This window comes from Psychroserpens jangbogonensis (genome assembly GCF_000797465.1).
Taxonomy (GTDB): domain Bacteria; phylum Bacteroidota; class Bacteroidia; order Flavobacteriales; family Flavobacteriaceae; genus Psychroserpens; species Psychroserpens jangbogonensis.
Window position 1 is genome coordinate 173,014 of record NZ_JSWG01000001.1, and the last position, 57,671, is coordinate 230,684.

Consider the following 57,671-nt stretch of genomic DNA (forward strand, 5'->3'; position numbering starts at 1 on the left):
AAATACTTTTACAAATACAGATATCGTCTTTTTTTAGGAGTTGCGATAACAATTATCGCTAAGATATTTGCGCTATTTACACCTAGACTTATTGGAAAGTCTATTACTTTAATTTCGAAAGCCCTAAAAAACGAAATTAGCATTGACGTTTTTAAGGAGGAGCTAGCAATCAATATCATTTATTTAATTGGAGCAGCGGTCATTGCTGGTTTATTCACATTTTTAATGCGTCAAACTCTTATTAATGTCTCTCGTTATATCGAGTTTGACTTAAAGAATGAAGTGTATCAACAATACCAACGTTTATCTCTCAATTTTTATAAATCGAATAGAACTGGAGATTTAATGAACAGGATTAGTGAAGATGTCACTAAAGTAAGAATGTATACAGGTCCAGCGATTATGTACACAGTTAATATGATTACTTTATTTATTGTAGCTTTAATTTATATGCTTAGTGTTTCTCCTAAACTGACACTGTATACAATGTTGCCCTTACCTTTTTTATCTTTTATTATATACAAATTAAGTACAGTCATAAACAAAAGGAGTACGATTGTTCAAGAGTATTTATCAAATTTATCAACCTATACTCAAGAATCATTTAGTGGTATTTCTATCATTAAAGCTTATGGTATTGAGGACGAAAACAATTTAGCATTTAACACGCTATCAGAAGAAAGCAAGCAAAAACAAATTGACCTCACAAAGGTTCAAGCCTTGTTTTTTCCTTCAATGATTTTCCTAATTGGGATCAGTAATGTTCTAGTTGCTTACATAGGAGGAATGCAGTATATAAATGGAGAAATTAAGGATATTGGTACAATTGCAGAGTTTTTGATTTATGTAAACATGCTAACTTGGCCAGTTGCTACAGTTGGTTGGGTGACCAATTTGGTACAACAAGCTGAGGCATCTCAAAAACGTATTAATGAATTTTTGAAACAAGAACCAGAAATTAAAAATAATACAACAGTGCAAACGGATATTGATGGTAATATAGATTTTAAAAATGTCACCTTTATTTATCCGGATACTAACATAAAAGCCTTGAACGCTATTTCATTTTCAATTAAAAAAGGCGAAACATTAGCGATTTTAGGCAAGACAGGCTCTGGGAAGTCTACTATTTTAGATCTTATCGGAAGACTATACGATGTACAAGATGGTAACATCACTATTGATGGAAAAATCATAAGTCAAGTCAACTTAAACAACTTAAGAGATAGTATAGGGTACGTGCCACAAGATGCTTTTTTGTTTTCAGATACCATTGAAAACAACATCATGTTTGGAAAAGAAGATGCTACTGAAGCCGAAGTTATTGAAGCTGCTAAAAATGCCTATGTACATAAAAACATTAAGAAATTCACAAACGGTTACAAAACAAAATTAGGTGAACGTGGCATTACACTTTCTGGCGGTCAAAAACAACGTATTTCAATAGCTAGAGCCTTAATTAAGGCTCCTAAAATCATGTTATTTGACGACTGTTTATCTGCCGTTGATACTGAGACTGAAGAGAAAATTTTGAGTAGCCTTAGAAAAGTGTCAGATGGAAAAACCACTATTATTGTTAGTCATCGTGTTTCTTCTGCAAAACACGCCGACAAGATTATTGTACTTGACGAAGGAAAAGTTGTTCAGAACGGAACACACGAACACTTAATTAATGTTGATGGCTACTACAAAGAGCTCTATTTAAAACAGCTTAGCTCAAAAGAATTATAATTATTTGTTGCTTACTATACTTTTTTTTTAGATTTTTGAAGCACTAACAACTCAAAAAATTAAAAATTAGCTATGAGTGATCACGGAATGATGGAGAAAGAAGAAATTTTCTCAAAAGTATTAAGAGCAGGAAGACGAACTTACTTCTTTGATGTAAGATCAACCAAAGCTGGCGATTACTACCTAACAATTACAGAAAGTAAAAAATTCACAAATGATGATGGATCTTTCCATTATAAAAAACACAAAATCTATCTCTACAAAGAAGATTTTAATGAATTTAATGAGATCCTAAAAGAGATGACAGATTATATCATTTCAGAAAAAGGTGATGAAGTTATAAGTGAAAGACATCAAAAAGATTTCAAAAAAGAAGATTATAACTCATCTAGTGATGATGCAGCTGAAGGCGGAGAATCTATGGATGATTCTAACTCTGATTCTGCAGATAAGTTTACAGATATCAATTTTGAAGACATATAGTCTACTCTTTTGTTAAAACACACTTAAACCGTTACTTTCTCGTAGCGGTTTTTTTTATTTTTATACGCTTATAACATCAATTACCTATTTTATGAGATTTATTCTATTCGTTCTCGCATTAAGTTGTTTTTCATTACATGCACAAACAACTACAGATTTATCCTATTACCTTCCTCAAAACACAACTTACAATTCTGAAATACCAACGCCTGAGTCTGTTATAGGTCATCAGGTAGGAGAATGGCATGTTACACATGATAAGTTAGTGCAATACATGCAAGTTTTGTCGAAGGCTTCAGATCGAATTAATATTGAAAACAGAGGTGTTACTTTTGAAGACAGACCACTACTTCTATTAACCATAACATCTCCAAAGAACCATTCTAATATTGAAAACATAAGAACGACACATATTGCCTCAACTGAAAGTAATACCGTTGATGTTGAAAATATGCCATTAGTAGTTTATCAAGGCTTTTCCATTCATGGTAACGAAGCTAGTGGTTCAAATGCTGCACTGCTTGTTGCTTATTATTTAGCTGCAGCAGAGAGTGACGATGTTAAAGACTTATTAGACAATACGGTTGTTTTATTTGATCCTTCTTATAATCCAGATGGCCTGCAACGTTTTGCGTATTGGGCCAACACTAATAAAAGTAAAAATTTAAATCCTGACCCAAACGATCGCGAATATGATGAAGTTTGGCCTGGAGGACGCACAAATCACTATTGGTTTGATATGAACAGAGATTGGTTGCCTGTGCAATTACCAGAATCTAGAGTACGCATTAAAAGCTTTCATAAATGGTTGCCTAATATTTTAACCGATCATCATGAAATGGGAACAAATTCTACTTTCTTTTTCCAACCAGGTATTCCCTCAAGAACACACCCTTTAACACCAAAACTAAATCAAGAACTCACAAAATCTATAGGAAATTATCATGCAAAAGCATTAGATAAAATAGGTTCTTTATACTATACTGAAGAAAATTTTGATGACTTTTATTATGGGAAAGGATCTACGTTTCCAGATATTAATGGTGGAATAGGGATTTTATTTGAACAAGGTAGTTCTAGAGGTCATATGCAAGAAAGTGTTAATGGAATACTAACCTTTCCATTTACGATTCGTAATCAGTTTACAGCTGCATTATCTACTTTAGAAGCAGGTAACAACATGCGTAAAACTATTTTGCAATACCAACATGATTTTTATAAAAATGCAAGAACAGAGGCAAGCAAAGAAAATGGAAAGGCAATTGTTTTTGGAGATGAAAAGGACGCTGCAAAAACGTTTCATTTAGCAGAAATTCTGAAGCGTCATAACATTGAGTTTCATGATATAAAAAATGATTTTAAAGCAAACGGAAAACAATTCAAAAAAGGACATAGTTATATCGTTCCAAAAAATCAAAAAAACAAAAGACTCATTGACGCCATGTTTGAAAAACGCACAACGTTTCAAGATAGTCTGTTTTATGATGTATCAGCTTGGACATTTCCTTTAGCTTTCGGTTTAGATTATGCTGAAAACATATCTACTACTAATGCAGGAACAAAAGTTGAAGACTTACAAATGAAAACTGGGTCTGTATCAGCAAAAAGCAACTATGCTTATCTTATGGAATGGCACGAGTATTATGCTCCAAAAGCATTAAACACCATTCTTGGTAGTGGATTAAGAGCAAAAGTTGGAAAGAATCAATTTACAACTAACGGTAAAACCTATGACTATGGAACCATCTTAATTCCAGTTCAAAATCAGAATAAATCTGCGGAAGAACTGTATAAATTTTTACAAAAGGTAGCCAAAGATAGCCACCTACAAATAGATGCAGTCGCAACTGGTTTAACTAAAGGTATAGACTTAGGAAGTAGTCAGTTTAGAGCCTTATCTCAACCAAAAGTAGCCATGATCGTTGGTGAAGGTATTAGAAGTTATGATGCTGGTGAAATTTGGCATGTATTTGATCAACGTTATGATATGCGAATCACCAAATTAGATACTAGAAACTTAAAACGGAATGATTTAAGTCGATACAATACCATTATAGTTCCAAGTGGTTCAATTGACAAATCTGCAACAGAGAACTTGAAAAAATGGGTTGAAAATGGAGGCACATTAATAGCTTACAGAAATGCTCTGAAATGGCTAAACAGTAATGAACTAATGAAATTAGAATTCAAAAAGACAGAGCTAATTGCTGAAAACATTTCATATGAAGAACGCGGAGATTTTAGAGGTGCTCAAGTTATTGGAGGTGCTATTTTTGAAGCAAAACAAGACCGATCTCATCCAATAAATTTTGGTTATAAAAATGATAAAATTGCGTTATTCAGAAACAATACATTGTTCCTAACTTCAGACAAACAAAGTTATAATAACCCAATTCAATACACCAAAAATCCACTATTGAGCGGTTATATTTCAAAACAAAATTCAGATAGTTTAGCGCTTACAGTTCCATTTAAAACAATTAAGTATAAATCTGGAAAAATAATAGCATTTACAGATAATACGAATTTTAGAGCATTCTGGTATGGCACAAATAAATTATTGATGAATGCCATCTTTTTCAGAAAAGAACTGTAGTGATTAAGATACTACACTACCGTTTTCAACACGATGTTCAGGATTTAAAAGTATCACATCTTTGCCATTAACTGCTCCAAGCACTAAGCATTCGCTCATGAATTTTGCAATTTGTTTTTTAGGAAAGTTAATCACAGCAACAATTTGTCGGTTGAGTAATTCTTCTTTATTATAAAGCGTAGTGATTTGAGCAGACGTCTTTTTTATTCCAAGTGTTCCAAAATCAATCGTTAGTTGATACGCTGGATTGCGAGCTTCGGGAAAATCATTGACGTCAATAATAGTTCCAATACGTAAATCAACTTTTGTGAAGTCTTCGAAAGTTATTATATTATCCATAATCTAAAAGTATAAAAAATATGGCACTTACACCATCAAATATGTTACCCTTAGGAACGACAGCTCCAGGATTCAACCTCATCAATACTATTAATAATTCGATGGTTTCATTAGGTGAGTCAAAAGGAATTAATGGCACTATGATTATGTTCATCTGTAATCACTGCCCTTTTGTAAAACATGTCAATGTCGAATTATCGAAATTAGCTAAAGACTATATATCTAAAGGTATTAATTGCATAGCAATCTCAAGTAATGACGTAGATAATTATCCTGAAGACGCGCCTGATAAAATGAAGGAAAATGCTAAGGAACAAGATTTTATATTTCCGTATTTACATGATGAAACACAAGATGTAGCCAAAGACTATGATGCAGCTTGTACTCCCGATTTTTATGTCTTTGATAAAGAATTAGAGCTCGTGTATCGTGGACAATTAGATAGCTCAAGGCCAGGAAATGGAATACCAGTTACAGGCGAAGACTTACGTTTTGCAATTGATGCCATGCTTAATAAACAATCACAGGTTTCAAATCAAAAACCAAGTATTGGTTGCAATATCAAATGGAAATAAAAGAACATCTCAAACTTATATGAAAAATAAATCCTATCAAATTAAATTGATAGGATTTATCTTATTTAGCAGTGTGATTAGATTAATTATTCTTGTTAATATTTTTATGTCTTATTGTTGTCTAAACTTAAAGTGAATAGGAATACTATATGGCATATTAACTGCTCTTCCACGTTGTTTACCAGGTGTCATTTTAGGCAATAGACTTATAATTCGTTCAGCTTCTTTTTCTAAAAGTTTATCGGGACCTCTACTTCTAATTTTTGTTACTCTTCCTGTCTTATCAATTACGAACAGTACATATACTTTACCATGCATTTCTAATTCAAGTGCTCTTTCTGGATAATTAAAGTTTTTATTAACGTGTTCCATCATTTTAGCCTGAAAACAATCTATTTGTTGTTGTCTAGTGCCACCTTCGCAACCAGGAAATACTGGAACATTTTCTATAACAGCAAATGGCACTTCAATATCTTCATCTACCTCTTCTACATCTACATCTTCTACATCAGCAACATATTCTTCTATAGCGTCATTTTGTCCAATCTCAGAACTCTCAATAATGGTTTCCTCAATCTCAACCTGATCTTCAACAACTTTAATATCATCTGGCACTAAAGCTGGTGGTGGAGGTGGTGGAGGTGGTGGTACATCTAAATTTACAATTGGAATATCTGCCTCAATCATATCGTCTACTTGCACAATATCTCTTGCAGTAATATCGCTCTCGTACGTTTTATGTTCAAACATCATATACGTGATCAATAACATCAAATTCAAGCCGACAGCAAAATAGAGACTGCTATTTCTGCCTACTTCTACCTCTGGGTTCTTTTTAACTTGCATAACTCTTAAATTTTATACTATGAAGTTACTGCAAGAAACCCAGAAAAAATATGACAAATATCATGTTGCCAGCATCTTCCAAAATTGATGTTACAAATTATCTAATTGATTGTCTTTTCCATCTTCACTTATCGTCCAGAAAAATCCAATAAAGAAAAACTGATCTGCTGCAGGTTGCAATGAACGTCTTGCAAAATTTCCATTAACATCTGGCGTATTTGCATATTGGTAACCATTTATATTTTTAAAGGCTAAAACATTGTTTACAGATGCATAAATAATCTTCTGCGGACTGATTAAATAGGCCCAATTTAAACTCACACTATTAAAGTTTTTTGTTTTCTCTCCTAGAAACTTATTTGTATTCGGATCTGTATAAGGTCTGCCAGATGCAAAAGTATAGGCAAAACCAACTTGGCTTTTCCAATCATCAATCCAGTACTTTGCTACTGCTGAAAAATTATGTGTGTTAGCAAAACTAGGTTGTGCTTGAGTTGGATAATTTTTGTAATCACGCTCTGTATCTAAATATGAGTAGCTAATCCAATAATCAGTATTTTTAATACTCTTATTATCTCTCCAGAAGATATCGAGCCCTTGAGCATATCCAGAACCTGAATTATCAAATTCAGTACTAAATCCTGAAAGTTCTGTATCAAATTTTACAAGATTATCATAATCTTTACGATATAGCTCAGCTCTAAATAGGCGTCCATCGTTTACATATTGATAATTCATAATGTAATGCTTTGTGTTTTGTGTCTCTACTTGCGAATTAAACTTTAATATTCCATTATTAGCATTTTGATAAAAATCACCATACGCAAGTGATAATTGTCCGTTTTTTGATGTTTTGTAGGCTACCGAAGCTCTTGGAGCGATATTAAATTCGTTTGAAAGCTCATAGTTGTCTGCCCTTACTCCTACTTTTAAAGCAAAATCTTTATTAAAGATGATATCAGACTCTACAAAAATCGCAGAATTATTATTTGTGAATCCATAGCTTTCCTTAAAATCATCAGACTTGACTGATTCATCAAAATCTGTGGTAAAATGTTCCAGTCCAAAACTAAGTTTAAACCTGCTACTAAAACGTTTTTTAAGCTTAACCTTTGCATGAGCAGAATTCTCACTATCATCAACATTAAGATTCTCATTAATACCAACATCTGTTCTAGCAATGGTATAACTCAATCCGGATTGTATAGACCAATTATTTCCTAAGATTCCTTGATATGATGCGTTCGTATAGAAGTTTCGGTTCTTTAAACTAAAACGCACACCATTTGGGTCGTTAATATCTTCTTGTATTAAATCAAAGTTAGAAGTATCAAAAGCTGCATAAAATTTAAGCATTCCTGTGTCAAACTTCTGACGAAATACAGCTTCCCCTTGAGCTCCTTCATAAGGTTCTTTCCAATCGTTTCTATCCGGAAACAAGGCAATATAAGGTGCAAGATTTATATATGAAGCGCTTACACTTAAAGACGTTTTTTCCCATTTTTCAGTATGTCCTAAACTTCCACCTACAGTCATAATACCAATATCTGTTTTTTCTTGGTCTGGTTCATCAATAGTGCTTAATAAAAGAACACTTGAAAGTGCGTTTCCAAATTCGGCAGAATAACCTCCTGTTGAAAAGGTAATCCCATCAAACAAGAATGGAGAATAACGACCACGAGTTGGAATATTGTTGGCAGTTGGTGAGTATGGTGTAAACACACGAATACCATCAATAAAAATTTGAGTTTCATCTGCATCTCCACCTCTAACAAATAATCGCCCATCTTCAGCAACGGTAGATGTGCCTGGCAAGGTTTGTAGTGCACCTACAAAATCGCCAATTGCGCTAGCTGTGGTTACCACGTCTAAAGGTTTTAAAACAGAAACCTTACTATTGTCATTAGCTTCAAATGTTCCTGCTGAGATTACAACAGTATCTAAGGCATTAACATCTTCTCTTAGTTTAACTTGAAGATTCTTTAGTGTTGAAACATCTCCTGCAATCGTTTTTGTTTCATAAGATAAATACGAAATGATTAATACTTGTGTGTTTGTTTCTGAAGTTTCAAATGAAAAATTTCCTTCATCGTTAGTTGTTGCGCCATCATAGGTTCCATCTAAATACACATTAGCTCCAATGATGGGTTGATTTTTATTATCGGTTACTTTTCCGCTAATGGTTGTTTGTGCTAATGATAGCGTCGTGATTAAGGCTGCTAAAATGAATGTTAATAGTTTCATGTTGTGGTTGTGTTTAATTGTTCGTTTTTAATTGATGGTACAAACTTGACGTATTTAGAAGATTTCTGAAATTCTAATTAACCGAATTGTTAATATTGAATGATGAATTGCATATTTTTACAAAAAAGGAAGAATTGATGCTCTCAAAGGTTGAACAAAAATTTAGCGGTATCTATGCCATTATTGTCATTATCGAATTGATATGTGGGAACTTTGCCGATTTAGAAACGATACATTATTTCACAAAGCCTTTAATTGTATTATCGTTACTAATATTTTTCTTTACTCAAAACCAGCTAATAAATAAAACTATAAAAACACTAATGGTTCTTGCTCTAGTGTTTTCGTTAATTGGTGATGTAGCTCTATTATTTGATGCCATTAACCCTAATTATTTCATAATAGGTTTGGCCTCTTTTTTACTAGCACATGTTATGTACGTACTCGTGTTTTTAAAACAAAGAAATAAAAATAAAAACCCTTTGGGCTTCATAATCTTGATGCTTGGGTATGCTGCACTCTTATTTTATGTTTTAAATGATGGACTGGGTGATTTATTAATCCCTGTAGTAGTTTATATGATAGTTATATTGAGCATGTCTACTTCTGCCTATCTTAGACAAAAGCTCAACAATACCATAAGTTACAATTGGGTTTTTATAGGTGCTATTTTATTTATGCTATCTGATAGCATTCTAGCCTTAGATAAGTTCTACCAACCGCTTCCTTTAAGCTCAATTAGTATAATGTTGACTTATGCCTTAGCTCAATATTGTATTGTTATTGGAATTTTAAAACATAACAAGCAAATGCGTTAAGGATGGAAACGGCATCCTTTTGGTAACAAAAGATACAGTGTACAGCCTGACCCAAATGGAACGCGAAAATTACTTTTTAAATGGTCTTATAATTAAACGTGCAGCTTTATCGAAGTTGATATAGTTATAGGTCCAATTAAAAAACACAATAGCTCGATTTCTAAAACCTACTAAAGACATTAAATGGATAAACATCCATATAAACCAAGCAAAAAAGCCTCCGAATTTGTAGTGCTTTAAATCGACCACTGCCTTATTTCTTCCAATGGTAGCCATTGAGCCTTTGTCCTTATAAGAAAAGGGCTGCATTGATTTTTTATTGATAAGCCTCGTTATGTTTTTACCTAACAGTTTACCTTGCTGAATTGCTGGTTGAGCGACTTGTGGATGACCATTAGGATAGTCATCGGTAGTCATCAATGCTATATCTCCTAAAGCAAAAATAGAATCATAGCCTTCGACTTGATTAAACCTGTTTACTTTATATCGATTGCTTCTTTCTATTAAAGTTTCAGCTTTTAAACCGTGAACTGGAGCTCCTGTAACACCAGCCGCCCAAATTAAGGTTTCTGATTGAAATTCAAGATCTGTGTTGGTTAAAACTTGTTTCCCATCATAATTCTTAACAAACGTATTGCAATGCACATTAACTCCTAATTCGACCAAAAATTTCTCAGCCTTTTTAGAAGCATGTTCACTCATTGGAGGCAATACTCGCTGAGCACCTTCAAGCAAATGAATCTGCATATCTTGAGTGTTTAAATCTCTATAATCTCTTGGAAGAATATTATTCTTAAGCTCTGCTATTGCTCCTGCAAGCTCAACTCCCGTTGGTCCACCTCCAACAATTACAAAGTTTAAAAAAGCTTCTCGTTCTTGTTTTGTATCTGCTATAGCTGCCTTTTCAAAATTTTGTAGAATAAGGCTTCTGATATCAAGTGCTTGAGGAACACTTTTCATTGGCATACTATGCGTTTCTATTGCATTGTTTCCGAAAAAATTTGTTTTTGTACCAGTGGCAATTACCAAATAATCAAACTCAAGATCACCTATCGAGGTTTTTATCAAATTATTTTCTGGTTGAATTTGTTCTACTTCTGCCAACCTGAAAAACGTTGTTTTATGTTTCTTAATTATTTTTCGCAACGGATAAGCAATTGAATCTGGTTCTAATCCTGAGCTAGAAACTTGGTATAATAGTGGTTGAAAGGTGTGATAATTGTGTTTGTCGATTAATACGACCTGAACACTTTTATTTGCCAAAGTTTTTACAAGTTTAACGCCTGCAAATCCGCCTCCTACTATAACAACTCGAGGTAAAGTTGATTTTGGAATATTCATGATTTTTATTAAAACAATCCTTACAAAGATACTGTTTCGGCAATCTAAAATCTTATTTTTGAAATATTACTTAGCACATATTGTAACATTTTAAAAAGTATAACTACTTATAGGTAACTAACCGATAAAAATTTGGATAAAGCACTAGAACATAGTTTTGTTGAATTACTCGAAAAACATCAAAACATTGTGCATAAAGTCTGCAGATTATACACCAATAATCAAGACGCGCATAATGATTTGTTTCAAGAGATAACTATACAGTTATGGAAAGCTTATCCTAAGTTTCGAGGTGATGCAAAGTTTAGTACTTGGATGTATCGTGTTGGTTTAAATACTGCAATAACACTCTACCGAAAGTCTAAACGGAGCATAAAAACTCAGGAGTTTGAAAGTGTTCAATTTAAAATAAAATCTGAGCCTTACGACGATACTGAAGAACAGCAATTAAAACAATTGTATAAAGGCGTGCATCAACTTAATGACATTGAAAAAGCATTGGTGTTTTTATATCTCGAAGATAAAAATTATAGTGAAATTAGCGAAACACTAGGTATTACTGAAGTTAATGCTCGTGTAAAAATGAACAGGGTTAAGAAAAAATTAAGAACAATATTAAATCCGTAAAACTATGGATGAATTAGAATTATTAAAAAAAGACTGGAAAAAGGAAGACAAAGTATATCCTAAACTATCATATAATGAAATTTATAATATGATACTTAGTAAATCGTCTTCTATTGTCAAATGGATATTTATAATAAGTATGCTAGAATTTGTGTTTTGGCTATTTATTTCCTTTGGCTTAAAAGCTTCAGGATTTAATTTAGAATTAGATGGTATGGAACAAAATTTTGGTTTTATTGCCATATCCATTTTCTCTTATGCGATTTTAGCCTACTTCTTCTACAGGTTTTATACAAACTACAAAACTATAAACACAACAGACAGTGCAAAAACACTTATGGAAAACATCTTAAAAACAAGACGTACCGTAAAACAATATGTATTTTTTAACCTTTTTGTATTGGTTGTAGGTGTAGCTTATATGATGCCTTACGCCATTAAGCAAGACGAAAGTTCTAGAGCTCTTCTTGAAACTGCCCAAGCCAATGGCGAATTATTTAAATACTACGCAGGAATAGCCATAGTAACCATTATCGGGTTGGCAATAGCTATAAGTGTCTTATTATTATTTTATTGGCTTATCTATGGAATTCTATTAAAACGATTAAATAGAAATTACTACGAATTAAAAAAACTTGAAGTTGAATAATGGCCGTTGTTACCTTCAATATTGATAAAAACGCCATAAGTTACCATGTAAATTAGTTAGGAATTGAGACTGTAAAAGTTAATGACATTCAAGTTTCAAAAAAATTATCCTTACCAAAAAGGAAACATAAATTCAATCTTGAGGTCGTTGGTAAAAATGAAACGTTTTATATAACATCAAAACAACTGTTTTCTTCGGGATACATTACAGCTCAATTATTCCATAATGATGTGCTTATTGACGAAAAGATTTTAGAATTCAATTTCCCTATTATTAAAGATGACTCTAAGAATACTGAGAATTCTACATTTATGATGGGCATGATATTCATCATTTTTTCCTTAGTCTTTGACTGGTCTAAATTTTTCTTATTTATTGGATTGATTTTCGTCTTTGATTCTGTATCAAGAACCAAGGTAAAAACAAATAACTCTGAAGATAATAACTTAAAAAGCAACGACTAATTACCAGTCCCTAAGCTCTCTATTCAATCGTTCTTTTTCCATAAGATCTTCCTGTGGAATCACTTTTAAAAACGAAGGATGTTGCTCAATAGCATACTCGATTTTCTCAACAATATCAGCTATACTTTCGTTTTCGTAATCGATTTTTAAAGGCTCTTTCACTTCAAAAGATTGATACACATTTTTCTTTTTAACACGAAGTCCTTTTTTATCGAATGAACGTCTAAAACCATCTATAACGATTGGAACTACAATAGGCTTATATTGTTTTATAATATGTGCTGTTCCCTTACGAATAGGTTTAAACGGAGTTGTTGTTCCTTGCGGAAAAGTGATAACCCAACCATCATCTAATGCTGTTTTTATACTAGTAATGTCGCTCATTTTCACTTGTCTATTCACATTTTGTCCTTGAGAACGCCAAGTACGTTCAATACTAATAGAACCTGTATACGCAAATATTTTAGGTAGCAACCCTGATTTCATGGTTTCTTTAGCTGCAACATAGTACAAATTCAATTTAGGATTCCATAGATATCCAACATTTTTAATACTATCTAATCGTCCGCTAAGACTTGCATTAAACACATGAAACATTGCAAATACATCTGCAAAATAGGTTTGGTGATTTGAAATAAAAAGAACATTTGTCTCTGGTAAGTTTTTTAAAATATCTGTACCTTCAATATTAAGTTCATTAAAGCCTCTAAATCTACGGTGTGTTAATACACCTAAGATTCGAATTAGCCATTTTTTCAAAAAAAGTATATGCCCAAAAGGGTTTCTTTTAAATAATCCCATTAAATGTTAGTTGTTAAGCGGAAAAACAAACTTACAAAATCTACTAGCTACAACACTCTTTTTAACAAGTCTTTTACTTCACTTAGCATCATTGCGGTTGCTCCCCAAACTATATGACCATTAAGTTTAAATGCTGGAACCTCAACGTTTACTTTAGAAGAATTAGGCACAGAGGTTTGAATCACAGTTGTTTCGTCTAAAAAATGATTAAGAGGAACTTCAATTAGGTCTTCTACCTCATCGTCTTGTTTGATAAAATTTGGTGTGTTTTGAGTGACACCAAAAAATGGATGAACCGTAAAATTACTTGGCGGAATATACATTGGTGTCATTCTCTTTAATACATTAACGGTATCCATTGGAACTCCGACTTCTTCGTAAGTTTCTCTTAAAGCCGTAATTTGCAAATCTGAATCATCCTCTTCCGGTTTGCCACCAGGAAATCCTACTTGAGCAGAATGCACTCCTTTATATGTTTTTCTTAAAATCAATATCAAATGTGTTTCATTATGCCTATTGGGATAAAACATAGCTAAAACCGCAGCTTGTTTAGCTGTTTTCATCAATGCTCTGTTGTGCTCCATAAGATCTAAACGATATGGAGGCGACATTTTAATCTGAGAAGCTTCTCCCGGAAGCTCTAGATTTTTTATTTTTGGTACTGATTTTAAAAATATATTGAAATCCATCTTATAATTATGACGAGACTATTTTTTATACTGGTATGTGTTTGTTTAATGAATTGTGAAGATAAGCAATCTCGTAAGAAAACAAATACAACAGTTTTAGATTCAATAGTTGTTTCTCAAAAAATTAAACCTACCAAATCAAAAGACCCATTACCAGAAACTCCAGAACGAAGATATCCTCTTCTGACCGAAAAAAATGCCATGGAGTTTTTTCTTCAGTATGATACATTACATAAAGAGAATAAAGTCCGACTTGTTACAGACTATGGAAATATTGACATTTTGTTATTTAACGAAACTAAATTCCATCGTGCAAATTTCATCTATTTAACCAAACAAGGGTATTTTAATGATACGCAATTCTATCGTGTTATCGAAAATTACATCGTACAAGGTGGTAGTACAGACGATAGAGATGTCATGCAAAAACGAAAAGTCATCGGCAAATATTTATTGCCTACAGATACAAAACGTGGTTTCAAACATGATAGAGGTGTCATTTCTATGCCAAGTAGCGAAATTGATAATCCCCATAAATTAGCATCACCTTACGAATTTTTTATCACCTTAAGAGATGTATATCAGCTAGATGGCGACTATACCATTTTCGGAAAAGTGATAAGCGGACTAGACGTAGCCGACAAAATTGCCAATGTAGACACTGATGATGGAGATTGGCCATTACAAAATGTTTATATCAGACGTGTTGAAATCCTAGAGTAATTCATTACAATTGTTATTGTTTTAACAAAAAATCAACATAAACTTTACATATTTTTCAATATATTGAGCCACTCTAAAACTAATTTAACTAACACAATGATTTCAAAATCAATTAAAGCTGCACTCTTATGCAGCATTGTACTTTTTGCTAGTTGCAAAAAAGACGAAAAACAAACCGAGGACAAAGAAGAAACAACAACTATGAGTGACAATGTTTTGTTGCAAGAATGGACAGGTCCTTATGAAGGTGTTCCTGCATTTGACAAAATGAATGTAGCGGACATTAAAGATGCTGTAGAAAAAGGTATGGAATTAAATCTTGCCGAAATTGAGGTTATTGCTAATAGTACTGAACCTGCAACTTTTGAAAACACTATTGTTGCAATGGAAGCTTCAGGCAAAACTTTAAATGATGTGTTTAATTACTATGGTATATTAAGTAGTAATATGTCATCTCCAGAATTTAGAAAAATTCAAGGTGAGTTAGCTCCGAAATTATCTGATTTTTCTTCAAAAATATCTCAGAATTCAAAGTTATTCCAACGAGTTAAAACCGTTTATGATGCGTCTCAAAAAACACCTTTAGAATCAGAGGCTCAACGCGTTGTAGATTTAACTTACAAGAGTTTCGAAATGAATGGTGCAAACTTAGATGCTACCAAAAAAGAGCGTTATGCAGCTATTAATAAAGAATTATCTAGCTTATATAATGATTTTTCTGATCACGTTTTACATGATGAAGAAAACTATGTTACTTTTTTAACAAAAGATCAATTAAGTGGTCTTGCTGACGGATTTGTGAAGTCGGCTGCTAAAATAGCGTCTGATAAAGGACAAGATGGTAAATATGCAATTACAAACACTCGTTCTTCAATGGATCCTTTTTTAACGTATTCTACAGAGCGTGAATTACGTAAGCAAGTATGGACTAACTATTATTCTCGTGGAGATAATGGTGATGAATATGATAACAACAAACTTATTGCTCAAATACTTAAACTCCGTAGAGAACGTGTTGAACTTTTAGGATATGATAATTACGCACAATGGCGTTTACAAGATCGTATGGCAAAAACACCAGAAAACGCTATGGCTTTAATGAATGCTGTTTGGCCTGCTGCTATTGGTCGTGTTGCTGAAGAAGTTGCAGATATGCAAACTGTTGCAAATGAAAATGGTGATAATATTACTATCGAACCTTGGGATTACAGATTTTATGCTGAAAAAGTACGTAAGAAAAAATACGATTTAGATAGTGATGAAGTAAAGCAGTATTTACAATTAGATAAATTAACTCAAGCTTTATTTTACACAGCTGGCCGATTATTCAACTATAAATTCACACCAGTTGAGGAAGGTAAAGTTCCTGTATTTCATGAAGATGTAAAAGTTTGGGAAGTAACTGATCAAACTTCAGGAAAGCATATTGGCTTATGGTATTTAGATCCTTATGCTAGAGAAGGAAAACGTTCTGGAGCTTGGGCAACAACGTATAGAAGTTATACATCTTTCGAAGGAGAAACTAATGTATTGGCTTCTAATAATTCAAACTTTGTTAAACCTGCACCTGGTGAAGCTGTACTAGTTTCATGGGATGATGCGACTACTTTTTTCCATGAGTTTGGACATGCACTTCACTTCTATTCTAGTAATGTGAAATATCCAACTCTTAATGGAGGGGTAAGAGATTACACTGAATTCCAATCGCAATTATTAGAGCGTTGGTTATCTACAGATGAAGTTATTAATCAGTTTTTAGTTCATAATAAAACTGGTGAACCTATTCCTGCATCGTTAGTTGCAAAAATCAAAAAGGCATCAACATTTAACCAAGGTTTTGGAACTACTGAATATTTAGCATCTGCATTAATGGATATGAAATTACATATGGCAGATCCAAAAGATATTGATATTGACAAGTTTGAACGTGAAGCTTTAGCAGAACTTAATATGCCTAAAGAATTACCAATGCGTCATAGAACGCCTCATTTTGGACATGTATTTTCAGGTGAAGGTTATGCAACTGCATATTATGGTTATATGTGGGCAGACGTGCTTACAAGTGATGCTTCTGAAGCATTTAAAGAAGCTCCAGGAGGATTCTACGATGAAGACGTAGCATCGAAATTAGTTAAGTATTTGTTTGCTCCTAGAAACGCTATGGACCCAGCTGAAGCTTATCGCCTATTTAGAGGTCGTGATGCTAAGATTGAAGCATTAATGAGAGATAGAGGATTTCCTGTACCAACAACAAAGTAAATAGAATACATATACAAAGATTCCCGTTATCTAATTTAAACCTTAGGTAACGGGAATTTTTATTAAAATCAAGGATGCAATTTTGAAACCTTGATTACGTTTTCTAGTTATTAAACCATCATAGAAAATGAAATCTTATAAAAAAATCATTCTAAGTCTTCCCGAATACCTTTTAGTTGCAGCAGTTCTTTTTTATTGGATGTCTGCGGGACTAGTAGTTAATTATATTGCTATTGGATTAATAACCGCTTTAGTTTTACAAATGATATTTAAAAATAAAGTCGTTGGAATCGCAATACCTCTTCTTTTAATTTTAACTTGTTTGTATATGTTATTGGCACTGATTTCAGAGTTTAGTGAGTTTCCAAGTTTCAATTCTGAAGCTAAAACATTATTATTTGTAGGCTTGGGTTATTTCTTAACAACCATGCTAGTTTCCGTAATCATGATTTATAAATATGCAGTATTACCAACGAAACGAACACATTCCTGATTGTTTGAAGTTATTCAAGTTTTATCTTTATACAAACTAGGTAAACTAATTTTAAATTTTACAGCTAGTAAGCGAATCACAATTACAATCGTTCCTGCAATTACAAATACAAGGTGAGTATCTGCCATAAATTCACGGAGTATGAAATAGGTTAAGCCACCTAAAATACAAGCAGTGGCATAAATTTCTTTTCTAAAAATTACGGGAATTTCATTACATAATATATCTCTTATTACACCACCAAAACATGCCGTTATGGTTCCTAATGAAATACAAATAATAGGATGCAAATCAGCAACAACTCCCGTTTCAATACCAACAACAGTATACAGACCAATTCCTATAGTATCAAATAGAAATAGTGACTTACGTAAATAGTTCAACTTATTTTTTAATAGGACAGCAAATACAGTAGCACCAAAAATCACATACACATAAGTCATATTTGTCATCCAAGAAACAGGCTGGATTCCTATTAAAATATCTCGTAATGAGCCTCCTCCTACTGCTGTAACAAAAGCAATAATGAGCACACCAAATGGGTCCATTTTCTTATTAAGTGCAACGAGTACACCAGAAATAGCAAAAGCTAAGGTTCCTAAAATATCTAAAATTTGAAAAAACATTACATCCCTTGTGTATAGTAGTTATAATCTTTGAGAATTGTATCTATAAATTGAATATCATTTCCTTTATAGTTTTTAAGCTCTATAACTTCAATAATTTTCGTTCTGAGTTTAATAAGTGTGTCATAGTCTCTTGCAGCCTTAGCTCTAACATAGGTTTCTTTGATTATACGAGCATCGTTGTCTGAAAGATTAATAACTGTAGGATATGTTGGCACATAATCATCTGCTAATTCTTCAAGAATGGTATGACTGATATTGACATTATTCTTTAAAGTAATGACCGAAGTTCCTGCTGTCATATCACCTAATCGCTGACTTTTTTTACTAGTTACAATTGCAATTAAAGCAACAACACCAGACATCATATTTAAATCTACAATTCTAAAAAACCAACGCACCAAATAATCGGCTAAAGCAGCTTGATATCCATCTATCTTCACCACTTTAATTTTCATTATCCGTTTCCCTATGGTTTGTCCGTCAAGAAAGGTTTCAAAAATCAAGGAATAAAAAACAACAGGTAGGTAGAAGGACACATAAATTGCGACTTGAGACCATTGGTCCATATCAATAATCATATCATCAATTTCAAATAAATTAAATACAATTTGATAGGTAACTATTGCATATGCAATTTTAATTATCAAATCAATTATATATGCCAAAATGCGTTCTCCAACGCTTGCTGCGATGAAATTTATATTAACGTTTTGTGTAGTATTTATTTGTAACTCTACCATTAATTGCTTTAATTTGAATGCATATGAGAGAAGTCGCATTTATTAAACAAAATAAAGAAAAATGGCTCAATTTCGAAAAGGCTATTTTTGGAAAAAATCTTAAAAATCCTGATGAACTTGCATCGCTTTATATTCAGTTAGTAAATGATTTATCTTATGCTCAAACTTACTATCCCAAAAGTAAAACAATTCTTTATTTAAACAACTTAGCAGCCAAAGCTTTTCAAAAAATTTATAAAACAAAACGTGAAGACAAGAATCGTTTTGTTTATTTCTGGAAAATCGAAGTGCCACTTATCGTTTATGAATACAGACGTTATATTGGTTATGCATTCGCTATTTTTTTAAGTTTTGTGGCTATCGGAGCGTTGTCTGCAGCTTATGACGATTCCTTTGTTAGACTTATACTTGGAGATGATTATGTCAATATGAGCTTGGAAAACATTGAAGCTGGTGATCCAGTAGCTGTGTACAAAAGTGGCAGTAATTGGGGAAGTTTTATTGGGATTACACTAAATAACCTCTATGTAGGTATAAAATCTTTTATTTATGGCGTTTTTGGAGGTCTTGGCACTGCATTAGTAATGTTATACAACGGAATTATGGTTGGTGCATTTCAGTTCTTTTTCTATCGAGAAGGTGTGTTTTGGGAAAGTGTTAGAGGTATCTGGATTCATGGCTCTATGGAAATTTTCGCTATAGTGATTGAAGGTGCTGCAGGACTAATTTTAGGTGCTAGCATTTTGTTTCCAAAAACATATTCTAGAATGACATCTTTTAAAATGGGTGTTAAAAATGGTGTGAAAATTTTAATTAGCACCTTCCCTTTTACTATTGCTGCTGGCTTTCTAGAAGGTTACGTTACTAGATATTCTAATACCATGCCTAATTGGCTATCTGTTACCATCATTTTATTGACACTAAGTCTCATATCATTTTACTATTTAGTTTATCCGTTTATTCTTAACCATAAAATCAAAAAAGAAAATGCAATTATATAAGTCTCGGGATTTTGGATCATTTTTTCAAGATACCTTTGCGTTTTTAAAACTAAACGGAAAACACCTGTTTAAAAACTTTTTCATCATTAATGGTATCTTCCTATTAATCTTAATGGTTATGGGATATTTCTTCAGTAAATTTTACACAGAAGTTATTTTTGGAGGTATCGTAAGCGGCAATACAAATGCAATGGATGAGTACATGAATGAAAATGCTGGGTTATTTGGTTTGCTTGTTATTGTTTTCATAATTGTAGGCTTAATTGCAAGTATCATCTCCTATTCTTTCATTCCAATCTATCTTAAATTATACGCTAAAAACAATGGTAAAAGTTTTAATGCCACAGATATCATTGACCAGTACAAACTCAATATCGGTAAAATCTTTATTTTTCTAATTTGCGGAATTCTCATTGCTATTCCTATTGGTTTGGTCGCTGGAATTGTTAGTTTTATTCTTGCAATTACTATTATAGGAATATTTTTATTACCTCTTGTAATTGGTGCTCTAAGCTTACTTTACCAATCGACACTTATGGAATACCTTGAAAATAAAAAGGGAATTTGGGCAAGTTTCGGATATGCATGGTCGCTAATGACTTCAAAATTTTGGCCAGCAATTGGTTGCGTAGGTATCTTTTTCGCGATGAGTTACATCACACAGTACATTGTAGCTATAATTCCATACATTTTTGGCATGATCGATTTATTTACAGGAATAGAATCATCAGGAGTAAATCCAAATCCTAATGATGTTGGTAAAACAATGACTGTTATAATGGTTGCTGTTTTTCTTCTCACCTTTTTAGTTAGCAGTATTTTAAATGTTATTGTACAAATTAATCAAGGTGTCGTTTTTTATAGTCTTAAAGAAGATAATGAAAACATAAATACCAAAAGCGATATTGACTTAATAGGAGCTGGTGAATAAATTGAACTATCTATATATCATCCTTTTTTTCTTCGGAATGTCATTCAATTGCAATGCTTTTAGCATTGATACAGTTGAAATGGAAGCACAAACACTTCAAGACTCTGTTTATATTGATACAGAATCACAAGATAAACGCGAGTTTGAAAACCTCAATGAAAAATATAATAGTGATGAATTTATTTACGAACGTTCTGTAGAAAATTCAGGTTGGTGGTCTCGATTTAAGCAATGGCTGTCTGACTTTTTTAAAGACTTGTTCAATTTCAATTCTGACGCAAAAGCATCTGATTTTACAAACATTGCATTAAAGATATTTTATGTCGTTATCTTTTTGTTAGTCGTCTATTTTATTGTAAAAGCCATTATCAACAAAGAAGGAAATTGGGTATTTGGAAAATCGTCAGACAAAAGCATAATTCCAGTTACCGATATCGAAAACAATATTTATGAAACCGATTTCAAGACCTTAATCAATACTGCTGAAAGTGAAAACAATTACCGATTAGCAATTAGGTATTATTACTTATGGTTACTTAAAACAATGTCAAAAGAAGAAATCATAGAATATGATGTAGAGAAAACCAACAGCGATTACTACTTTGAAATCAAACAAGAAGACACAAAGAAAGAGTTTTCATATACATCTTATCTCTACAATTATATTTGGTATGGCGAATTTGATATTGACGAACCTCAATTCAACAAAGCCAAAAAGGCATTCACTCATTTTTTAAATTCAATAAAAGGATGAGTAAAACGCTAAAAATATATGTTGGGATATTGATATTACTCTTTCTGGGTATTATAGTAATTGAGTTCACTACACCTCCTCCAGTCAACTGGCAAAAAACCTATAACGAAACAGATAAAATTCCCTATGGTACGTTTATATTCTATGAAGAGTTAGATAATTTATTTCCTGAAAGCAAAGTACAAGACGTAAGAGTTACACCTTACGAGTATTTTGACGACTACTACAGTTGGGAAGACAGCTCTTATCTTACAACTGGAACTTATATGGTTATTGATGAATTCGTCAATATTGATAATACCTCAGCACAGGAATTATTGGACTTTGCCTCATTTGGGAACGACATTTTTATATCTAGTAATTATTTCCCACAACGACTTACAGATTCACTAGGATTTGACACTCAAAACGATTATACTTTTGATGGCAACGGTGAATTCACATTAACTAGTCCATCATTCAAAAACGATTCTATAAACATAACCAAAGGCTTAAATAATATTTACTTTTCTGAAATAGACACACTTTACACAACCGTTTTAGGTCATCAAAAGTTTTCAGACTCCATACATGTGAATTATATTAGAACATCTTGGGGAGACGGTTATTTCTATCTCCATTTACAGCCTGTTGCTTTTACAAATTATCACCTTCTAAAAAAAGACAATAATAAATACGCGTCGAGTGTCATGTCATATCTAAGTGATGATACTATTTATTTTGACTCAAGGAATAAATTAGGCAAAGAACTAGGTTCATCTCCTTTGCGTTTTGTATTAAGTCAACCACCATTGCGATGGGCTTGGTATCTGGTTTTAATAACAACAGTATTATTTATGATTTTTAATGCCAAACGAAAACAGCGCATTGTAAAAGTCATAAATCCCTTGAAAAACACAACTGTAGAATTCACAAAAACCATTGGGAATTTGTATTATGAAACTAAAGATCACGACAATCTAATTGAGAAAAAAATCACCTATTTCTTGGAGTATATTCGTCGTGTATATTATTTAGACACGCAGATATTAGATGACAAATTTGTAAAGAACCTATCTTTAAAATCTGGTGAAGACCAAGTGAAAGTAAAAAAACTAGTTAACCAAATCGCCTATTTAAAGGCAAAAACGCCTTGTAATGAAGGTGACTTATTACGATTAAACAAAGCTATTGAAGATTTTTATACCACATAAATTATGGAACATTTAGACGAGAACCAAAACGAAGAATTAACACCTAAAAGTGAACAGCAAGATGCGCCTCTTTCACCTGAGAACGCACCTAGTGAAACTTCAGAACCTACAGAAAACGCGGTAAACGATATCAGTTTTAAAAATCGAATTGATTTAACTGAGTTGCAACAAGGTGTTGCACTCGTTAAAGGCGAAATCAGCAAGGTTATTGTTGGTCAGAAGGAAATGATAGATATGCTCATCGCTTCCATTCTTGCAAATGGACATTCGCTTATTGAAGGCGTTCCTGGAGTAGCAAAAACTATTTCGGCAAAGCTCTTAGCAAAATCTTTGGATATTGGATTTAGTAGGATTCAGTTTACTCCAGATTTGATGCCAAGTGACATTTTGGGAACATCTGTTTTCAATATGAAAAATTCTGAATTTGAATTTAAACAAGGTCCGATTTTTTCTAATATGATTCTCATTGATGAGATTAATAGAGCGCCTGCAAAAACACAAGCCGCTTTGTTTGAAGTAATGGAAGAACGCCAAATTACAATCGACGGACAAAAATTTAAAATGGAATTACCATTCATAGTTTTAGCAACACAAAACCCCGTTGAACAAGAAGGCACATATCGATTACCTGAAGCACAATTAGATCGTTTTTTATTCAAAATAGATATTGATTATCCTGATGTAGACGAAGAAATAGAAATCTTAAATAGAGAACACAATTTACAAGGTGGTGTAAAAACAGATCAGGTGACTGCACATTTAAGTAGAGCACAAATCAATAGATTTCAAGGCTTAGTAGATCAAATCATTATTGAATCGCACCTTATAAAATATATTGCAGATATGATTGTAAGCACACGTAATAATCCATTCTTGTATTTGGGAGCTTCGCCTAGAGCATCAATTGCCATATTAAAAGCAAGTAAGGCTTTTGCTGCAATGAGTGGACGTGATTTCGTGACACCAGAAGACATAAAACGATCAGCAATTCCAGTATTACAGCATCGTGTTATCGTAACACCAGAACGCGAAATGGAAGGCGTGACTACAAAACAAATTATAAGACAAATTATTGAAGCTGTAGAAATACCAAGATAGTTTTATGGATTTAACTCAACATTGTAAAATTTGCGATAATAAAATCATTGATTTTAAGATAGGAACTCTCTGTGAATTAACAGATAAGAAACCTGACTTCCAAAATAAATGTGGTGTTATCAAATTAGATGTTGAATTTGAAAAAGAAATTATAAATGTGAATATCGAATATGAAGCTGTTTTGAAGACAAAAACTAATACAATTGGACATTTAGTGATGTATTCAATTATAGCGTTAGCTCCATTAATAGGTGGTTTTCTTTTAGGGAAATTTGTATTTGAAAATGGTGTAATATCAACTGTACCCTTAATTATTATGGGAATTGGTTTAGGTCCATTAGCAATAGCATTTGGTCCTTTAAACCTCTATAATACTAACTTAAAGATTGCTAAAAAAAAGAAAAATAATTTAGATGACTTATGCAAAATGTATGGTTATCGCTATGGTATAGACATCACGCATTTAAAAGATAGCTTAGGTAATAAATCATATGAAACTGATTTAAAAATTAGAAAAACCAGTAATACCCTTTGAAAAATTTGAAACGAATTAAACCTTTTTACTTACGGAATAGATTCTTTTATGCTTGCATAGTCATAATGGTGTTGTTTGTTTTGAGTTTTATCTTTCCAAGAGGTTTTGCTGTGGTAAAATTGCTATTGCTATTATTGGTAACGCTTACCATTCTTGATACAATACTTCTGTTTGCAGCAAAAAACGGAGTTAAAGGAACTAGAATATTACCAGAGAAATTTTCTAATGGTGATGAAAACCCTGTACGAATTGCCATCAATAATTATTATACGTTTAATGTAGAGATAAACATTATTGACGAAATCCCAGAACAATTTCAAGTCCGAAACTTTGGAATTAAACGCAAGCTAGAACCTTCTAGTTCTTCAGAAATCGAATACAAACTAAGACCTGTAGAACGTGGTGAATATCATTTTGGAAAACTAAACATTTATGTTACATCTGTTTTTGGCTTAATCTCTCGTCGATTTACATATGATGACCATGCTATGGTTCCAACCTATCCGAGTTTTATGCAATTGCGTAAATACGATTTGATTGCCATTAGTAATAACTTACATCAATATGGCATCAAAAAAATACGAAAGATTGGTCATACAATGGAGTTTGAGCAAATCAAAGAATATGTTCTAGGTGATGATTTACGTACCATAAACTGGAAAGCGACTGCAAAACGTAGTCAGTTAATGGTGAATCAGTTTCAAGATGAAAAATCACAACCTGTATATTCTATTATAGATAAAGGGCGTGTCATGAAAATGCCTTTTGAAGGGTTAACCTTATTAGATTATGCAATTAACGCAGCTTTAGTAATTTCTAATGTCGCACTTAAAAAACAGGATAAAGCAGGTATTTTGGCCTTTTCTAAAAAGGTTGAAAATATTGTAGTTGCAGAAAAGCGAACGTCTCAAATGAATCTTATTTTAGAAACACTCTACAATGTGAATACCGATTTTTTTGAAACGGATTATAGTCGATTGTATGCTGACGTCAAACGAAACATCAATCATAGAAGTTTGATGCTTCTTTATACCAATTTTGAAACCTTAGATAGTTTACATAGACAGTTACCTTATTTAAAAGGTATTGCAAAAAATCATCTATTAGTTGTTATTTTCTTTAAAAACACAGAGCTTAATCAAATTATTACTGATCCAGCAGAAACTGTTCAACAAGCTTATGACAAAGTAATAGCTGAGAAATTTGCCTTTGAAAAAAGATTGATTGTTAATGAACTTCAAAAATATGGAATTCAATCAATACTGACTTCTCCTCAGGATTTAACTATCGATACCATTAATAAGTACCTCGAGATTAAAGCTAGAGGCTTATTATAAGCGTTTTCTACAACTCATCCACAAATACTAACACTTCGGTTAAACACTTTATGTAAAGTTCTCATTTCGGTTGATATTTGACTCATCAATAACAATCAAACCATTAAAACCACATATTATGAAAACTTTACTTTTATCAATCGCATTTGTATTTATCTCAACGTTAGGATTTTCTCAAGACACAGAAACTCAGGATGGTCAAACAATTACCATAACAGTATCTAATCTGAAAAACAGCAACGGAAAAGTAACCTTAGCACTTCATAATGGAGATACTTTCATGAAAGCTGACGGTATACAAAACGCAGAAAGCAATATTACTTTCGGAAAAGCTACAATAACATTTACTAATGTAGAACCAGGTGAATATGCTGTTTTAGTATTGCATGATGAAAATGAAAACGAAAAAATGGATTTTGACGCTAATGGAATGCCTCAAGAAGCTTACGGAACATCAGGAATTACTAATAGATTTGGACCACCTTCATATAACGATGCGAAGTTCAACCTAGACAATGAAGACTTAGAATTATCAATCAAATTATAAAACAATCATCAATCAATCAATCAATCAATCAATCAATCAATCAGAACAAAAAGAGTCTTTTAATTAAGGCTCTTTTTTTATTACCAATATAATCTAAACATCAAATTAGGTGTAAATCCTAGAGAGAATTTATCGATAACTTCTATATCATTATTAAAGTCATTGTTACCTGAGTATTCTCTACTTATCAAATTGTTTCTGTTATACACATTCCTGATTGAGAAACCTACTTTACCTCTTAGCTTATTATCATCAGAAAAATTAAAAGAATAGGTTGATGAAAAATCTAAGCGATGATAATCTGGTAATCGTTTTGTATTGATGCCTTCATTAAATTCTAAACCATCAGTTCCAAGAGTTGATCCTGTAAATGGTTTCCCTGTTTGCCATCTCCAGCCTAAAGCCATTTCGAAGTTTGAGATTTTATAACTCAATGACGTTGAAACCGAGTGAATAACATTAGATCTAGACGTAAATGAATTATCGTTATTTAAGTTGCGATAGGTGCTTTCAGAATCATTAAATGAATAACTCACCCAAGAATTAAAACCATTAAAGCGTTTTCTTAAAAACACATCTACGCCATAGATTGTTTGTTCACCCAAATTAAACTGGCTGTTCTGCGGATTCAAAAACCCAAACGATAAAGCCGTTATGTTATCTAAAGTTTTATAATAATTATCAATATCGAATGTCCAACCATTTTTGGCATATATGAAACCTAAGGATACTTGTTTACTATTAATAATAGGAAAATCATTACCATTTGCCAATCGCCAAAGTCTGTTTTCTAATGATAGATCGCTTATAATAGTTTCATCAATTTCACTAATAATTTGATTTTTAATCTCTCCAGAAACCTGAAGCTTTACATTCTTAAACAATTGCTTATACACTAGTAATCTAGGTTCAAATCGATAGGTATCTAATTCATCAAAATAAGTTGCTCTGGCGCCAAAAGACAAATCAAATAATTTTGGGTTTTTATACTCGTAATTGGCATACAAACTATGCGTTTGAACTTTAGATTCATCTTGATCTAAAATAAACTCTAGATTAGTTGTGTTTTTAAATGAGTAACCAACATCTTTAAGAACATACTGATAACCTAAAGTTATAGCGTTTTTAGTATTAATTTTTTGTTGAAATTCTGTTGAAATACCTGAATCGAAAATCAGGTTTCGTTTTTCAAAATCTGATGTTTCTTGATCGTTTGTAGAAGTTATATAATTATAATTCAGTTCGTAATCTGAAAAATAAGCAACAGTAGACTGCTTCAAATTGGTATTCCATTGTTTATCCCAACCAAAGCTATAGCCTGTGTTTTTAATGGACATACGATCATTAAATGCTTCATTTGTTTCAGAATCATTTACGGTGTAGTCCAATTGATTATCAATAGAAATCAAACTCGCAAACAAGCTATTATTAGCATTAGGTTTAAAATTCAATTTGACATTATAGTCTAAAAAACTAAAATCATTATTAGGATTGTCTCCATTTTCAATTTTGGTGCTTTCAAATACTTTGTCAGCCAATCTATCAAAAGTTACTGATTGATATAAATTAGTATAACTAGATCTGACTGACGCTTGAATACCTAGTTTATCTTTTATAATCGGTGCGTCAAAATAGGCATCTCCATTAATACCATTAAATCCAATTTGAGCTTTAAGTTCATCTTCAATATTGGTGTTGGTGGTCATCGAAACAACACTTGAAGCACGTTCGCCATATCTTGGATGAGATCCCTTATTAATGAACGTAACACTTTTTGTTGCATTAGGATTAAAAGGAGAAATCATCCCAAAGAGATGTCCTTTATGATACATATTAATACCATCCCAAATAAGTCGGTTTTGATCTATCTTTCCTCCTCTTACCAAAAAACCAGAGGCTGTTTCGTTTGGACTAACAACTCCTGGTAATAATTGAATACTTTCTAAAACGTCTGGCTCTGTAAGACCAGGTAAAATGCCAAGACTTCTTGGATTTATTTGATAGGAACCATCCTTCCGTTTTGAAATCCCTTTGGTTAAATAACTATTAATTATGACCTTTTCTAATTCTTGAATATTTGCCTCTTCCCTATTATTATTGACAATTATATATCTGTTATCGATAATTTCAAACCTAAGATCCGTCTGCATTTCAATTTCTAAAAGGACTTGATTTAAAGAGCGTTTTTCTTTTTTTAGAAAAATTATTTTGTCTGATAAAATGTTATCATAGTAAGAAAATCTTACATCATAAACCTCTTCAATTAATTCAAAAGCATTTTGTAAAGTTTCTGAATTGAAACTAATGTAAAATTTAGCCTCTTCTTGCGAAAAGGCTAAATTAGGTAGTGCTAATAAAAAGCAAATAATCAATTTTTTCACTTTACACTCAAATAGATGTTTCCTTTTTCTTTTTCAAAATATTGTATCTGTAAAGATTTGAAAACTGTTTTTAATGCAGTATTCAAATTCTTATGACTAAAACTACCTGTATATATCATACTATCATCAATAGTATCTGAATTTATTTCAATATTGTATTGTGATTCTAAAGCTGAAATTACATATTTCAAAGGCACACTTTTAAAACTGCTTTCTCCATGTATCCAACTCGGATTAGAATCAGCATTATCCCATTTTTCTATGGAATAACCGTTAATTCTTCGAACTGAATTTGTTGGTAATAAAATATAATCTTCATTTTTAGTTTGCACACTTACCTTACCTTCAAAACAAACTACTTCAAATAAATCCCTTACAGTGTTCACATTAAACTGTGTTCCTAAAACTTGAACATTTCCGTTATCTGTGACTACAGTAAAGGTACTTCCTTTTTTAACTTTAAAATAAGCTTCCCCTTTAAGTTTTAAAGTTCTATCGTTTTCCCAGTTATCTTCATCGTAAGTTAAGGTAGATTTGGAGTTTATAATGACTTCAGAACCGTCTAATAAAGCGATGGTTTTTTGTTCACCATAATTGGTTTCAATTGTGACAATATCATTTCCTAAGATTGTAAATAACCCAAAAAACAAGATAACAGATGCTGCAATACCTATGAGCCAAGTATTAGCATTTAAATTGCGAACTTTTCCTTTTTTATTAGAGATGTGTTCTTGAATTTTAGTAAAAGATGGGTCAGTAGAAGCTTCTAAATCGTCATAGACCTCAAGGCCTTTTCTAATTTTTAGAAACGACTTGTAATCGGTTTCAGAAACCAATCTTTTTAGCTCATTATCAGAGAGTTCTCCCTCTAACCATTGGGCTAAAAATGTTTCGTTATTGTTATGTAATTCTGTATTTTTCATTGCTTATCTACTATTATGACAACTGTATTGAATAAAACCCTACCTAAAATTTTATTTTTTTAAACATTCCCTATATGTTCTCTTATAACCAATAAAGCTGAATGCATTCTTTTTTCCACAGCTTTAACTGAAATACCTAACAGATCTGAAATCTCTTTGTATTTCTTTTTTTCAATTCTATTTAATAAAAAAACTTCTTTTTGCTTTTCAGGAAGTGAATCTATGGTACGTTGTAATTTATCCATAAACTCTTTCTCTAACATTATAAATTCTGGAGACTCATTAGTTTGATGACTCACATTATTTAACTGATGATTACGGACGACTTTTTCGTGCTTTATTGTATTTAAAAAAGTATTAGTTGCCACAGTATATAGATAACTTTTTGCTTTTTCATAATTTACCTTACTACAATTATCCCAGAGCTTAATAAAAGCCTCTTGTAATATGTCTTCAGCTTTATCAACATCCTGAGTCTTATAATAAATAAAGCACCTTATATCTTTTGCATACGTTTGGTAGAGGGTTTCAAAAGTTTTTGAATGACAAATATTATGTTGATCTTTAGGCATTATTTGTTTTGAAAGTGGATGCATCAAAACTAACTAAAAAAAATTTAGAGAAAAAAGTAGGGTATTTTTTTTTAGAGTTGTCTTAGTTATAATTAATCGCTAAAAAACATATTAACCAAAAAATTTCTATGATGAAAAATTTCAAATTATTTCTTTTCAGTTTTGTTTTAATTGCAGGTTTTCTAACCTCATGTTCAAACAACGAATCTGTTGTTGATGAACAAAACATTGACGAAACTGAAGCTATTACACAATCTTTAAACCGACTAGCAGAACAATTTAATGATGAAGGATATGTTATCGCATCTGAAAACCCTTCAGGAAACATTGTATTTGATTTCTGTTTTGATTTTGTATACCCATTAAACTTATCTTATAACAATGGTACTACAGTTAGTATTGCTAGTTTAGATGACTTAATTACTATTCTTATTAATTCTACTGATGACTTATATATTAGTGGAGTTGAATTCCCATTTGATGTTGAAGTATATAATGATGATTCTGACGCTATTGAAATTGTAACTATTAATAATGAAGATGAATTTTTTGATTTATTAGAAGATTGTGATTTTGATTCTATTGATGAATGTGATTGTGAAGATGAAGTTGATCCTGTTTGTGTTGAAGTACAAGATCCAACTGGAGAAAGTTTTATTATTACATACCCAAATGAATGTCTTGCATTTTGCGATGGTTTTACAGAAGCTGATTTTGCTGAAAATTGTGAAGATGATTACAACTGTCCAGGTGGTAATGAATGTTTTGAATTTGTTTACCCAATTACAATTTTAACAGATGACAATCAAACCATAACAATAAACTCTCAAGAAGAATTAGATAGTGCCTTATATAACGTTTACTACTTTGATTTTGTATATCCATTTGAAGTTACTACAGAAGAAGGAGACGTTGAATTTATTGAAGACTTTGAAGATTTTGAAGATCTTTTAGAAGATTGCTTTTATGACGGAAATGATGACGATTGCGAATGTGAAGATGAAGAATTTGACCCAGTATGTGTTGAAGTAGAAAATCCTAATGGTGTTATAGAAATCTTTACTTTCCCTAATGAATGTATAGCAGAATGTGAAGGATTCGATTCTGAAGACTTTATAGACTGTGGAAATACTGGTGGATGCGATTGTGAAGATGAAGAATTTGATCCAGTATGTGTTCAAGTTGAATTTGAAGGACAATTGGTAACTTATACATTCCCTAATGCATGTATCGCTGAATGTGAAGGATTTGATTCAGAAGATTTTGTAGATTGTGAAGATGACACTAATCCTAACAATTGTAGTGAAGAAGAAGTATTTGCTTATTTATTAGAATGTAACTGGTATATTAATACTAGCCTTTACGATAATGTAAATGCTGAGTATGCTCAATTTTCACAAGATGGTTCTGTTACAATATATAGTGATGGATCAAACGATGGTGTAAGTGGAACTTGGGGCTTCTTACCGCCTAATCCTGCTGGAGACATATCTATGTTCTTTAATGTTACAAGTTCACCATTCGACATGATTTCTGAATTAGATTGGACTGTTTCTATATGTAGTGAAGGGTTTATCGTATTAGAATCTGGTAATGAATTTATCCAGTTAGAACGTGATTGTGACTAAGATAATAAAGTTGATTTTTTTTATAAACGAAAAGCCCTTGAGATTAAAATCTTAAGGGCTTTTTTATTGTATTCTTAATTAAATACTTTCTCCCAACCAGGCTTTCATCATCCAAACAGTTTTTTCCTGTTCTGTAATAAAACCACTCATCATTGAGTTCGTTCCTTCATCGTTAGCATCATTAGAAGTTTCTAAAATTTGGCGCTCAATTTTTAATAACTCAGATAAAGACGCTACAATCAGCTGTACTGCTTTTTCATCTTGAGAAACATCCTTTCCAACAGGTACTATTGCAGCTTTAGCATAATCTTCAAATGTATGCAATGGCGTTTCACCCAATGTCAAAATACGTTCTGCTATTTCATCTACTTTAATATTAGCATCTGTATACAACTCTTCAAATTTGACATGTAAATCAAAAAAGCGTTTTCCCTTTATATTCCAATGTATACCTCTTAGATTTTGATAATATATTTGGAAATTGGCTAGCAAGTGATTTAAATCGCCTGCTATTAATTTTGTCTTTTTGGTATCTAAACCTATACTATTTAGTTTCATATCTCTATTGTTTTTGTTTATGCAAATTTAAATTACAATTAATTTAATTAATTATAGTTTTTATGAATAGTTTTTATATCTTTATAGTCTAAATGAATAACGAATGACAATTACACAATTAAATTACGTTCTAGCCATTGCAGAACATAAAAACTTTACAAAAGCAGCAGAAAAATGTTTTGTTACACAACCAACGTTAAGCACGCAAATACAAAAGCTTGAAGATGAGCTTGATATACTAATTTTTGATAGAAGTAAAAAACCAATTGAACTTACTGATGTTGGTCGAAAAATAGTACTTCAGGCAAAAAATATAGTTGACGAGTCTGAGCGTATTCAAGATATCGTAGACCAACAAAAGGGATTTATTGGTGGAGAGTTTAAACTTGGTATCATTCCAACGGTAATGCCTACGCTTCTGCCTATGTTTTTAAAAGCATTCATTAAAAAATATCCTAAGGTGAAACTTAAAATTGAAGAGCTCACCACAGAAGAAATTATAACAAGAATTAATGATGGACATTTAGATGCAGCGATTGCAGCTACACCTTTAACTTTAGATACCATTAAAGAGCGTGTTCTGTATTACGAACCATTTGTAGCATATGTGCCTAATGACCACAGGCTCAACAGTTATAAGAAAATAGAAACTGCAGACTTAGATATTAACGACATGCTTTTATTAGAAGATGGACATTGTTTTAGAGATGGTGTAATTAATCTATGCAAAACATTTAAAAATCATACCGATGATCAATTTCAATTAGAAAGCGGAAGTATTGAAACATTAATTAAACTTTCTAATGAAGGCTTAGGCATGACCTTGCTTCCATATTTACATACTATGGATCTCAGTGATAAACAAAAAGAAAAATTACGTTATTTTAATGATCCTTCTCCAGCTCGCGAAGTAAGTGTTATATATCATAAAAACGAATTGAAGATGCAAATTATTGATGCGCTTCACAATGTGATTTCAGGTATAATTCGAGGAGCAATAGCTTTTCAAAATGTAGACATTGTTAGTCCGCTACCAGCTAAGGTTTAAACTATATGTATTAAAAAAAGCGACTCGTAAGTCGCTTTTTTTTTATGCTTTTAGTAATATTAAACATTGATTTAATTCTGGGTTCTGTAAAATTAAAGATTTTATGTAAATCTTAAGCTCCTCTATCTCATAAGGTAATAAACGATCGAGTGCTTTTTTTAACTCCTTACAGAACAACGTGGCATCAAAACTTACTTTTGAGAGTACAGTTTTAGTGTACTCGAACATTGCTCTTGACATAATTTAAAATTGATTTAGGTTTTAGTTGAGTAGTGTTAAAGTATAGGCTTACAGTTTTGATTACATCTAAATTTAGTAAAAAAAATGATTGCTTGGTCTTCATAAAGAAAATTTTAACAGTAAATGTCTTCAGTTTTTACTTACAAAAACGCATTTAACTTCAACAAACATATAGGTTTATTAATGTTTAATAACTTTTAAAGTTTCTGCTTTTAAATCTGAAAACACTTTCACAAAGTAAATTCCAGTTCTAAGAGCACTCATGTCTATTTGATTCACATTTTCCTTGAGAACCTCTAATACTTTACGTCCTTCAATATCGTAAACACTTACAGCATCTATTGTAAATTCAGCCTTAACCGTTAAAACATCATTAACTGGATTTGGATATACTTTAATCTTAGACAAACTATAGTCTGATGTTCCAAGATTATCTTCTGCTATTATTGTAGTATAATTGTTAGTAATTACAGGTGCGTTAAAATCGAAATAAATCTCCGCCTGAGTAGAAAATTCATCACCTAGAACTAAGCTTTGTAGTGTTCTAATTTTATAAACGAGATAACCATCATTATTAGCATCATCAATAGGCAGTTGTATGTTTTCAAATATAAATTCTACATCATTAGATGCATTTATCCTAGTAAAATAATCATGACTTCCATCAATTGGCACCAATGTACTTATATCAAATTTTGTGACGTCAATCGTGTTTTTTACGACAACATTTACAGCGCTTGCTGTTCCTAAGTTTTCAAAACGAATTAAGTAATGCACATATTTACCAACGTCTTCAGGTGCAATTATTTCGCCTTCTAAACATCGAATATCGTTAGGATCAAAAGAGTTAACAACAGTCTGTTTTAGCTCAAATGAATTATCACTTGGTGTTTCATCATCATCAATTAAAGGAGATATCGTAGCTGTGAATCCTAATTCGTCTCCATCATTTAACGGAAAAATTGGGTCTGTAGGTGTGTTCAAATTAAAGGTTACTTCAATTTCTCTAGTTTCAAAAGGCGCTAAATCTACAAAGTTCCATGATAAGACATTATTTGCTTCACTATCGTTAGTTGGTGATGCTGAAATAAATTGTACAACATCAGAATTCAAACTGTAATCAAAATCAACAGAACCAGATAAGGACGTATTTCCTTTGTTTTTATATATGATTTTATAACTGGCATCAAATCCTGGAACAGCAGAACTTAATTGAATAATAACTAATTCTAAATCATTGTAAACACCATTTGGTGTGATGCAAAAATCTTGATTATATGGACTTGTATCTTGAGGAAAACTTACTGAAACGTTATTTTGCGAAAATGAAAAATAGGTCGAATTTTCAAATACTGGTGTTATAGTATGGGTTCCTGGCGAAAGAGGAATACCATAAGTCCCAGAAGCATTAGAAATATAGGTCCAAGTATTTGTTCCATTGGCAATGTTAAACTTTAAACTTGGATATAAGTAATCATTGATATCACATCCATCAAGATTTGTATCAACTTTATTTTCTCCGTTAATTACATAATAGTCTCCTCCTGGTGTTAATGAGCAGTATGAATTAAAAACTGTTGAATTTGAATCATCAGAAAAAATATTTGATTGAAAAAAATCAATTTCATCTTCATCAAGACATATGTAGTCTACATCTAATATCCCATAATATTCAATAAAATCATCATTAATAACACCATTTTTGAGATTCAAAAACTCTAACTGGCTTAAATCTTCAAAATTCAAAGTACCTAAACTAGTATTCTGACTTAGATCTAGGTTAATCAAATTATTGAATCCATTTAATGATAATAAACTCAAATTAATATTATTTGATAAATCTAAGTCCACATCATCTCTATAATACAAGTACAAATTCACTAAATTTATATTTTGGTCAAAATTTAAATTTTGTATTGAAGAACCACCATAAAGCACAAATACTTCTAAATTAATATTATTAGTTAGGTCTAATTGAGTTAAGGAAGGCCAAAACAAATTAATTGTTTTCAAATTAATAAAACTGCTTAAATCTATACTTGTAAATTGTGGCATTGTGTCTTCAATAGATAAATCCTCAAGATTCGCCTCACATTGACAATTATCTAAATTAAGAGTGGATAGACTATATGCTCCATATAATCCTAAGTTATTTAGATTAGGCGTATTACTAATAATTAATTCATTAACACTAGTATCAGAAACCGTTATTACTTCAAGGCTTTGAAAATCACTGATTGTGATTGTCGATATATTCATGGTATTTCCAATTTGTAAATAAGTAATATTCGTAAAAGATGACAATCCCTCTAATGAATTTACTTGGAGACTTTGTGTAAAGTCTCTAATATATAAATTAGAAAGTGCTTCCGCTTCACTAACTTGAATTTCACCGTCACCATTTATATCAATAACAGGTTCATGTTGAAGTAAAATACTTTTAAAATCTGCATCTGGAACATTTACTACTTGAGAATTGCCTACAAGAATCGTAAATAGTAATATGAGAAAGAGCATTAATGATTTCATATTGTTAGAGTTTTGATTAATTGTATATTATTTTTTATTTCTTAATTATCTTCAAAGTGTCATTACCAAAGGTAGAAAACACTTTCACAAAGTAAATTCCAGAGTTAAGTGCACTCATATCTAATTGATTCGTTCTGTTCTGAAGAATCTCTAATACTTTACGTCCTTCAATATCATAAACACCTATAGCATCTATTGCAAACTCAGCCTTAATGTTTAAAAAATCATTTACTGGATTTGGATATACTTTAATTTTAGACAAACTAAAATCTGAAGTACTAAGATTATCTTCTGCTACTACTGTAGTATAATTATTAGTTATTACAGGTGCGTTAAAATCGAAATAAATCTCTGCTTGGTTAGAAAATTCATCGCCAAGTATTAATGTATCAACAGTCCTTATTTTATAAACGACATAACCATCATTATTAGCATCATCAAAAGGCAATTGTATATTTTCAAATATAAATTCTACTTCATTCGTTGCATTAATTCTAGTATAATAATCATGACTTCCATCAATTGGCACCAATGTGTTTATATCAAATTTTGTGGCGTCTATTGTGCTTTTTACGACAACATTTACAGCATTTGCTGTTCCTAAGTTTTCAAAACGAATGAGATAGTGTACATATTTACCAACATCTTCAGGCGTAATTTTTTCACCTTCTAAACATCTAATATCGTTTGGATCATAGGAGTTAACAACCGTTTGTTTTAACTCAAACGAATTATCACTTGGTGTTTCATCATCAATTAAAGGATTTATACTTCCTGTGAAACCTAATTCGTCTCCATCATTTAATGGAAAAATAGGATCTGTTGGTGTATTTAAACTAAACGAAACTAAAATTTCTCTAGTTTCAAAAGGCGCTAAATCTACATAGTTCCATGATAAGATATTATTTGACTCACTATCATTGGTTGGCATGGCTGACAAGAATTGAACAACATCAGAATTCAAACTGTAATCAAATTCAACAGCGCCAGATAAGGACATATTTCCTTTATTTTTATAAATAATTTTATAATTAGCATCAAAACCTGGAATAGCCAAACCTAAAGGAATAACAATCACTTCTAAGTCGTTATAAACGCCAATTGGTGTGATACAAAAATCTTGAATATACGGACTTGTATCAGACGGAAAGTTAACAGAAAAACTACTAGGAGATACGGTAAAATAATCTGGGTTTTCTAATTCAGGAGCCAAAGTGTGATTGCCTTCAGAAAGAGGAATACTATAATCTCCAGATGCATCCGTAAAGTAGGTCCAATTAAAACTGGTATTAGAAATATTGAATTTTAAATTTGGATACAAATAATCATTTGTATCACAGCCATCAAAATCAGAATCAACTTTATTCGCTCCTTCAACTAAGTAATAATCTCCTCCTGGTTCAAATGTACAGTATGAGTTAATGGATACGACATTAATATTTGAAAGGTCTAAATCACTAACCTCAAAATCATCAGCACACAAGTAATTTATTGTACCTCCAAATAAAGAAACATTATTAGTTTCTGTACCATTTTTTATGTTCAAAAAATTAATTGGTGAAAAAGATGTACTAAAACTACTTAAATTTGGGCTTTGACTCAAATCAACAATAGGTACACTTGTATCTTGTATAACAACACCTTCTAAATTTGAAAGTACAGAAAAATCAACATCTATTGCTCCACATTGATAAAATGCAACACCAATTAAATTTATATTTTGGCTAAAGTCTAATTGAGAAACTCCAGGTGTCGCATATAATGATATGTTCTCTAAACTAGTATTATTATAAAAATCAAGAGCTATTAATTCGGAACCATAAGTACCAAAATTTTTTAAATTCACCAATAAACTTAAATCTAATGTTTCTATAAGACTATCCTCCAAATAAAATTCTTCTAAGTTAGAGCAGTTTATAAATTCTAATGTATCAATTCCAACATATGAAAGTCTCAATTCTTGTAAACCTATCAAGTTAATTAAGTCTAGATTTTGGGAGTATAAAAAAGAGAGATTAAGAATCTCAACACTAGTTAGGTTCTCAATGGTTAAACTATTACCAGCATTAACGTTTTCAAACCCTAACTCAGTTAAGTTAGAAAAACTTTCCAATCCAGAAAGTGTTGAAATTAAATTACTAACACCATAAGATGCTGGATCAATTACTAATCTTGAGACCTGGTTTGTTTCAGTCAACTGAATCTCTCCATCATTATTAGCATCAATTTTTAGCGTGTTCCCATCTATATCACTAGCAATTTGATTAGTGACATCAGAAAGCAGCAAATATGCTTTTAAATTAGCATCAGAAACGTTAACATTTTGCGCATTCACATCAAAAGCTAATAATAGAAATAAAAAAGACAAGAGAATTGATTTCATGTAATTAGAGTTTTGATTGAACATATATTCTATAGATGATTAAAAATAAAAAAGGTTGCGTTAAAAACGCAACCTTTTAATAACTTTCTTACAATTTAGAATCCTTAAAACCTATTATCTCCATCTAATAAATCTCCTAAACCTCCAAGAATACTACCTTCTCCTTTACTATTTCCGCCGCTTCTTGGAGCAGATGCCAACACGCGTCCAGCCAATCTACTAAATGGTAATGATTGAATATAAACTGTTCCTGGTCCTTGTAATTTCGCAAAGAATAAACCTTCACCACCAAAAACTGTGTTTTTTATACCTCCAACAAATTCGATATCATAATCTACACCTTGTGTAAAACCAACAAGACAACCTGTATCTACTTTCATTGTTTCTCCAGCTTGTAATACTTTTTTGGCCATGGTACCTCCAGCATGAATAAACGCCATTCCGTCGCCTTCTAGTTTTTGCATAATGAAACCTTCACCTCCAAAAAGTCCGCGACCTAATTTTTTTGAAAATTCGATTCCAACACTTACACCTTTTGCTGCACATAAGAAGGCATCTTTCTGGCAGATGAACTTCCCATTAAATTCCGTTAAGTCTATTGGTATTATTTTTCCTGGATAAGGAGATGCAAAAGACACATTTCGCTTACCAGTTAAATCATTGTAAAATGCGGTCATAAACAAACTCTCACCAGTTAAGATTCGTTTACCTGCTCCTAATATTTTACCTAAAAAACCAGAATCCTTTTGAGAACCGTCACCAAAAATGGTTTCCATTTTAATACCATCATCCATCATCATAAAGCTTCCTGCCTCAGCAACAACGCCTTCTTCTGGATCAAGTTCAATCTCTACAAATTGCATTTCTTCTCCGTAAATTCTGTAATCTATTTCATGTGATGTCATAATTTTATATTTTTTAATTGATTACTTATATGTTTAAAGAACTTCTATTTTGTTACAAATAATTTATGATCTCACTTTAATACTCCATTCAAAATTGAAATCAGATACTTGCACGCCTTCGCTATTAACACCTTTAGAATTTAACACTATAGATTGCCCTTCTCCTGTTTCAATTGCTTTAGAAATTAAATCATCTATGTCTTTTCCTTGGTTGCAAGTAAAATGTATTCGTCCGGTCGCTTTTTTGCTATAGGTGGCATTATTACTTGTGACTAACATAGACATTTTATTTCCGCTAGCTTTAACTTTAGACATCACCAAAGCACCAGTTGTGAGTTCTGCTGCCATACCTTGTACAGCCCAAAACATAGAGTTAAAAGGGTTTTGATTTATCCATCTATGCTTAACTGAAACAACGCAAGTAGTATCTGATATAGACTTTGTGCGCACACCGCAGATAAAAGCTGCTGGCAGTTTAATTGATAAAAAAGCATTTAGTTTTCTTGGTGAAACGTTCATATTTACTGGAAGTTTCAGCTAAAGTATTGAAAAAAATCCACACTACCATTTGTTAATTTTATGTTAAATTTAGGTACTATGCGTAACATAATACCTTCTTTTAGACATATATTTGTATAAGCAATTACTATATGTTTTGAAATTATGTTAGACAACCACCAAAAAAATATCGCAACATTCATCCATTTATCAACCTTTAGTAGGTTTATTATTCCGTTTGGAAATTTTATAGGACCAATCGTATTATGGATGGCAAACAAAGAAAAATCTGCATTTGTAGATAATCACGGCAAGCAAGCCATAAACTTTCAAATAAGCATATTACTTTATGCTCTTGTTTTAGGTTTACTTTCTGTACCGTTTTTCTTTTTTAACCTTTTTAGTTCATTCGACTTTATTGATATTGATCCATTTGATGGAATTCATCTCAATATTTCAGAACCTTCACCTCTATTATATATTGGTGGTGGATTAGGAGTTCTAGCAATTCTAGGATTCATCCTTGAACTCGTATTTATAGTAATCGCAAGTTTAAAAGCAAGAGATGGAGAAGTTTATCATTATCCATTAACTATAGATTTTTTAAAATAAAATCAAAAAACATCAATCATCAATCAAAAAATGAACAGTTTATTAAAATTTAATCCCATTAAAGTATGACACGAGCATCATCACACTTATTGTTAAACGATCTAAATGTCTTAAATGCGAACTGCATTAGACCTTTAAAAAACTTTAGAAAACACTTATGAAAATAGAAAACACAAAAGCGCAAATGCGAAAAGGTGTACTCGAGTACTGCATATTATCGGTCTTAAAAGATGAAGATGCTTATGTTGCAGAAATTTTAGGCACTCTCAAAGACGCAAAATTGCTTGTAGTAGAAGGGACAATTTACCCGCTATTAACAAGGCTTAAAAATGCAGGATTACTCAATTATCGTTGGGAAGAATCCACCTCAGGACCACCAAGAAAATATTATGGTCTTACAGAAACAGGTCAATTGTTTTTAAAAGAACTTAATGGCACATGGACCGAATTACAAAATGCAGTTAACCTAGTAACCAGACAAAAAATAAAAAAATAATGAATAAGACAGTCAACATAAATTTAGCAGGTATATTCTTCCACATTGATGAAGATGCATACTTAAAATTACAGCGCTATCTTGAGGCTATAAAACGTTCATTTACAGACTCTCAAGGTCAATCAGAAATTATATCAGATATAGAGAATCGTATAGCTGAATTATTTAGTGAACGTGTTCAAAACGAAAAGCAAGTTATTCGAATCAAAGAAGTTGATGACGTTATCTCAATTATGGGACAACCAGAAGACTATTTGGTTGATGATGAAATCTTTGAAGACGAGCCAAAAACTTCTTATCAAAGAAGTTCAAGTTCAAGACCTTCAAAAAAATTCTATCGCGATACAGACAACTCGTATATAGGTGGTGTATCTTCTGGATTAGCTCATTATTTTGGGCTTGACCCAATATGGATTCGTTTAATCTGGATTGTATTAATCTTTGGTGCTGGAACTGGTGTGTTACTATATATCCTTTTATGGATTTTAGTTCCTGAAGCAAAAACAACTTCAGAAAAAATAACCATGACAGGCAAACCTGTTAACATTACAAACATCGAAAAAAAAATTAAAGACGGTTTTGATAGTGTCTCACAAACAGTAACAGATACAGTCAAAAATGTAGATTTACCTAAGCAAGGACAGAGAATCAAATCATCATCCAAAACGTTTTTTGACACTATTGGTGATATCATTATGTTTTTCTTTAAAGTATTTGCGAAGTTCATCGGCATTCTTTTGATAATTGTTGGAGCAGCTACATTAATCTCACTTATAATATTTTGCTTGAGTTTAGGTGCAATAGATATTATTCATTTCCCAGGACTTGATATTTTTGAAGCAGCAAATGCAGCAAATACACCAGTTTGGTTAATCTCGCTTATTACCTTATTTGCTGTAGGAGTACCTTTCTTCTTTGTGTTTTATTTAGGATTGAAAATTCTAATTAACAACTTAAAGTCAATTGGTAATGTCGCAAAATTCACACTTTTAGGTTTATGGCTTATGGCTATAATTGGAAGCATCGTTATAGGTGTAAGACAAGTGAGTGAACATGCTTATGATGCTACTGTTACTAACAAAGAGCAACTCAATATAAAAGCTAATGACACTTTAACGCTTGCAGTAGTTGGGAATAGTCTATATAGCAAACAATTTGGTAGACATAGTGATATATTCAGGCCAGTATATGATGCTAATGATAACAAAATTATTTATTCTACAGATGTAAGATTAATAGTGCGCTCAAGCAAAGATTCTATAGCTTCAATAAGCATCGAAAAAACGGCTGAAGGCATAAATTATAAAGAAGCTAAATTGAGAGCACAAGAAGTTATATACAACTATAATCTTTCAGGCAAAAGACTTGAGTTAGATGGTTATTTAACTACAGCTTTTGAAAATAAATTTAGAGATCAAGAAGTTGAAACTATTCTTTATTTACCAGAAGGCACTATCCTTTATGCTGAAGATAATACATATTCGTATCATAGAAATTCTTCTTATTATAATGATATTCTTGATAACGGAATGGAAGAACATTATTTAGAAATCACTAATGGTGGAATAAAATGCTTAGACTGCCCTATCGACGAAGAGTTCAAATTAAAAGTAGATATTGAAGATGACGAAACTGGACTCAAAATAGATGAAGATGGTATTGAAATCAAAACAGAAGGCAGTAGGTTAACTATAGACGAAGATGGTGTAAATGCAGAATCAGTAAATGTAAAAGTTAACATTGGTGAAGATGGAATTGAAATCACATCAGACGATAATTAACAATTCAGAACCATAAAGCAACAGTTCAGGTATTTCAGTTTTGAAAACCTCTTTAAAATTGGAATATTTGAATCATCAATCAATCAAAACAAATAAACAAACCAATCATGACAACACTAACAAAAATTATTGTAACAGCACTTTTAGGTGTATTACTTACATCTTGTAACTTCGATTTAAATCTCGGAGTTAAAGGAAATGGAGACGTAACTACAACAGACAGAGAAATAAATGGCGACTTTAACGCTATAGAAGTTAGCAGAGGATTAGATGTATATCTAACACAAGGTGACACTGAAAGCATCAGAGTTCAAGCCGATGAAAACTTACAGGAAATCATTGTAGTTGAAGTAGAAAATGGTGTTTTAAGTATCTATGCTGATGAAAACATCGGTTCTGCAGCTTCTAAAAAAATAATGGTCAACTTTAAAAACATAGACAGAATCTCTGCATCTAGCGGAAGTGACTTAATTTCAACTAATGTCATTTCTGGTGATGAACTTAAAATTTCTACCTCTAGCGGAAGTGATGTAGAACTTGAAGTTGAAGTTGAAAGCTTAATTTGTGAATCTTCTAGTGGAAGTGACATAAAACTATCAGGATCAACTAATACATTTAGAGCAGATGCTTCTAGTGGTAGTGATATTAAAGCAGCGAAACTTAAAGCTATAAAAACAATAGCAGAAGCAAATAGTGGCGCAGATATCACTGTTAATACTTCAAAAGAATTAACAGCACACGCAAACAGTGGAGGCGATATCAAATATTATGGAAATCCGGAGAAAGTAGAAAAAAACGACGGTCCTTCTGGCAGTATAAGAAAACGATAACAGTCTAACAACCAACTAATCAACTTGTTTTTTTAAACCATTTCAAGCTCAGTTTCGAGTTTGGGATGGTTTTTGTTTTATATTTGTTATAACACTTAACTTATAAGAATGAAAAAGATTACCTTATTTCTATTAATTACTTTAACCTATGGTTCCGTTGGTTTCTCACAAGATGATGATAAAGTAAAAGGCGATAGAAATGTAACAATTAAACAAACGTATGTAGATGCATTTAATACTATTGTTGTGGGCGAAGATTTTGAAGTTGAACTGTATTATAACAGCAGACCTTCAGTAGAAATTGAAACTGATGACAATCTTCATGAATACATTACAGTTGAAGTTGTTGATAGTGTTCTAACATTTAGAACAAACAAAGAGATTAGATCAAAAAAGAAAATGAGCATCAAAGTCAATTATAGTGACGGCTTTTCACATATTGAAACTCATGAAAATGCAGAAATAAGATCATTAACTTCTTTAGAACTTGGTGATGCTACTTTAAAAACAACAGGTTCTTCAAGAGCATATCTAAATATAAAAGCTAATAGTTTTAATTTCACAAGTTTAGATAAAGCAAAAGTAAAACTTAACGTTATTGCGACAAAAACTAGAATTGAATTGAGTGATAACTGTAAATTAGATGCTCTTGTTAATTCTAAAGAAACAAAAGTAGATTTATATCAACGTGCGAATGTAGATATAGAAGGAACAACTGATAATCTGCTTTTAATATCTGATAACAATGCGCAATTTAATGGTAAAAACTTTACTGCAAAAACCTGTACTGCTATTTGTGAATTTGCAACTGATGCGTATATTGAAGTAACCGAATCTGTTATTATCGAAGCTTCAGGAGCTAGCGAAATTTACTTATTTGCTAATCCAAAAATCACAATCAATAGGTTTACGGATACTGCTAAACTTCAGAAAAAGGAAAAATAATCCAATAATCACTATAACAACTAACTTTAACTCAAACAAAATTAAGATGAAGAAAACAATCTTATTAATGGCCGTTCTAATTACTGTGTTCTCTTGTAAAAAAGACGCTAAGACTGTAAAAACTGCTTCTGCTTCAAAAGAAGATGTTCAAACATTTTTAGACGAATACACGGCGTCATTTACCAAATTATACTATGATTCTGCACTAGCAGAATGGGATGCAAATACCAGAATTGTTGCTGGAGATACAACTAATGCTTATAACGTACAAAAAGCAAATGAAGCTTTAGCCACCTTTACGGGAAGTACAGATGTTATAGAAAAAACTCGTGAGTTTCTTAAAAGCAAAGACGACTTAGATATCGTTCAAGTAAGACAATTAAATACCATATTATATGCTGCTGCTAATAATCCTGAAACAGTTTCAGATCTAGTAAAAGAGCGAATCACTGCTGAAAATGCTCAAAATGAAGCACTTTTTGGTTACGATTTTCAAGTTAACGGAACTTCAGTAACGACAGGAGATATCGATAAAATTTTAAGAGAATCTAATGATGAAGCTGAACGTTTAACGAATTGGGAAGCCTCTAAAAACGTTGGAATAGGCCTTAAAGATGGTCTAGAAAACTTAAGAAAACTTCGTAATGAAACAGTAGGTGCTTTAGGTTACGATGACTATTTCTCATACCAAGTATCAAGCTACGGAATGTCACGTCAAGAAATGCGTGATGAAATGAATAAAATGGTAAAAGAAGTTTGGCCATTATACAGAGAATTACATACTTGGGCAAGACATGAACTTGCAAAGAAATTCAATGCAGATGTGCCAGAATATCTTCCAGCACATTGGCTACCGAATCGTTGGGGACAAGATTGGAGTTCACTAGTAAGTGTTGAAGGATTAGATATTGATGGTGTTTTAGCCGATAAAGATCCTGAATGGATTGTAAAAGAAGGTGAGAATTTCTATAAGAGTATTGGTTTTGATCCACTTCCAGCAAGTTTCTATGAAAAATCAAGCATGTATCCATTAGCTGCTGATGCTGCTTATAAAAAGAACAACCATGCATCTGCTTGGCACATGAATTTAGAAAATGACTTACGTTGTTTAATGAGTGTTGAGCCAAATGCAGATTACTACGAAACAATTCACCATGAATTAGGTCATATTTATTATTACCAAGCTTATACTAATCCTAATGTTCCACCATTACTACGTGAAGGTGCTAACAGAGGTTACCATGAAGCTATTGGAAGTTTATTAGGATTTGCTGCCATGCAGAAACCATTTTTAGCTGGTAAAGGCTTAGTAGATGCTGATGCCGAAATTGATGAAACTCAAAATCTTTTAAAAGAAGCATTAAGTAACATCGTATTTCTACCTTTCTCTGCTGGTGTAATGACAGAATTTGAAAATGCTTTATATGCTGAGAATTTACCTAAAGATGAATTCAATAAGAAATGGTGGGAATTAGCTAAGAAGTATCAAGGAATGGTTCCTCCTTCAGATCGTGGAGAAGAATTTTGTGATGCTGCATCAAAAACGCACATTAACAACGATGCCGCTCAATACTATGATTATGCCGTGTCTTATATTTTATTATTTCAATTTCATGATCATATATCAAAAAACATCTTAAAACAAGATCCTCATGCAACCAACTATTTTGGAAGTAAAGAAGTCGGATCATTTTTAAGAGGTGTTTTAGAAACTGGAGCAAATAACGATTGGAGAGAGCTACTTAAAGAAAGTGTTGGTAGTGAAATGAGTGCTAAACCTATGTTAGAATATTTTAATCCTTTAATGGTGTATCTAAAAGAACAAAACAAGGGAAGAACTTATACGCTTCCTGAAACTTTATAAATACATTTTTCAGTACAATAAAAAAGCGCCTAAAGTAAATTTACTTTAGGCGCTTTTTTTCGTTTTTGTCCTTCTTAATTATAATTAGATGTACTTACTTCAAAACTTGAATCTTTAGCAGCTAAATATCGTTCGGCATCTAAAGCTGCCATGCAACCTGTTCCAGCAGCAGTAATCGCTTGTCTATAAACATGATCTGCAGCATCGCCAGAAACGAATACACCTTCAATATTTGTCTTTGAAGTTCCAGGCTCACTGTTAATGATATATCCTGTTTCATCTAAATCTAAAAATCCTTTAAAGATATCTGTATTAGGTTTATGACCAATAGCAACAAAAAATCCTGTTGCTGGTATATCGTGTTTTTCTTTAGTTTGATTATTAACAACACGAACTCCTGTAACCACTTGTCCATCCCCTAAAACTTCCTCAGTTTCAGTATTAAAAAGGATTTCAATGTTTTCAGTATTCTTAACTCTTGCTTGCATAATTTGAGATGCTCTAAACTCATCTCTTCTGACTAGCATTGTTACTTTTTTACAAAGCTTTGATAAATAATGTGCTTCTTCTGCAGCAGAATCACCAGCACCAACTAATACAACTTCTTGGTTGCGATAGAAAAAGCCATCACAAACTGCGCAAGCTGAAACGCCTCCACCAAGCTTTAAATACTTTTGCTCAGAATCTAAACCTAAATATTTAGCAGAAGCTCCTGTTGAAATAATCACTGTTTCACAATGAATTTCTTTGGTTTCGTTTACCCATACTTTATGTACATCTCCCGAGAAATCTACTTTAGTAATCCAACCATCACGAACATCTGACCCAAAACGAGTAGCTTGATTCTGTAATTGTATCATCATTTCTGGTCCAGTAACGCCATCAGGATAACCTGGGAAATTCTCAACGTCATTAGTCGTTGTTAATTGTCCTCCTGGTTGTGTTCCTTGGTACAAAACTGGATGCATGTTTGCTCTTGCAGCATATATGGCAGCAGTATATCCTGCTGGTCCTGACCCGATAATTAGGCATTTTACGTGTTCAATTGTATCTGACATATTTTATTTCATTTTACTAAAACAAAAGTAGATATTTTGACAGAAACCTTACATAGAAGTTATCAACAGTTATTATATAATTATTGGCTTTATCAATAGAAAAATAAAGCCTAACAATAATATATATGTTGATTTTTTCGTAAATTTAAATGTAACCACTAAATTCTTCTCTACATGAAAGCTCTAATTTATATGTTTTGCATTGCACTTGTTTTGGTTTCTTGTAAAACTGAGACAACAACTGAAGAAGTTAAAAATGATGTAAACAACATTATTGAAGTCGAAACTATTGACTCGCTTGAGGGAACCTGGGAGCTTATTGGTTTTTACAATTATAATAATAACAAAATAAAAGATTCCTTTAATACAAGCGAAGGCTATAGACAAGTAAAAATGTACACATCATCAAAAGTGATGTGGAGTAAGAATGTACCAACTGATTCTACGGAATGGTTCGGTTATGGTTCTTACAGTCTTAGCGACAATACACTCACTGAAGTTTTAGATTACGGCTCAGAAATGATGAGTAAAATTATTCAAGAAAAGAAAGAGTTTATTTATGAAATCGATTTAACTGAAAACACATTTAGTCAAATAGAAATTGATGAAGAAGGTAATCGGATTTATTCTGAAAATTATAAACGGATAGAATAACTAAAGTGATAGAATAAAAAAAGCTGAACAAATGTTCAGCTTTTTTTGTCGGAGTGGCAGGATTCGAACCTGCGACCTCCGCGTCCCAAACGCGGCGCGATAACCGGGCTACGCTACACTCCGTTGGTTATCTAGATTTTAAAAAGAAATAAATAATCTTCCTAAAATGCGAGTGCAAATATATACCTTTTCTTTAAAAACTGATACATTTTATTATTAAATTTAAACTCAAAAGTTGTTTTTATGAAATTTGAGAAAAAAATCTTGGTGCTGATAGTTCTTTTCACCGTTTTTGCCTGTGCTCAAGATAAAAATCCTGTAAACACAAAACACACCTACGAGTTGGTTGTAAATGACCTAAGTATACCATGGGGATTTACATTTCTACCAGATAATTCTATGCTTATAACTGAAAAAGAAGGACGAATCATTCACTTTAAAAACAATAAAAAAATCGAAATTAAAAATGTTCCTGATGTTTACAATCGTGGGCAAGGAGGTCTCTTAGATATTGTTTTACATCCAAATTATTCTGAAAATGGTTGGATCTATTTCACCTATGCATCTTCCGAAGGAACAGACAAAGGAGGTCACACTGCTTTAATGAGAGCTAAACTTAAAGACAATTCACTAATTGAAAAACAAGTATTATATAAAGCGACTCCAAATACAACAAAAGGTCAGCATTTTGGCTCAAGAATTGTTTTTGATGATGCAGGTTATTTATATTTTACTATTGGTGAACGTGGAAATCGGGATATGAATCCTCAAGACATTACTCGCGATGGCGGAAAAGTATATCGTTTACATGATGATGGGCGAATTCCAAATGACAATCCATTTAATAATGAAAAGAACGTCAAAGAAGCCATTTATTCTTATGGTCATCGAAATCCCCAAGGCATGACTATAAATCCAGAGACTAGAGAAATTTGGACACATGAACATGGTCCAAGAGGTGGTGATGAAATAAACATTATTAAAGCAGGTAAAAATTATGGTTGGCCGATCATCAGTTATGGTATCAACTATGTAGGAACCAAATTTACAGACATAACTAAAAAAGAAGGAATGGAACAACCGATACATTATTGGGATCCGTCCATTGCACCAAGTGGTATGGCATTTATTTCTAGTGACAAATACAGCGATTGGAAAGGCAATCTTTTAATTGGCTCGCTTAAATTTCAATATTTAGATAATTGTTATATCAAAAATGGTAAAGTCGTAAAAGAAGAACGCTTATTAGATGGTTTAGGTCGTGTTAGATCTATTAATCAAGGTCCAGATGGATTCATCTATGTTGGAATTGAAAACTTAGGCATTGTTAAACTCATAAAAAAGTAAATAAATAAGACAGGTATTAATCCAAATCTTAAATTGAAACAAAGGATGGATTATAGAGAAGATTTTGTGTACTACATTCCTAATAGTTGTGGAATCAAATGCGCATTATTTATAACTAAAAAGAAGTTTCAAAAATTCAACAATAAACTGCCTTTAAATAATTAAATTTGTAGATACAATTTAAAACTAAATTATGCTCATCATAGGTATTGCAGGTGGAACTGGATGTGGAAAAACCACAGTAGTGAATCAAATATTAAATGAACTTCCTGAAGGTGAAGTTGGAATTATTTCTCAAGATTCTTATTATAAAGACACTTCACATTTAGGTTATGATGAACGTGTTAAAATTAATTTTGACCATCCAAGATCTATTGATTTTGAATTATTAGAAACACATTTAAAAGACCTTAGACAAGGACAAGCTATCAATCAACCTGTTTATTCTTTTGTAAAACACAACAGAACTGGTGATACCGTAAACACCTTACCTCGAAAAGTAATGATAGTTGAAGGTATTTTGATTTTAACAAATCCCGAACTTAGGGAAATGTTTGATATTAAAATCTTTGTACATGCTGATAGTGATGAACGTTTGATAAGACGATTAAAAAGAGATATTTCAGAACGTGGACGAGATATAGACGAAGTATTATCCAGATATCAAAACACATTAAAACCTATGCATCAGCAGTTTATAGAACCAATGAAAGAATATGCTGATATTATTATACCAAACAATAAATACAATACTGTTGCAGTTGATATTGTGAAGACCATTATTAACGAAAAACTGAATTAATGCTTAAATATCTCAAAAACATATTTGTCATCATCTTTATAGTATTCGCCGTATGGATGCTGTTTATAGATTCTAATTCATTAATGATTCACCATGAATTAAACGAAGACATTACTGATTTAGAAGATGAAAAAGAATATTACAACAAGGAGATAGAAAAAGACGAAAAGGCCATAAAAGGACTAAGTACAGAAGATGGTATTGAAAAATTGGCTCGCGAAAAATATTACATGAAAAAAGACAATGAGGACATTTATATCATTGAATACCAAGACAGCTTAAAAACGAAGACAAACGATGAGTAAAACTCTATTTGATCAGTTTTCTGAAGTTTCTTCAAAACAATGGAAACAAAAGATACAAGTCGACCTTAAAGGTGCTGACTACAACGATTCGCTAATATGGCAAACTAATGAAGGTATTGACGTAAAACCTTTTTACCATAGGGACGAATTTGATCAACTTCCAGAGGTCTCAGCTTCCGAAGTCACAAAATTCAATATATGTCAAACTATTTTTGTAGCTCATGTCGCAAAATCAAATGCTAAAGCCATTGATGTTACTTTAAGAGGAGCAGAAGCTATAAAATTTATTATTCCAAATCAAGAAGTTTCTATTGAAGCACTTCTTCAAAATTTAGACCTATCAAAGATTAGTGTTTACTTTGAATTACAGTTTCTATCGCCTGAATATGTAAATCAAATAAGCAATTATAAAAAACAAAGTACTTCCATTTATATCAATACTGATATTATTGGAAAACTTGCGACATCTGGGAATTGGTTTTCAAACCTTAAAGACGACCACAAAAATTTCGAATCTATTGTTCGTGAAACCAAAACATTAAGCGTTAATGTATCACTTTATCAAAATGCAGGTGCAAATATTATTCAACAATTAGGATATGCTCTAGCTCACGTAAACGAGTATTTAAATTACTTTGATGAGATTTTTGATAAAGATTCTAAACAACAGTTACAAGTTGTTTTTAATGTGTCTGTCGGTACAAACTACTTTTTTGAAATTGCAAAACTCAGAGCATTAAGAGGTCTTTGGGCTAGTTTAGCATCAGCATATGGAGTTAATTCAGAATGTCACATTTTTGCTTCACCTTCAAAACGGAATAAAACCATTTACGACTATAACACGAATTTGCTTCGTACCACAACAGAATGCATGAGTTCAGTGCTTGGAGGAGCAAATACAGTAAATAACCTCGCATACGACGCAGTGTATCATAAAGACAATGAGTTTAGTGAACGTATTGCGCGTAATCAACTTCTCATTCTAAAAAATGAAAGCTATTTCAATACAGTAAATAATCCTGCTGATGGCGCTTACTATATTGAATCATTAACGTCTCAAATTTCTGAAAAGGCCTTAGAGCTATTTAAAGATATTGAAACTAATGGAGGACTTTTATCTCAACTCAAAGAAGGCACAATTCAAAGAAAAATTAAAGAGAGTGCTTCAAAAGAACAAGTGCAATTTGATGAAGGTAATATTGTATTATTAGGTACAAATAAGCATCCTAATAAAGAAGACATAATGCATCATGAAATAGAATTATATCCATTCTTAAAGAGGAATCCAGTCAAAACCATAATTGAACCAATAGTTGAAAAAAGATTATCAAATACATTGGACGCCAAAAGATTAGAAGAAGAAAAAAAATAAATATTCTATAATGAAAACACGATACATCTATCTTGTAATAGGTTTGATTTTTGTCAATTGCCAAGAACCACAACCAGAATTAATTCTTAAGTTTTCCGACAAGCCAGTTCTCATTAATTGCGACATTGAATCTTCAGAATTGTTTAACGAAGCCATCTATAATTTTGAATATAATTTAACCGAAAATTACGCAAACAAAAACCCGAATTTAAGTTATGCCTACCGCTTGTTTCTAAAAGAAAGCACAACCAACACCGTTAATTATAATAGCATTTCAAATCAACACTCACTAGATGTTTTTGAAGCACTCAAAAATGTTGAAGGCTTATGGAATGAAAAAAACAATCAACTTTTGCCCAATTATAATCATGACATATATAGCTGCATAGGCGCTAACATTAAGGACGAAGATATTAAAGCCACCTATAATGCTTTGCTTAGCACAAATAGCATGAATATGAGAATGCTTAAAGATGTACTTATAGCTAAAAGCAGCAGACTTAATACCGATAAATACCTAGCGACCTTTGTCGCACTTGAGCTTTACTACTCAAAGCTATCTAATGTAGATTTATCAATAAAAGAGACAAATCCTGTTGACACCAAATATAAAGAAGAGAATGATCCGCATGCTGGACATAGTCATGACTAGACGATTAAATCTATTCAAATGAAAAGAAAAAACATTCAACATATCAAACTAGACCAAGCGTCTAATCTTAAAACAGATAACTCTGAAGGTGTTTTCCATACTGCCGAAGATATTGATATCAAATCAACCTATTCTAAAGCAGACATTGAAAACCTAGAACATTTAAACTTTGTCGCTGGCATAACTCCTAACCTTCGTGGACCATATTCTACGATGTATGTCCGAAGACCATGGACAATCAGGCAATACGCTGGATTCTCAACTGCTGAAGACAGTAACGCCTTTTACAGACGCAATCTTGCCGCTGGACAAAAAGGATTGTCTGTAGCTTTCGATTTAGCCACACACAGAGGTTACGATTCAGATCATGAACGCGTGGTTGGTGATGTTGGTAAAGCTGGCGTAGCTATTGACAGTGTTGAAGACATGAAAATCCTCTTCGACCAAATTCCATTAGATAAAATGTCGGTGTCTATGACCATGAATGGTGCTGTGTTACCAATTTTAGCTTTTTATATTGTTGCCGCTGAAGAACAAGGTGTGAAACCCGAACAATTGGCTGGCACGATTCAAAATGACATCCTGAAAGAGTTTATGGTACGAAATACCTACATCTATCCGCCTACACCATCAATGAAAATCATTTCTGATATCTTTGAATATTCGAGCAAGAACATGCCAAAATACAACAGCATCAGTATTTCTGGTTACCACATGCAAGAAGCTGGAGCCACTTGTGATATTGAATTAGCATACACCTTAGCAGACGGATTAGAATACATCAAAAAAGGATTGGAAGCAGGCATGGACATCGACACCTTCGCGCCTCGCCTGTCTTTCTTTTGGGCCATTGGCATGAACCATTTTATGGAAATCGCTAAAATGCGAGCTGCTAGAATGTTATGGGCTAAAATTGTCAGTCAGTTTAATCCTAAAAATCAAAAGTCGTTAGCCTTAAGAACCCATTGTCAAACGTCTGGTTGGAGTTTAACCGAACAAGATCCTTTTAATAATGTGGCTCGTACAACTATTGAAGCTGCTGCTGCTGCCTTTGGTGGTACTCAAAGTTTGCACACCAATGCATTAGACGAAGCGATAGCATTACCTACTGACTTTTCAGCTAGGATTGCACGTAACACTCAAATATTTTTACAAGAAGAAACACACATCACAAAAACCGTTGACCCTTGGGCTGGAAGTTATTACGTAGAAAAACTAACCCATGATATCGCTCAAAAAGCCTGGACACTTATTGAAGAAGTCGAAGAACTTGGTGGCATGACAAAAGCTATTGAAGCTGGAATACCTAAATTGAGAATTGAGGAAGCTGCAGCTCGCAAGCAAGCCAGAATCGATTCTAATCAAGATATTATTGTTGGCGTCAATAAATATCGCCTAGAAGAAGAAGATCCTATCTCTACTTTAGAAGTAGATAACCAGACAGTTAGAAACGGACAAATTAAGCGCTTAGAACACATTAAAGCCACTAGAAACACTAAAGTAGTTGAAGCTTCTCTTAACAAATTAACTGAAGCTGCTAAAACAGGTAAAGAAAATTTATTAGCTTTAGCAGTAGAAGCTGCTCGTAACAGAGCCACTTTGGGAGAAATTAGTGATGCTTTAGAAGTTGTGTTTGGCAGATATAAAGCTCAAATTAAATCATTTTCAGGCGTGTATAGTAAAGAAATTAAAGACGACAAAAGTTTCCAGAAAGCGAGAGCATTAGCAGATGTATTTGCTGAGCAAGATGGCCGAAGACCTCGTATTATGATTGCCAAAATGGGACAAGATGGTCATGACAGAGGCGCCAAAGTTGTGGCTACTGGCTATGCCGATGTTGGCTTTGATGTTGATATCGGACCACTCTTTCAAACACCTAAAGAAGCAGCCAAACAAGCCGTAGAAAATGACGTGCATATTTTAGGTGTATCTTCTTTAGCTGCAGGACATAAGACATTAGTTCCTCAAGTAATAGATGAACTAAAAAACTATGATCGCGAAGACATTATGGTCATCGTTGGAGGCGTCATCCCAAAGCAAGATTACCAATATTTATTTGATGCTGGAGCAGTTGCTGTTTTTGGACCTGGAACTAAAATTAGTGATGCTGCAATTAAGATTTTAGAGATACTAATTGACTAAACTTTAGTCTTACAATTGATTACGTTTAAAAAGAAAAACCAACACTACGTTTTAAAGTAGTATTGGTTTTTTTTTAATGCTTTGTATTAAGGTAAATATGCAGTGCCATTTTTTTAAAAATAAAAACCGACCGCTTACGCGGCACTATTTAAATTGATAAATAACTAAATTGTTAAAAAGCTCTAACAGCACGCACGTAGCCTGAGAAGCCCTTAAAGCCGTTGAACTGACTACCATTGTCGAAATCCTGTCTCCACGCGCCACTGCTCTCGATCTCCGTAGAACTCCAATAAAAAGCACTAAATGCAGAAAACCCAGCGACAGCCTCTAAAATTGATTTATTACTATACATTTCGTTTAACTCATTTATACTTGGCAAAAACCATACAGATCCGTCATTGCGAGCAAGTATGGCAGCAGTGGCTGTAGGGCAATCTAATAAAGCAAGATGCGTATTATTAAAACCATCACCTATTTCTGCTCCTGAACCAGATGGAGGAAAAGTAGTTACATTTGGAACATTTGGTAAATCAGTAAGACAACTCCATTCTATTACACCTGCATCAGTCAAAGCACATACCAAACCGTGTTGATTATTTAATGGATTTACCCAAAAAACAACACCGCCTGCTCTTAAATCACCAATTGCTGCTGGTGGTGTTGGAAAAGCTTTAACAGCACGCACATAATCTTGGCCGCCCTTTCCGCGAGTTATCTGAGTACCAGTAAGGAAATTTTGGTGCCACGCTCGATTGTCAGTATATATCTCCTCAGTAGAACTCCAATACCAATCTTCGCTAAATCCAGTTCCTCCATTAGACGTGGCTGCGTAATCTATGATGGATTTATGAACGTACATTTCGTTTAACTCATCTTTATTTGGCAAATACCAACCGTCGGTACCTTCTCGTGCTAAACCTGCGGCATAATTTGTTTCTACGGAGCCTTGAACAGCTATTATTGCATCAGTATTTGCAGACCCCATACCTATTGCCGTAAAAGTTGCACCAGTTACTACATTACTAGCGGAAGTAGTGCCATTCCTCCATCTTATTCCTGAACTTTGGTCTTCTATAGCACATACTAAACCTTGGGTATTATCTGTTGGGTCTACCCAGAATACAACACCGCCATCTCTAAAGTCACCAATGTTGGCAGGGCAATTGTCTATTATCCCATCACAATTATTATCCACTCCATTCCCACAAATTTCCGTTGCGTTAGGGTTTACTGTCGCGTCACTATCATTACAATCTAAATCATTATCAGAATAACCGCTTGGTGCAGACGATTCACAAAGCATTTCCGAGGTGGTAGAACCAAAACCATCACCATCACCATCTACATAATAAGTGGTCATAACTAAACCTTCATCGACTTCCCCATTGCAATTGTTATCTATACCATCACAAATTTCCGTTGCGTCAAGATTTACTGTCGCGTCACTATCATTACAATCTAAATCATTATCGGAATAACCAATTGGCGCAGATGATTCACAAAACAATTCTGAAGTGGTAGAACCAAAACCATCACCATCAGAATCTACATAATACGTTTGAGGCTCCCATAAAGAGACATCTGTATCATTACAATCTGTATTATCTATCACAAAACCTGCAGGTGGATTTGGAGAATATATTACTTGCCATTTATCTCCATAACCATCATCATCTACATCTGCATAATAATAGCTAAAAGTATTAGTTAGGCTTTCCGCAGTTGTAGCATGCAAGGCATAAGGCACACTCAACAATTCGCTCGTACCAGTAATGGTATATGTTGTGCCTCCTGTTGGATCGGTTTCTGTTTTTATAAAATAAGGTCCAGCAGACCAATCAATGGCAGAGAAATCTCCTGAGACTACTGATCCCATGCCTATTTGTATACTTACTAATCCATTGGCGTTGGTGGTTGGTGTTTGCGTTTCTACATAAACCGCTGTTGTGCCTTGTAAAATACTTATTTGCATGCCTACAGCTTGATTGCTTACTATGGCATTACCTGTGTCTCTTACAACAGCTTGGTAACTCATTTTTTCTGGCGCTTGCGCAAATGTTATGGCCGTTACTAATAAGGTTATTAAAATGGTATACAATTTATGTGTCATAATCTTATGTTTATTGAAGTGTTGTTTATATTGTTTTAAAACGCACGTACAGCACGAACTTTAAAATTAGGATTATTTTTACCTGTACTTCCAATACTATTATTAAAATAAACGTACCATGCACCAGAATTGTTGAGCTCCGAAGAGCTCCAATACGGAAAATTCGTAGCAAATGGTGTAAAACCAGAAACTGACTCTAAAACCGGTCTATTTATAAACATTTCTCTTAACTCCAGTACACTAGGCAAAAACCATTCAGGTCCTATGTTGCGAGCTGGTTGAGCAGCTGAAAGTGCACAACTACTAAGTATACCATTTGTATTAGACATCCCATCACCTATTCTTGCACCTACATCAGTGTTAGGATTATTCACATTTGGTACATTAGGTAAATCATTCGGGTAACAACCCCATACTGTAGCAGTTGAAGAATCTGAGAAAGCACATAGCAAACCATAATCTAAATCACCATCACCATCTAAATCAACAGGAGTTGGAGCAATATAAAATACAACACCTCCACTTCTTATGTCACCAATATTAACTATCTCAAGTTCATCAATCACACCATTACAGTTATTATCAATCCCGTC

54 protein-coding genes and 1 tRNA gene (2 of these 55 only partly in view) are annotated in these 57,671 nt (G+C 32.6%); 34 read left to right on the top strand and 21 right to left on the bottom strand.

The genetic code is table 11. From position 1 onward, the window contains the following. The 3 genes from RH81_RS00835 to RH81_RS00845 form a co-directional block, all read left to right on the top strand. A protein-coding gene (locus tag RH81_RS00835; RefSeq protein ID WP_033956290.1) for an ABC transporter ATP-binding protein crosses the window boundary here: on the top strand, positions 1–1,731 show its 3' portion. It extends 24 nt beyond the left edge of the window; 1,731 of the gene's 1,755 nt are visible here — the last part of the coding sequence; its start codon lies beyond the left edge, outside the window; it ends in the stop codon at positions 1,729–1,731. A gap of 72 nt (positions 1,732–1,803) precedes the next feature. Further along, positions 1,804–2,214: a PUR family DNA/RNA-binding protein gene (locus RH81_RS00840; protein ID WP_033956291.1), complete on the top strand. Its 411-nt coding sequence runs from the start codon at positions 1,804–1,806 to the stop codon at positions 2,212–2,214. A gap of 91 nt (positions 2,215–2,305) precedes the next feature. After that, the gene (locus tag RH81_RS00845) at positions 2,306–4,810 is read left to right on the top strand and encodes a M14 family metallopeptidase (protein WP_033956292.1); all 2,505 of its coding nucleotides are present in this window, start codon (positions 2,306–2,308) and stop codon (positions 4,808–4,810) included. 3 nt (positions 4,811–4,813) lie between these two features. Here RH81_RS00845 and RH81_RS00850 read toward each other — a convergent pair whose 3' ends face one another. Continuing rightward, positions 4,814–5,149, bottom strand: coding sequence for a tRNA-binding protein (locus tag RH81_RS00850; RefSeq protein ID WP_033956294.1), 336 nt, complete (start codon positions 5,147–5,149; stop codon positions 4,814–4,816). Between the two features lie 20 nt (positions 5,150–5,169). Between RH81_RS00850 and RH81_RS00855 the strand changes: the two genes are divergently transcribed. After that, a complete protein-coding gene (locus tag RH81_RS00855; protein ID WP_033956297.1) occupies positions 5,170–5,724 on the top strand; it encodes a thioredoxin family protein in 555 nt (184 codons plus the stop codon). A 111-nt stretch (positions 5,725–5,835) separates the two neighbouring features. Here RH81_RS00855 and RH81_RS00860 read toward each other — a convergent pair whose 3' ends face one another. Both RH81_RS00860 and RH81_RS00865 read right to left on the bottom strand, forming a co-directional pair. After that, on the bottom strand, positions 5,836–6,570 hold the full coding sequence (locus tag RH81_RS00860; protein ID WP_033956300.1) for an energy transducer TonB: 735 nt from the start codon (positions 6,568–6,570) through the stop codon (positions 5,836–5,838). Between the two features lie 90 nt (positions 6,571–6,660). After that, positions 6,661–8,814, bottom strand: a complete 2,154-nt coding sequence (locus RH81_RS00865; RefSeq protein ID WP_033956303.1) for a TonB-dependent receptor — start codon at positions 8,812–8,814, stop codon at positions 6,661–6,663. Positions 8,815–8,951: 137 nt separating this feature from the next. Here RH81_RS00865 and RH81_RS00870 point away from each other — a divergent pair, with 137 nt between their 5' ends. After that, positions 8,952–9,632 carry a lysoplasmalogenase gene (locus tag RH81_RS00870; RefSeq protein WP_033956306.1) on the top strand — a complete coding sequence of 227 codons (681 nt, stop codon included), beginning with the start codon at positions 8,952–8,954 and terminating at the stop codon, positions 9,630–9,632. A gap of 69 nt (positions 9,633–9,701) precedes the next feature. Here RH81_RS00870 and RH81_RS00875 read toward each other — a convergent pair whose 3' ends face one another. Next, positions 9,702–10,973 (bottom strand): NAD(P)/FAD-dependent oxidoreductase, encoded by a 1,272-nt coding sequence (locus tag RH81_RS00875; protein WP_033956309.1) that lies wholly within the window; start codon positions 10,971–10,973, stop codon positions 9,702–9,704. Between the two features lie 132 nt (positions 10,974–11,105). Here RH81_RS00875 and RH81_RS00880 point away from each other — a divergent pair, with 132 nt between their 5' ends. From RH81_RS00880 to RH81_RS16960, 3 genes are all read left to right on the top strand, one after another. Then, entirely contained in the window at positions 11,106–11,600 is a 495-nt protein-coding gene (locus RH81_RS00880) for an RNA polymerase sigma factor (protein WP_033956312.1), read from the top strand. Between the two features lie 4 nt (positions 11,601–11,604). Then, positions 11,605–12,249, top strand: coding sequence for a hypothetical protein (locus tag RH81_RS00885; protein ID WP_033956314.1), 645 nt, complete (start codon positions 11,605–11,607; stop codon positions 12,247–12,249). A gap of 230 nt (positions 12,250–12,479) precedes the next feature. After that, positions 12,480–12,713, top strand: a complete 234-nt coding sequence (locus RH81_RS16960; protein WP_033956316.1) for a hypothetical protein — start codon at positions 12,480–12,482, stop codon at positions 12,711–12,713. Here the strand turns inward: RH81_RS16960 and RH81_RS00895 are convergent, their stop codons facing one another. After that, positions 12,714–13,514 carry a lysophospholipid acyltransferase family protein gene (locus RH81_RS00895; RefSeq protein ID WP_033956318.1) on the bottom strand — a complete coding sequence of 267 codons (801 nt, stop codon included), beginning with the start codon at positions 13,512–13,514 and terminating at the stop codon, positions 12,714–12,716. Between the two features lie 47 nt (positions 13,515–13,561). Further along, complete coding sequence (locus RH81_RS00900; RefSeq protein ID WP_033956320.1) at positions 13,562–14,203, bottom strand: NUDIX hydrolase; 642 nt, start codon at positions 14,201–14,203, stop codon at positions 13,562–13,564. A 48-nt stretch (positions 14,204–14,251) separates the two neighbouring features. Between RH81_RS00900 and RH81_RS00905 the strand changes: the two genes are divergently transcribed. From RH81_RS00905 to RH81_RS00915, 3 genes are all read left to right on the top strand, one after another. After that, on the top strand, positions 14,252–14,926 hold the full coding sequence (locus RH81_RS00905) for a peptidylprolyl isomerase (RefSeq protein WP_241478941.1): 675 nt from the start codon (positions 14,252–14,254) through the stop codon (positions 14,924–14,926). 96 nt (positions 14,927–15,022) lie between these two features. After that, positions 15,023–17,185 carry a M3 family metallopeptidase gene (locus RH81_RS00910; RefSeq protein WP_033956323.1) on the top strand — a complete coding sequence of 721 codons (2,163 nt, stop codon included), beginning with the start codon at positions 15,023–15,025 and terminating at the stop codon, positions 17,183–17,185. A 127-nt stretch (positions 17,186–17,312) separates the two neighbouring features. Continuing rightward, on the top strand, positions 17,313–17,678 hold the full coding sequence (locus tag RH81_RS00915) for a hypothetical protein (protein ID WP_033956325.1): 366 nt from the start codon (positions 17,313–17,315) through the stop codon (positions 17,676–17,678). Positions 17,679–17,692: 14 nt separating this feature from the next. Here RH81_RS00915 and RH81_RS00920 read toward each other — a convergent pair whose 3' ends face one another. Both RH81_RS00920 and RH81_RS00925 read right to left on the bottom strand, forming a co-directional pair. Beyond that, positions 17,693–18,304 (bottom strand): trimeric intracellular cation channel family protein, encoded by a 612-nt coding sequence (locus RH81_RS00920; protein ID WP_033956327.1) that lies wholly within the window; start codon positions 18,302–18,304, stop codon positions 17,693–17,695. Then, positions 18,304–19,047, bottom strand: a complete 744-nt coding sequence (locus RH81_RS00925; protein WP_033956329.1) for an RDD family protein — start codon at positions 19,045–19,047, stop codon at positions 18,304–18,306. The genes RH81_RS00920 and RH81_RS00925 overlap by 1 nt, the downstream gene beginning before the upstream one ends. A gap of 23 nt (positions 19,048–19,070) precedes the next feature. Between RH81_RS00925 and RH81_RS00930 the strand changes: the two genes are divergently transcribed. The 8 genes from RH81_RS00930 (at position 19,071) to RH81_RS00965 (ending at position 26,443) form a co-directional block, all read left to right on the top strand. Further along, positions 19,071–20,048 (top strand): stage II sporulation protein M, encoded by a 978-nt coding sequence (locus RH81_RS00930; RefSeq protein WP_033956793.1) that lies wholly within the window; start codon positions 19,071–19,073, stop codon positions 20,046–20,048. Beyond that, positions 20,035–20,979 carry a hypothetical protein gene (locus RH81_RS00935; RefSeq protein WP_033956331.1) on the top strand — a complete coding sequence of 315 codons (945 nt, stop codon included), beginning with the start codon at positions 20,035–20,037 and terminating at the stop codon, positions 20,977–20,979. Before RH81_RS00930 ends, RH81_RS00935 begins: the two co-directional genes overlap by 14 nt. Beyond that, positions 20,972–21,733, top strand: coding sequence for a DUF4129 domain-containing protein (locus RH81_RS00940; protein ID WP_152604759.1), 762 nt, complete (start codon positions 20,972–20,974; stop codon positions 21,731–21,733). Before RH81_RS00935 ends, RH81_RS00940 begins: the two co-directional genes overlap by 8 nt. Then, positions 21,730–22,926: a DUF4350 domain-containing protein gene (locus tag RH81_RS00945; protein ID WP_033956333.1), complete on the top strand. Its 1,197-nt coding sequence runs from the start codon at positions 21,730–21,732 to the stop codon at positions 22,924–22,926. The genes RH81_RS00940 and RH81_RS00945 overlap by 4 nt, the downstream gene beginning before the upstream one ends. A gap of 3 nt (positions 22,927–22,929) precedes the next feature. Next, positions 22,930–24,024 (top strand): AAA family ATPase, encoded by a 1,095-nt coding sequence (locus tag RH81_RS00950; RefSeq protein ID WP_081988153.1) that lies wholly within the window; start codon positions 22,930–22,932, stop codon positions 24,022–24,024. A gap of 4 nt (positions 24,025–24,028) precedes the next feature. Then, on the top strand, positions 24,029–24,559 hold the full coding sequence (locus RH81_RS00955) for a hypothetical protein (RefSeq protein ID WP_033956336.1): 531 nt from the start codon (positions 24,029–24,031) through the stop codon (positions 24,557–24,559). 5 nt (positions 24,560–24,564) lie between these two features. Continuing rightward, a complete protein-coding gene (locus RH81_RS00960; protein WP_033956797.1) occupies positions 24,565–25,896 on the top strand; it encodes a DUF58 domain-containing protein in 1,332 nt (443 codons plus the stop codon). A gap of 118 nt (positions 25,897–26,014) precedes the next feature. After that, positions 26,015–26,443 carry a DUF2141 domain-containing protein gene (locus tag RH81_RS00965; protein WP_033956339.1) on the top strand — a complete coding sequence of 143 codons (429 nt, stop codon included), beginning with the start codon at positions 26,015–26,017 and terminating at the stop codon, positions 26,441–26,443. A gap of 80 nt (positions 26,444–26,523) precedes the next feature. On the opposite strand, the gene RH81_RS00970 is transcribed toward RH81_RS00965, so the two are convergent. Genes RH81_RS00970 through RH81_RS00980 form a run of 3 tightly spaced genes read right to left on the bottom strand, consistent with a single transcriptional unit; the run spans position 26,524 to position 30,319 of the window. Then, complete coding sequence (locus RH81_RS00970) at positions 26,524–28,824, bottom strand: TonB-dependent receptor domain-containing protein (RefSeq protein WP_033956341.1); 2,301 nt, start codon at positions 28,822–28,824, stop codon at positions 26,524–26,526. Beyond that, a complete protein-coding gene (locus RH81_RS00975; RefSeq protein ID WP_052172352.1) occupies positions 28,821–29,747 on the bottom strand; it encodes a FecR family protein in 927 nt (308 codons plus the stop codon). The genes RH81_RS00970 and RH81_RS00975 overlap by 4 nt, the downstream gene beginning before the upstream one ends. A 59-nt stretch (positions 29,748–29,806) precedes the next feature. Then, complete coding sequence (locus tag RH81_RS00980; RefSeq protein ID WP_033956801.1) at positions 29,807–30,319, bottom strand: RNA polymerase sigma factor; 513 nt, start codon at positions 30,317–30,319, stop codon at positions 29,807–29,809. A 128-nt stretch (positions 30,320–30,447) separates the two neighbouring features. On the opposite strand from RH81_RS00980, the gene RH81_RS00985 reads away from it, so the two are divergent. Beyond that, on the top strand, positions 30,448–31,947 hold the full coding sequence (locus tag RH81_RS00985) for a hypothetical protein (RefSeq protein WP_033956344.1): 1,500 nt from the start codon (positions 30,448–30,450) through the stop codon (positions 31,945–31,947). Positions 31,948–32,025: 78 nt separating this feature from the next. On the opposite strand, the gene RH81_RS00990 is transcribed toward RH81_RS00985, so the two are convergent. Further along, positions 32,026–32,505: a Dps family protein gene (locus RH81_RS00990; RefSeq protein ID WP_033956347.1), complete on the bottom strand. Its 480-nt coding sequence runs from the start codon at positions 32,503–32,505 to the stop codon at positions 32,026–32,028. 103 nt (positions 32,506–32,608) lie between these two features. On the opposite strand from RH81_RS00990, the gene RH81_RS00995 reads away from it, so the two are divergent. Further along, positions 32,609–33,553: a hydrogen peroxide-inducible genes activator gene (locus RH81_RS00995; protein ID WP_033956350.1), complete on the top strand. Its 945-nt coding sequence runs from the start codon at positions 32,609–32,611 to the stop codon at positions 33,551–33,553. A 42-nt stretch (positions 33,554–33,595) separates the two neighbouring features. Here the strand turns inward: RH81_RS00995 and RH81_RS17235 are convergent, their stop codons facing one another. The 5 genes from RH81_RS17235 to RH81_RS01015 form a co-directional block, all read right to left on the bottom strand. After that, complete coding sequence (locus tag RH81_RS17235) at positions 33,596–33,793, bottom strand: hypothetical protein (protein ID WP_081988155.1); 198 nt, start codon at positions 33,791–33,793, stop codon at positions 33,596–33,598. 180 nt (positions 33,794–33,973) lie between these two features. Next, a complete protein-coding gene (locus tag RH81_RS01000; protein ID WP_033956352.1) occupies positions 33,974–36,322 on the bottom strand; it encodes a DUF7619 domain-containing protein in 2,349 nt (782 codons plus the stop codon). 34 nt (positions 36,323–36,356) lie between these two features. Continuing rightward, positions 36,357–38,705, bottom strand: coding sequence for a DUF7619 domain-containing protein (locus tag RH81_RS01005; protein WP_033956804.1), 2,349 nt, complete (start codon positions 38,703–38,705; stop codon positions 36,357–36,359). Between the two features lie 104 nt (positions 38,706–38,809). Continuing rightward, a complete protein-coding gene (locus RH81_RS01010; RefSeq protein WP_033956355.1) occupies positions 38,810–39,610 on the bottom strand; it encodes a TIGR00266 family protein in 801 nt (266 codons plus the stop codon). Between the two features lie 63 nt (positions 39,611–39,673). Beyond that, positions 39,674–40,129 carry a DUF4442 domain-containing protein gene (locus RH81_RS01015; protein WP_033956356.1) on the bottom strand — a complete coding sequence of 152 codons (456 nt, stop codon included), beginning with the start codon at positions 40,127–40,129 and terminating at the stop codon, positions 39,674–39,676. A 144-nt stretch (positions 40,130–40,273) separates the two neighbouring features. Here RH81_RS01015 and RH81_RS01020 point away from each other — a divergent pair, with 144 nt between their 5' ends. The 6 genes from RH81_RS01020 (at position 40,274) to RH81_RS01045 (ending at position 46,636) form a co-directional block, all read left to right on the top strand. Next, complete coding sequence (locus RH81_RS01020) at positions 40,274–40,720, top strand: DUF4870 domain-containing protein (RefSeq protein ID WP_033956357.1); 447 nt, start codon at positions 40,274–40,276, stop codon at positions 40,718–40,720. 157 nt (positions 40,721–40,877) lie between these two features. After that, the gene (locus RH81_RS01025; RefSeq protein ID WP_033956358.1) at positions 40,878–41,216 is read left to right on the top strand and encodes a PadR family transcriptional regulator; all 339 of its coding nucleotides are present in this window, start codon (positions 40,878–40,880) and stop codon (positions 41,214–41,216) included. Beyond that, the gene (locus tag RH81_RS01030; RefSeq protein ID WP_033956359.1) at positions 41,216–42,997 is read left to right on the top strand and encodes a PspC domain-containing protein; all 1,782 of its coding nucleotides are present in this window, start codon (positions 41,216–41,218) and stop codon (positions 42,995–42,997) included. The genes RH81_RS01025 and RH81_RS01030 overlap by 1 nt, the downstream gene beginning before the upstream one ends. 107 nt (positions 42,998–43,104) lie before the next feature. Then, positions 43,105–43,827, top strand: a complete 723-nt coding sequence (locus RH81_RS01035; protein ID WP_033956360.1) for a head GIN domain-containing protein — start codon at positions 43,105–43,107, stop codon at positions 43,825–43,827. Positions 43,828–43,935: 108 nt separating this feature from the next. Continuing rightward, positions 43,936–44,772, top strand: a complete 837-nt coding sequence (locus tag RH81_RS01040) for a GIN domain-containing protein (protein WP_081988156.1) — start codon at positions 43,936–43,938, stop codon at positions 44,770–44,772. A 46-nt stretch (positions 44,773–44,818) separates the two neighbouring features. Continuing rightward, entirely contained in the window at positions 44,819–46,636 is a 1,818-nt protein-coding gene (locus RH81_RS01045; protein ID WP_033956361.1) for a M2 family metallopeptidase, read from the top strand. 74 nt (positions 46,637–46,710) lie between these two features. Here the strand turns inward: RH81_RS01045 and trxB are convergent, their stop codons facing one another. Further along, entirely contained in the window at positions 46,711–47,694 is a 984-nt protein-coding gene (gene trxB / locus RH81_RS01050) for a thioredoxin-disulfide reductase (RefSeq protein ID WP_033956362.1), read from the bottom strand. Between the two features lie 174 nt (positions 47,695–47,868). Between trxB and RH81_RS01055 the strand changes: the two genes are divergently transcribed. After that, the gene (locus RH81_RS01055) at positions 47,869–48,348 is read left to right on the top strand and encodes a hypothetical protein (protein ID WP_033956363.1); all 480 of its coding nucleotides are present in this window, start codon (positions 47,869–47,871) and stop codon (positions 48,346–48,348) included. A gap of 48 nt (positions 48,349–48,396) precedes the next feature. Here the strand turns inward: RH81_RS01055 and RH81_RS01060 are convergent. Next, a tRNA-Pro gene (locus RH81_RS01060) sits at positions 48,397–48,471 on the bottom strand. Between the two features lie 120 nt (positions 48,472–48,591). On the opposite strand from RH81_RS01060, the gene RH81_RS01065 reads away from it, so the two are divergent. The 6 genes from RH81_RS01065 to scpA all read left to right on the top strand — a co-directional run bounded on the left by RH81_RS01065 (position 48,592) and on the right by scpA (position 54,968). Beyond that, a complete protein-coding gene (locus RH81_RS01065; protein WP_033956364.1) occupies positions 48,592–49,695 on the top strand; it encodes a PQQ-dependent sugar dehydrogenase in 1,104 nt (367 codons plus the stop codon). Positions 49,696–49,888: 193 nt separating this feature from the next. Continuing rightward, positions 49,889–50,497, top strand: a complete 609-nt coding sequence (gene udk, locus RH81_RS01070; RefSeq protein ID WP_033956365.1) for a uridine kinase — start codon at positions 49,889–49,891, stop codon at positions 50,495–50,497. Then, positions 50,497–50,802 carry an FtsB family cell division protein gene (locus RH81_RS01075; protein WP_033956366.1) on the top strand — a complete coding sequence of 102 codons (306 nt, stop codon included), beginning with the start codon at positions 50,497–50,499 and terminating at the stop codon, positions 50,800–50,802. The genes udk and RH81_RS01075 overlap by 1 nt, the downstream gene beginning before the upstream one ends. After that, positions 50,795–52,174, top strand: a complete 1,380-nt coding sequence (locus RH81_RS01080) for a methylmalonyl-CoA mutase subunit beta (RefSeq protein WP_033956368.1) — start codon at positions 50,795–50,797, stop codon at positions 52,172–52,174. Before RH81_RS01075 ends, RH81_RS01080 begins: the two co-directional genes overlap by 8 nt. Positions 52,175–52,184: 10 nt before the next feature. Next, the gene (locus tag RH81_RS01085; protein WP_033956372.1) at positions 52,185–52,826 is read left to right on the top strand and encodes a hypothetical protein; all 642 of its coding nucleotides are present in this window, start codon (positions 52,185–52,187) and stop codon (positions 52,824–52,826) included. 18 nt (positions 52,827–52,844) lie between these two features. Beyond that, positions 52,845–54,968: a methylmalonyl-CoA mutase gene (gene scpA, locus RH81_RS01090; RefSeq protein ID WP_033956375.1), complete on the top strand. Its 2,124-nt coding sequence runs from the start codon at positions 52,845–52,847 to the stop codon at positions 54,966–54,968. 172 nt (positions 54,969–55,140) lie between these two features. Here the strand turns inward: scpA and RH81_RS16225 are convergent, their stop codons facing one another. Both RH81_RS16225 and RH81_RS16230 read right to left on the bottom strand, forming a co-directional pair. Then, entirely contained in the window at positions 55,141–57,078 is a 1,938-nt protein-coding gene (locus RH81_RS16225; protein WP_052172354.1) for a MopE-related protein, read from the bottom strand. Positions 57,079–57,113: 35 nt separating this feature from the next. Further along, on the bottom strand, positions 57,114–57,671 hold the final stretch of the coding sequence (locus RH81_RS16230; protein ID WP_052172355.1) for a MopE-related protein. It continues 558 nt past the right edge of the window; 558 of the gene's 1,116 nt are visible here — the last part of the coding sequence; its start codon lies beyond the right edge, outside the window; it ends in the stop codon at positions 57,114–57,116.

What these genes read in the sequence shown, in the direction of transcription:
- RH81_RS00840 (WP_033956291.1), top strand. Translation starts at nt 1,804, where the DNA reads ATGAGTGATCACGGAATGATGGAGAAAGAAGAAATTTTCTCAAAAGTA.
- RH81_RS00845 (WP_033956292.1), top strand. Translation starts at nt 2,306, where the DNA reads ATGAGATTTATTCTATTCGTTCTCGCATTAAGTTGTTTTTCATTACAT.
- RH81_RS00850 (WP_033956294.1), bottom strand. Translation starts at nt 5,149, where the DNA reads ATGGATAATATAATAACTTTCGAAGACTTCACAAAAGTTGATTTACGT.
- RH81_RS00855 (WP_033956297.1), top strand. Translation starts at nt 5,170, where the DNA reads ATGGCACTTACACCATCAAATATGTTACCCTTAGGAACGACAGCTCCA.
- RH81_RS00860 (WP_033956300.1), bottom strand. Translation starts at nt 6,570, where the DNA reads ATGCAAGTTAAAAAGAACCCAGAGGTAGAAGTAGGCAGAAATAGCAGT.
- RH81_RS00865 (WP_033956303.1), bottom strand. Translation starts at nt 8,814, where the DNA reads ATGAAACTATTAACATTCATTTTAGCAGCCTTAATCACGACGCTATCA.
- RH81_RS00870 (WP_033956306.1), top strand. Translation starts at nt 8,952, where the DNA reads ATGCTCTCAAAGGTTGAACAAAAATTTAGCGGTATCTATGCCATTATT.
- RH81_RS00875 (WP_033956309.1), bottom strand. Translation starts at nt 10,973, where the DNA reads ATGAATATTCCAAAATCAACTTTACCTCGAGTTGTTATAGTAGGAGGC.
- RH81_RS00885 (WP_033956314.1), top strand. Translation starts at nt 11,605, where the DNA reads ATGGATGAATTAGAATTATTAAAAAAAGACTGGAAAAAGGAAGACAAA.
- RH81_RS00895 (WP_033956318.1), bottom strand. Translation starts at nt 13,514, where the DNA reads ATGGGATTATTTAAAAGAAACCCTTTTGGGCATATACTTTTTTTGAAA.
- RH81_RS00900 (WP_033956320.1), bottom strand. Translation starts at nt 14,203, where the DNA reads ATGGATTTCAATATATTTTTAAAATCAGTACCAAAAATAAAAAATCTA.
- RH81_RS00905 (WP_241478941.1), top strand. Translation starts at nt 14,252, where the DNA reads ATGAATTGTGAAGATAAGCAATCTCGTAAGAAAACAAATACAACAGTT.
- RH81_RS00910 (WP_033956323.1), top strand. Translation starts at nt 15,023, where the DNA reads ATGATTTCAAAATCAATTAAAGCTGCACTCTTATGCAGCATTGTACTT.
- RH81_RS00915 (WP_033956325.1), top strand. Translation starts at nt 17,313, where the DNA reads ATGAAATCTTATAAAAAAATCATTCTAAGTCTTCCCGAATACCTTTTA.
- RH81_RS00920 (WP_033956327.1), bottom strand. Translation starts at nt 18,304, where the DNA reads ATGTTTTTTCAAATTTTAGATATTTTAGGAACCTTAGCTTTTGCTATT.
- RH81_RS00925 (WP_033956329.1), bottom strand. Translation starts at nt 19,047, where the DNA reads ATGGTAGAGTTACAAATAAATACTACACAAAACGTTAATATAAATTTC.
- RH81_RS00930 (WP_033956793.1), top strand. Translation starts at nt 19,071, where the DNA reads ATGAGAGAAGTCGCATTTATTAAACAAAATAAAGAAAAATGGCTCAAT.
- RH81_RS00935 (WP_033956331.1), top strand. Translation starts at nt 20,035, where the DNA reads ATGCAATTATATAAGTCTCGGGATTTTGGATCATTTTTTCAAGATACC.
- RH81_RS00945 (WP_033956333.1), top strand. Translation starts at nt 21,730, where the DNA reads ATGAGTAAAACGCTAAAAATATATGTTGGGATATTGATATTACTCTTT.
- RH81_RS00950 (WP_081988153.1), top strand. Translation starts at nt 22,930, where the DNA reads ATGGAACATTTAGACGAGAACCAAAACGAAGAATTAACACCTAAAAGT.
- RH81_RS00955 (WP_033956336.1), top strand. Translation starts at nt 24,029, where the DNA reads ATGGATTTAACTCAACATTGTAAAATTTGCGATAATAAAATCATTGAT.
- RH81_RS00965 (WP_033956339.1), top strand. Translation starts at nt 26,015, where the DNA reads ATGAAAACTTTACTTTTATCAATCGCATTTGTATTTATCTCAACGTTA.
- RH81_RS00975 (WP_052172352.1), bottom strand. Translation starts at nt 29,747, where the DNA reads ATGAAAAATACAGAATTACATAACAATAACGAAACATTTTTAGCCCAA.
- RH81_RS00980 (WP_033956801.1), bottom strand. Translation starts at nt 30,319, where the DNA reads ATGCCTAAAGATCAACATAATATTTGTCATTCAAAAACTTTTGAAACC.
- RH81_RS00985 (WP_033956344.1), top strand. Translation starts at nt 30,448, where the DNA reads ATGATGAAAAATTTCAAATTATTTCTTTTCAGTTTTGTTTTAATTGCA.
- RH81_RS00990 (WP_033956347.1), bottom strand. Translation starts at nt 32,505, where the DNA reads ATGAAACTAAATAGTATAGGTTTAGATACCAAAAAGACAAAATTAATA.
- RH81_RS00995 (WP_033956350.1), top strand. Translation starts at nt 32,609, where the DNA reads ATGACAATTACACAATTAAATTACGTTCTAGCCATTGCAGAACATAAA.
- RH81_RS17235 (WP_081988155.1), bottom strand. Translation starts at nt 33,793, where the DNA reads ATGTCAAGAGCAATGTTCGAGTACACTAAAACTGTACTCTCAAAAGTA.
- RH81_RS01000 (WP_033956352.1), bottom strand. Translation starts at nt 36,322, where the DNA reads ATGAAATCATTAATGCTCTTTCTCATATTACTATTTACGATTCTTGTA.
- RH81_RS01005 (WP_033956804.1), bottom strand. Translation starts at nt 38,705, where the DNA reads ATGAAATCAATTCTCTTGTCTTTTTTATTTCTATTATTAGCTTTTGAT.
- RH81_RS01010 (WP_033956355.1), bottom strand. Translation starts at nt 39,610, where the DNA reads ATGACATCACATGAAATAGATTACAGAATTTACGGAGAAGAAATGCAA.
- RH81_RS01015 (WP_033956356.1), bottom strand. Translation starts at nt 40,129, where the DNA reads ATGAACGTTTCACCAAGAAAACTAAATGCTTTTTTATCAATTAAACTG.
- RH81_RS01020 (WP_033956357.1), top strand. Translation starts at nt 40,274, where the DNA reads ATGTTAGACAACCACCAAAAAAATATCGCAACATTCATCCATTTATCA.
- RH81_RS01025 (WP_033956358.1), top strand. Translation starts at nt 40,878, where the DNA reads ATGAAAATAGAAAACACAAAAGCGCAAATGCGAAAAGGTGTACTCGAG.
- RH81_RS01030 (WP_033956359.1), top strand. Translation starts at nt 41,216, where the DNA reads ATGAATAAGACAGTCAACATAAATTTAGCAGGTATATTCTTCCACATT.
- RH81_RS01035 (WP_033956360.1), top strand. Translation starts at nt 43,105, where the DNA reads ATGACAACACTAACAAAAATTATTGTAACAGCACTTTTAGGTGTATTA.
- RH81_RS01040 (WP_081988156.1), top strand. Translation starts at nt 43,936, where the DNA reads ATGAAAAAGATTACCTTATTTCTATTAATTACTTTAACCTATGGTTCC.
- RH81_RS01045 (WP_033956361.1), top strand. Translation starts at nt 44,819, where the DNA reads ATGAAGAAAACAATCTTATTAATGGCCGTTCTAATTACTGTGTTCTCT.
- trxB (WP_033956362.1), bottom strand. Translation starts at nt 47,694, where the DNA reads ATGTCAGATACAATTGAACACGTAAAATGCCTAATTATCGGGTCAGGA.
- RH81_RS01055 (WP_033956363.1), top strand. Translation starts at nt 47,869, where the DNA reads ATGAAAGCTCTAATTTATATGTTTTGCATTGCACTTGTTTTGGTTTCT.
- RH81_RS01065 (WP_033956364.1), top strand. Translation starts at nt 48,592, where the DNA reads ATGAAATTTGAGAAAAAAATCTTGGTGCTGATAGTTCTTTTCACCGTT.
- udk (WP_033956365.1), top strand. Translation starts at nt 49,889, where the DNA reads ATGCTCATCATAGGTATTGCAGGTGGAACTGGATGTGGAAAAACCACA.
- RH81_RS01075 (WP_033956366.1), top strand. Translation starts at nt 50,497, where the DNA reads ATGCTTAAATATCTCAAAAACATATTTGTCATCATCTTTATAGTATTC.
- RH81_RS01080 (WP_033956368.1), top strand. Translation starts at nt 50,795, where the DNA reads ATGAGTAAAACTCTATTTGATCAGTTTTCTGAAGTTTCTTCAAAACAA.
- RH81_RS01085 (WP_033956372.1), top strand. Translation starts at nt 52,185, where the DNA reads ATGAAAACACGATACATCTATCTTGTAATAGGTTTGATTTTTGTCAAT.
- scpA (WP_033956375.1), top strand. Translation starts at nt 52,845, where the DNA reads ATGAAAAGAAAAAACATTCAACATATCAAACTAGACCAAGCGTCTAAT.
- RH81_RS16225 (WP_052172354.1), bottom strand. Translation starts at nt 57,078, where the DNA reads ATGACACATAAATTGTATACCATTTTAATAACCTTATTAGTAACGGCC.